Annotated in this window: 46 protein-coding genes, 1 tRNA gene and 16 pseudogenes (2 of these 63 only partly in view); 24 read left to right on the forward strand and 39 right to left on the reverse strand. The window is 62.0% G+C overall.

Features of this window, described 5'->3' with window-relative positions:
- From QNJ43_RS18385 to pyk, 3 genes are all read left to right on the forward strand, one after another.
- Positions 1-313: the 3' portion of a DMT family transporter gene (locus QNJ43_RS18385; RefSeq protein ID WP_300472018.1), read on the forward strand. The gene continues 245 nt to the left of window position 1, outside the view; the window shows 313 of its 558 coding nt (coding positions 246-558); the start codon falls outside the window, past its left edge; its stop codon occupies positions 311-313.
- 457 nt (positions 314-770) lie between these two features.
- On the forward strand, positions 771-1205 hold the full coding sequence (locus QNJ43_RS18390) for a DUF1036 domain-containing protein (protein WP_300472019.1): 435 nt from the start codon (positions 771-773) through the stop codon (positions 1203-1205).
- Positions 1202-2638, forward strand: a complete 1437-nt coding sequence (pyk, locus tag QNJ43_RS18395) for a pyruvate kinase (RefSeq protein WP_300472020.1) — start codon at positions 1202-1204, stop codon at positions 2636-2638. The genes QNJ43_RS18390 and pyk overlap by 4 nt, the downstream gene beginning before the upstream one ends.
- Positions 2639-2959: 321 nt before the next feature.
- Here pyk and QNJ43_RS18400 read toward each other — a convergent pair whose 3' ends face one another.
- From QNJ43_RS18400 to QNJ43_RS18415, 4 genes are all read right to left on the reverse strand, one after another.
- On the reverse strand, positions 2960-3667 hold the full coding sequence (locus tag QNJ43_RS18400) for a tetratricopeptide repeat protein (RefSeq protein ID WP_300472021.1): 708 nt from the start codon (positions 3665-3667) through the stop codon (positions 2960-2962).
- Between the two features lie 231 nt (positions 3668-3898).
- Complete coding sequence (ykgO, locus tag QNJ43_RS18405; protein WP_300472022.1) at positions 3899-4024, reverse strand: type B 50S ribosomal protein L36; 126 nt, start codon at positions 4022-4024, stop codon at positions 3899-3901.
- Positions 4025-4171: 147 nt separating this feature from the next.
- A tRNA-Val gene (locus tag QNJ43_RS18410) sits at positions 4172-4246 on the reverse strand.
- A 211-nt stretch (positions 4247-4457) separates the two neighbouring features.
- Positions 4458-4817, reverse strand: a complete 360-nt coding sequence (locus QNJ43_RS18415; RefSeq protein WP_300472023.1) for a response regulator — start codon at positions 4815-4817, stop codon at positions 4458-4460.
- Between the two features lie 333 nt (positions 4818-5150).
- On the opposite strand from QNJ43_RS18415, the gene QNJ43_RS18420 reads away from it, so the two are divergent.
- The gene (locus tag QNJ43_RS18420) at positions 5151-6032 is read left to right on the forward strand and encodes an N-formylglutamate amidohydrolase (RefSeq protein WP_300472159.1); all 882 of its coding nucleotides are present in this window, start codon (positions 5151-5153) and stop codon (positions 6030-6032) included.
- Positions 6033-6456: 424 nt separating this feature from the next.
- The gene (hisN, locus tag QNJ43_RS18425) at positions 6457-7272 is read left to right on the forward strand and encodes a histidinol-phosphatase (protein WP_300472024.1); all 816 of its coding nucleotides are present in this window, start codon (positions 6457-6459) and stop codon (positions 7270-7272) included.
- A 178-nt stretch (positions 7273-7450) separates the two neighbouring features.
- Here hisN and QNJ43_RS18430 read toward each other — a convergent pair whose 3' ends face one another.
- The gene (locus QNJ43_RS18430) at positions 7451-8395 is read right to left on the reverse strand and encodes an alpha/beta hydrolase (protein ID WP_300472025.1); all 945 of its coding nucleotides are present in this window, start codon (positions 8393-8395) and stop codon (positions 7451-7453) included.
- Between the two features lie 126 nt (positions 8396-8521).
- Complete coding sequence (locus tag QNJ43_RS18435; RefSeq protein ID WP_300472026.1) at positions 8522-8893, reverse strand: hypothetical protein; 372 nt, start codon at positions 8891-8893, stop codon at positions 8522-8524.
- Between the two features lie 480 nt (positions 8894-9373).
- Between QNJ43_RS18435 and QNJ43_RS18440 the strand changes: the two genes are divergently transcribed.
- Positions 9374-9832 carry an Hsp20 family protein gene (locus QNJ43_RS18440; RefSeq protein WP_300472161.1) on the forward strand — a complete coding sequence of 153 codons (459 nt, stop codon included), beginning with the start codon at positions 9374-9376 and terminating at the stop codon, positions 9830-9832.
- 203 nt (positions 9833-10035) lie between these two features.
- Here QNJ43_RS18440 and modD read toward each other — a convergent pair whose 3' ends face one another.
- The 11 genes and pseudogenes from modD to QNJ43_RS27385 all read right to left on the reverse strand — a co-directional run.
- Positions 10036-10812: a ModD protein gene (modD, locus tag QNJ43_RS18445; RefSeq protein WP_300472163.1), complete on the reverse strand. Its 777-nt coding sequence runs from the start codon at positions 10810-10812 to the stop codon at positions 10036-10038.
- A 183-nt stretch (positions 10813-10995) separates the two neighbouring features.
- Positions 10996-11550, reverse strand: a pseudogene (locus QNJ43_RS18450) (ATP-binding cassette domain-containing protein); the annotation flags it as partial.
- Between the two features lie 49 nt (positions 11551-11599).
- Positions 11600-12355, reverse strand: a complete 756-nt coding sequence (locus tag QNJ43_RS18455; RefSeq protein WP_300472027.1) for a hypothetical protein — start codon at positions 12353-12355, stop codon at positions 11600-11602.
- 14 nt (positions 12356-12369) lie between these two features.
- The gene (locus tag QNJ43_RS18460; RefSeq protein ID WP_346433043.1) at positions 12370-12738 is read right to left on the reverse strand and encodes a substrate-binding domain-containing protein; all 369 of its coding nucleotides are present in this window, start codon (positions 12736-12738) and stop codon (positions 12370-12372) included.
- Entirely contained in the window at positions 12621-12863 is a 243-nt protein-coding gene (locus QNJ43_RS27375) for a substrate-binding domain-containing protein (protein WP_346433037.1), read from the reverse strand. The genes QNJ43_RS18460 and QNJ43_RS27375 overlap by 118 nt, the downstream gene beginning before the upstream one ends.
- A complete protein-coding gene (locus QNJ43_RS27380; protein WP_346433038.1) occupies positions 12860-13117 on the reverse strand; it encodes a substrate-binding domain-containing protein in 258 nt (85 codons plus the stop codon). Before QNJ43_RS27380 ends, QNJ43_RS27375 begins: the two co-directional genes overlap by 4 nt.
- A 329-nt stretch (positions 13118-13446) precedes the next feature.
- A complete protein-coding gene (locus tag QNJ43_RS18470) occupies positions 13447-14496 on the reverse strand; it encodes a low specificity L-threonine aldolase (RefSeq protein WP_300472029.1) in 1050 nt (349 codons plus the stop codon).
- Positions 14497-14573: 77 nt separating this feature from the next.
- Positions 14574-15149 (reverse strand): DoxX family protein, encoded by a 576-nt coding sequence (locus tag QNJ43_RS18475; protein WP_300472030.1) that lies wholly within the window; start codon positions 15147-15149, stop codon positions 14574-14576.
- Positions 15146-15397, reverse strand: coding sequence for a hypothetical protein (locus QNJ43_RS18480; protein ID WP_300472031.1), 252 nt, complete (start codon positions 15395-15397; stop codon positions 15146-15148). The genes QNJ43_RS18475 and QNJ43_RS18480 overlap by 4 nt, the downstream gene beginning before the upstream one ends.
- A 510-nt stretch (positions 15398-15907) precedes the next feature.
- A complete protein-coding gene (locus tag QNJ43_RS18485) occupies positions 15908-16813 on the reverse strand; it encodes a DUF692 domain-containing protein (protein WP_300472165.1) in 906 nt (301 codons plus the stop codon).
- Between the two features lie 220 nt (positions 16814-17033).
- Positions 17034-17194, reverse strand: a pseudogene (locus tag QNJ43_RS27385) (DUF2282 domain-containing protein); the annotation flags it as partial.
- Between the two features lie 1009 nt (positions 17195-18203).
- Between QNJ43_RS27385 and gltB the strand changes: the two are divergent.
- Together gltB and QNJ43_RS18500 are read left to right on the forward strand one after the other, a co-directional pair.
- Positions 18204-22879: pseudogene (gltB, locus tag QNJ43_RS18495) on the forward strand (glutamate synthase large subunit).
- Positions 22872-24303, forward strand: a pseudogene (locus tag QNJ43_RS18500) (glutamate synthase subunit beta). The pseudogenes gltB and QNJ43_RS18500 overlap by 8 nt, the downstream one beginning before the upstream one ends.
- A gap of 165 nt (positions 24304-24468) precedes the next feature.
- Here QNJ43_RS18500 and QNJ43_RS18505 read toward each other — a convergent pair.
- From QNJ43_RS18505 to QNJ43_RS18535, 7 genes are all read right to left on the reverse strand, one after another.
- Entirely contained in the window at positions 24469-24678 is a 210-nt protein-coding gene (locus tag QNJ43_RS18505) for a hypothetical protein (protein WP_300472032.1), read from the reverse strand.
- 3 nt (positions 24679-24681) lie between these two features.
- Positions 24682-25101 carry a methyl-accepting chemotaxis protein gene (locus tag QNJ43_RS18510; protein ID WP_300472033.1) on the reverse strand — a complete coding sequence of 140 codons (420 nt, stop codon included), beginning with the start codon at positions 25099-25101 and terminating at the stop codon, positions 24682-24684.
- Positions 25080-25763 carry a HAMP domain-containing protein gene (locus QNJ43_RS18515; RefSeq protein ID WP_300472034.1) on the reverse strand — a complete coding sequence of 228 codons (684 nt, stop codon included), beginning with the start codon at positions 25761-25763 and terminating at the stop codon, positions 25080-25082. The genes QNJ43_RS18510 and QNJ43_RS18515 overlap by 22 nt, the downstream gene beginning before the upstream one ends.
- A 184-nt stretch (positions 25764-25947) precedes the next feature.
- The gene (locus tag QNJ43_RS18520; RefSeq protein WP_300472035.1) at positions 25948-27144 is read right to left on the reverse strand and encodes a GDSL-type esterase/lipase family protein; all 1197 of its coding nucleotides are present in this window, start codon (positions 27142-27144) and stop codon (positions 25948-25950) included.
- Between the two features lie 94 nt (positions 27145-27238).
- Positions 27239-28447, reverse strand: a complete 1209-nt coding sequence (locus tag QNJ43_RS18525) for a lytic murein transglycosylase (RefSeq protein ID WP_300472036.1) — start codon at positions 28445-28447, stop codon at positions 27239-27241.
- Between the two features lie 160 nt (positions 28448-28607).
- Entirely contained in the window at positions 28608-29051 is a 444-nt protein-coding gene (locus QNJ43_RS18530) for an outer membrane beta-barrel protein (protein WP_346433039.1), read from the reverse strand.
- Positions 29052-29164: 113 nt separating this feature from the next.
- Complete coding sequence (locus tag QNJ43_RS18535; RefSeq protein ID WP_300472038.1) at positions 29165-30070, reverse strand: outer membrane beta-barrel protein; 906 nt, start codon at positions 30068-30070, stop codon at positions 29165-29167.
- Between the two features lie 336 nt (positions 30071-30406).
- Here QNJ43_RS18535 and QNJ43_RS18540 point away from each other — a divergent pair, with 336 nt between their 5' ends.
- From QNJ43_RS18540 to QNJ43_RS18580, 9 genes and pseudogenes are all read left to right on the forward strand, one after another.
- Positions 30407-31363, forward strand: a complete 957-nt coding sequence (locus tag QNJ43_RS18540) for a KpsF/GutQ family sugar-phosphate isomerase (RefSeq protein ID WP_300472167.1) — start codon at positions 30407-30409, stop codon at positions 31361-31363.
- A gap of 485 nt (positions 31364-31848) precedes the next feature.
- Positions 31849-32573 (forward strand): annotated as a pseudogene (locus QNJ43_RS18545) (MotA/TolQ/ExbB proton channel family protein).
- 19 nt (positions 32574-32592) lie between these two features.
- Positions 32593-33441: pseudogene (locus tag QNJ43_RS18550) on the forward strand (flagellar motor protein MotB).
- 566 nt (positions 33442-34007) lie between these two features.
- Complete coding sequence (locus QNJ43_RS18555) at positions 34008-34478, forward strand: MFS transporter (RefSeq protein WP_300472039.1); 471 nt, start codon at positions 34008-34010, stop codon at positions 34476-34478.
- A gap of 60 nt (positions 34479-34538) precedes the next feature.
- Positions 34539-34775 (forward strand): hypothetical protein, encoded by a 237-nt coding sequence (locus tag QNJ43_RS18560; protein WP_300472040.1) that lies wholly within the window; start codon positions 34539-34541, stop codon positions 34773-34775.
- Positions 34776-34914: 139 nt separating this feature from the next.
- A pseudogene (locus QNJ43_RS18565) lies at positions 34915-35684 on the forward strand (cyclase family protein).
- Positions 35685-35772: 88 nt separating this feature from the next.
- Positions 35773-36108, forward strand: a complete 336-nt coding sequence (locus QNJ43_RS18570) for a 3-keto-5-aminohexanoate cleavage protein (protein WP_300472041.1) — start codon at positions 35773-35775, stop codon at positions 36106-36108.
- Between the two features lie 61 nt (positions 36109-36169).
- A complete protein-coding gene (locus QNJ43_RS18575; RefSeq protein ID WP_300472042.1) occupies positions 36170-36595 on the forward strand; it encodes a 3-keto-5-aminohexanoate cleavage protein in 426 nt (141 codons plus the stop codon).
- 178 nt (positions 36596-36773) lie between these two features.
- Entirely contained in the window at positions 36774-37433 is a 660-nt protein-coding gene (locus tag QNJ43_RS18580) for a TetR/AcrR family transcriptional regulator (RefSeq protein ID WP_300472043.1), read from the forward strand.
- 23 nt (positions 37434-37456) lie between these two features.
- Here the strand turns inward: QNJ43_RS18580 and QNJ43_RS27390 are convergent, their stop codons facing one another.
- From QNJ43_RS27390 to hemH, 4 genes and pseudogenes are all read right to left on the reverse strand, one after another.
- Positions 37457-37693, reverse strand: coding sequence for an NfeD family protein (locus QNJ43_RS27390; protein WP_346433040.1), 237 nt, complete (start codon positions 37691-37693; stop codon positions 37457-37459).
- Positions 37693-37932 (reverse strand): hypothetical protein, encoded by a 240-nt coding sequence (locus tag QNJ43_RS27395; RefSeq protein ID WP_346433041.1) that lies wholly within the window; start codon positions 37930-37932, stop codon positions 37693-37695. Before QNJ43_RS27395 ends, QNJ43_RS27390 begins: the two co-directional genes overlap by 1 nt.
- Positions 37919-38838: pseudogene (locus QNJ43_RS18590) on the reverse strand (SPFH domain-containing protein). The gene QNJ43_RS27395 and the pseudogene QNJ43_RS18590 overlap by 14 nt, the downstream one beginning before the upstream one ends.
- A gap of 135 nt (positions 38839-38973) precedes the next feature.
- Positions 38974-40083, reverse strand: coding sequence for a ferrochelatase (gene hemH / locus QNJ43_RS18595; protein WP_300472044.1), 1110 nt, complete (start codon positions 40081-40083; stop codon positions 38974-38976).
- Positions 40084-40382: 299 nt separating this feature from the next.
- Between hemH and QNJ43_RS18600 the strand changes: the two genes are divergently transcribed.
- The gene (locus QNJ43_RS18600; RefSeq protein WP_300472045.1) at positions 40383-40895 is read left to right on the forward strand and encodes a hypothetical protein; all 513 of its coding nucleotides are present in this window, start codon (positions 40383-40385) and stop codon (positions 40893-40895) included.
- Between the two features lie 68 nt (positions 40896-40963).
- On the opposite strand, the gene QNJ43_RS18605 is transcribed toward QNJ43_RS18600, so the two are convergent.
- A complete protein-coding gene (locus QNJ43_RS18605) occupies positions 40964-41386 on the reverse strand; it encodes a response regulator (protein ID WP_300472046.1) in 423 nt (140 codons plus the stop codon).
- Positions 41387-41603: 217 nt separating this feature from the next.
- Here QNJ43_RS18605 and QNJ43_RS18610 point away from each other — a divergent pair, with 217 nt between their 5' ends.
- The 6 genes from QNJ43_RS18610 to QNJ43_RS18635 all read left to right on the forward strand — a co-directional run bounded on the left by QNJ43_RS18610 (position 41604) and on the right by QNJ43_RS18635 (position 45465).
- On the forward strand, positions 41604-41882 hold the full coding sequence (locus QNJ43_RS18610) for a hypothetical protein (RefSeq protein WP_300472047.1): 279 nt from the start codon (positions 41604-41606) through the stop codon (positions 41880-41882).
- A complete protein-coding gene (locus tag QNJ43_RS18615) occupies positions 41879-42238 on the forward strand; it encodes a hypothetical protein (protein WP_300472048.1) in 360 nt (119 codons plus the stop codon). Before QNJ43_RS18610 ends, QNJ43_RS18615 begins: the two co-directional genes overlap by 4 nt.
- Before the next feature lie 38 nt (positions 42239-42276).
- Positions 42277-42978, forward strand: coding sequence for a PAS domain S-box protein (locus QNJ43_RS18620; RefSeq protein WP_300472049.1), 702 nt, complete (start codon positions 42277-42279; stop codon positions 42976-42978).
- 5 nt (positions 42979-42983) lie between these two features.
- On the forward strand, positions 42984-43337 hold the full coding sequence (locus QNJ43_RS18625) for a hypothetical protein (protein ID WP_300472050.1): 354 nt from the start codon (positions 42984-42986) through the stop codon (positions 43335-43337).
- Entirely contained in the window at positions 43306-43533 is a 228-nt protein-coding gene (locus QNJ43_RS18630; RefSeq protein ID WP_300472051.1) for a sensor histidine kinase, read from the forward strand. The genes QNJ43_RS18625 and QNJ43_RS18630 overlap by 32 nt, the downstream gene beginning before the upstream one ends.
- 114 nt (positions 43534-43647) lie before the next feature.
- Complete coding sequence (locus tag QNJ43_RS18635; protein ID WP_300472052.1) at positions 43648-45465, forward strand: PAS domain S-box protein; 1818 nt, start codon at positions 43648-43650, stop codon at positions 45463-45465.
- A 33-nt stretch (positions 45466-45498) separates the two neighbouring features.
- On the opposite strand, the pseudogene QNJ43_RS18640 reads toward QNJ43_RS18635, so the two are convergent.
- From QNJ43_RS18640 to QNJ43_RS18680, 10 genes and pseudogenes are all read right to left on the reverse strand, one after another.
- Positions 45499-46732, reverse strand: a pseudogene (locus QNJ43_RS18640) (AMP-binding protein).
- 187 nt (positions 46733-46919) lie between these two features.
- Complete coding sequence (locus QNJ43_RS18645; RefSeq protein WP_300472053.1) at positions 46920-47912, reverse strand: ribonuclease T2; 993 nt, start codon at positions 47910-47912, stop codon at positions 46920-46922.
- Between the two features lie 366 nt (positions 47913-48278).
- Positions 48279-49126, reverse strand: a pseudogene (locus QNJ43_RS18650) (ABC transporter ATP-binding protein).
- Between the two features lie 527 nt (positions 49127-49653).
- The gene (locus tag QNJ43_RS27400; RefSeq protein ID WP_346433047.1) at positions 49654-49872 is read right to left on the reverse strand and encodes a hypothetical protein; all 219 of its coding nucleotides are present in this window, start codon (positions 49870-49872) and stop codon (positions 49654-49656) included.
- Between the two features lie 31 nt (positions 49873-49903).
- Positions 49904-50512, reverse strand: a pseudogene (locus QNJ43_RS27405) (ABC transporter substrate-binding protein); the annotation flags it as partial.
- Between the two features lie 298 nt (positions 50513-50810).
- Positions 50811-51888: pseudogene (locus tag QNJ43_RS18660) on the reverse strand (branched-chain amino acid ABC transporter permease).
- 6 nt (positions 51889-51894) lie between these two features.
- A pseudogene (locus QNJ43_RS18665) lies at positions 51895-52850 on the reverse strand (branched-chain amino acid ABC transporter permease).
- Positions 52851-53160: 310 nt separating this feature from the next.
- Positions 53161-53966: pseudogene (locus tag QNJ43_RS18670) on the reverse strand (ABC transporter ATP-binding protein).
- Positions 53963-55905 (reverse strand): annotated as a pseudogene (locus QNJ43_RS18675) (AMP-binding protein). Before QNJ43_RS18675 ends, QNJ43_RS18670 begins: the two co-directional pseudogenes overlap by 4 nt.
- A gap of 646 nt (positions 55906-56551) precedes the next feature.
- Positions 56552-57671: pseudogene (locus QNJ43_RS18680) on the reverse strand (indolepyruvate ferredoxin oxidoreductase family protein) (it continues 2380 nt past the right edge of the window).

The following is a 57671-nucleotide window of genomic DNA, read 5'->3' on the forward strand; positions in this document are numbered from 1 at the left end:
GGAAAACGCCTTCCTGCCCGCGACCTGGACAGGCGCTGCCGCCCTCGTCGCGCTGGCCGTCATCAGCCATACCGGCGGACAGGGCCTGCTCGCCTTCGCGCTCGGCCACCTGTCGGCCGCCTTTTCCTCGTTGGTCATCTTCCTGGAGGCGGTGGCGGCCGCCTGTTTCGGCTGGCTGATCTTCGCCGAAACCCTCTCCGCCCTGCAATTTGCCGGAGGCGGCGCCATCCTGGCCGAAATATGGGTCGCCCGCCCCCACCACCGGGCAACCGCTGCCGTGCCGGGCGCGGAAGTGAGTTCCGATGCTCCGTGACGGACGACCTTACGGCAGGTTAACCGCCCTCTGGACACGACGCCTCACGCGTGTACCCTCACCCGCCATGAAGTCCTAGCGTCGTCACGAAAACGCGGTGGAACCGGTCAGGCAGGAGTGTCGGGGGGCTGCTGAGGATATCGCGGGGAATTGCGTATGGCCTTGATGCCGCCGCATTTCTCGGGCGGAAGGGCAGGGCGAATTTCACGCGAACGCTGCGTAGGTTTGATCGCGCACTCGGTGCCGACATCGCGACCCCGTCACGGGCACAGGATCGGAAACGGTCCCGACGCCCGATTGGAAACGCCTATGGGTTGTCAATGGCTTCCGATGCACTGCCGTTGACAAGTGGCCGCAACATTCGCAATAACAACGCTTTTCGCTGCGGACAAAACGAACACCGATGAGATCGTCCTGCATCACACATAAGGTTCCGCCGTTCCGCCTGAAAAAGGCGTTGGCCTGGGCATTTGCAATCGTCGGCACCGGACTGTTCCTGACCTTTGCCAGCGCGTCTCCGGCCTCTGCGGATCTCCGTCTCTGCAACAAGACCGAAAGCCAGGTGGGCGTCGCCATCGGCTATCGGGACAAGACGGAGTGGTCGACCGAGGGCTGGTGGAACATTGCCTCGAAAACTTGCGAAACGTTGATCCCCGGACACCTCTCCTCTCGTTATTACTACGTATATGCGATCGATTACGATCAGGGCGGAGAATGGGGCGGTCGTGCCTTCATGTGCACGCGCGAGAAGGAATTCACGATCCGCGGCATTGCGGACTGTGTTGCGCACGGCTATGAAAGAACAGGATTTTTCGAGATAGACACGGGCGAACAGCGTAGCTGGACGGTCCAGTTGACCGAGCCCGTACAACAGGAAACCGGCGGACGATGAAGCGCGATCGACGGGTCAAAATACTTGCCACACTTGGCCCGTCATCTTCCGATCAGACAACGATCGAGAAGCTTTTCAAGGTCGGAGCCGACGTCTTCCGAATCAACATGAGCCATACCGACCATGCGTTACTGAAGACGCTGGTCAAACGCATCCGCGCCGTGGAGGCGAACGTCGAACGTCCGATCGGCATTCTGGCGGATCTGCAGGGCCCGAAGCTCCGCGTCGGAACCTTCGAGAACAAGTCCGTCGTCCTGAAGGAGGGAGCCTCCTTCACGCTTGACGACGACACGACGCCCGGCACCGAAGAGCGCGTTCGCCTTCCGCATCCCGAAATTCTCTCCGCACTCGAGCCCGGCCACCGGCTGCTGCTGGACGACGGCAAGATCAAGCTCGTCGTCACCGAGTGCGACAAGGCCCGCGCCGTCACCCGCGTGGAGATCGGCGGCAAGCTGTCCGACCGCAAGGGCGTGTCTGTTCCCGACACCACCATTCCCGTCGGCGCGCTGACGGAGAAGGACCGCAAGGACCTCGACGCCGCGCTCGATGCCGAGGTCGACTGGATCGCCCTCTCCTTCATCCAGCGCCCCGAGGATCTGGCCGAGGCGCGCAAGGTCACGCGCGGCCGGGCGGGCATTCTCGCCAAGATCGAGAAGCCGCAGGCAGTGGAGCGGATCGACGAGATCATCGAACTGTCCGACGCTCTGATGGTCGCGCGCGGCGATCTCGGTGTGGAGATGCCGCTGGAAAAGGTCCCCGGCATCCAGAAGCACATCACCCGCGCTTCCCGGCGTGCCGGCAAGCCGGTGGTCATCGCCACGCAGATGCTGGAATCGATGATCACCTCGCCGGTCCCCACCCGAGCGGAGGTTTCCGACGTCGCGACCGCCGTCTTCGAGGGCGCGGACGCGATCATGCTGTCGGCTGAATCGGCGGCCAGTGATTTCCCGATCGAGGCGGTCTCGACCATGAACCGGATCGCCGAAGAGGTGGAGTGCGATCCGAACTACGCCAACATCATGCACTCCCAGCGCACCGAACCGGAAGCGACTGGCGCCGACGCTATTTCGGCCGCCGCGCGTCAGATTGCGGAGACGCTGAAGCTTGCGGCCATCGTCTGCTACACCTCGTCGGGCGCCACGGGCCTGCGCGCGGCGCGCGAACGTCCCACCACGCCGATCATCGCGCCCTCCCCGGTCGTGGCCACCGCGCGTCGCCTGGCGCTTGTATGGGGCACCCACTGCGTCGTCAGCGAGGATGCGAAAGACGAGGATGAAATGGTCGACAAGGCCAGTCGTCTTGCCTTCCAGGACGGCTTCGCCCGCCCCGGCCAGCGCATCATCATCACCGCAGGCGTTCCCTTCGGCACGCCCGGCGCGACCAACATGCTGCGCATCGCCTTCGTCGGCTCCGACGGCCTCGGCGGCATCTGACGCGATTTACCGACACTGTGATTGGGTTTGGCCGCTCGGCGAGTATTCGCCGGGTGTGACCGTGTGGGCTGAGTTCCGTGACCACGTTCATAAGTCAGTTCGCAACGTGGTCGGGACCAATCCGCAGGCGCCTTCTCACCTCCTCATGAGTCCGCCGTCATTGCCCGGCTAAGTCCGGGCAATCCAGCAGGTAGCAGCATATGTGGAGAGTGCTGGATCCCTCGGACTACACCGGGGGATGACGATCGAGAGAGCGGTGTCGGAGAAACAAGGCCCGCGCCCCGAGAGGAAGCCCATGAGCCGCAGCGAGCGACATACGCCCTAAAGCTCCACGCCGCCCGTAGACTTGCGCAGCTCTTCCACCGCCTTCTCCGCTTTTTCCTGATGCGGATAGATCTCGAGAATGCGCTCGTAGGTGGCCAGCGCCGCAGTATCCTTGTCGGTGGCCTGCTGGATGGCAGCGAGCCCCGCCAGCGCCCCCCAGTGGCGCGGCTCCAGCGCCAGCGTGCGCTCGATATCGACCAACGCCTTGCCCAGATGCCCGGCCATGAAATGCGCCGCCGCACGGCGGTTCCAGCCCGCCACATAATCCGGTTTGAACCGCACCACCGCATCGAGCAGGTCAAGCGCCAGTTCTGGCTTCTTCGCCGCCAGCGCAGCCGCCGCGCGCGCCATAAGCAGATCGACCGTCGCGCTGCCGGAGCGAATCCATCGCATCTGGATACGGTGCGCGGTCTGTGCGCGCGCCTGGCTGCCATCCTCTTCGCGCAGCATGGAAAACAGCGCATCGAGATCCGGCTCCTGCGGCTTAGCCGTCTTGGCATTGTCCTTGGCGGTATCGCCCCCCTCGGCCTGCGACCCGGCTTCGGGCAGCGGTACCTCGTCCGGATCGAGCGGGCTTTCCTCAAACAAGGGAAACTCCTCGCCGTCGAGATCGGGCAGATCCGGCGTCACGTCCAGCATGTCGAACTGAACGCGAAGAATCATCGACGGGTCGCGGAGCGCGGAAACGTCCGCAGCACCGGCCACGCCCGTCAGGCTGCCACTGAGGACAGCGGTGACAACAATGCGACTGAATGAAAAAGGAGCACGCATGGACAGATTATGCCCTGCCCGCAATGGGCGGTCAAAACCGCAAGGCTGCGTAGTCCGCCGGAGCGATCAATCTCGCGTGATCGCACAAACGCGAAAAGGCGCGCGAAAATCGCGCGCCCTGAAAACGATCGAACGAACCGGTCGGGAAAACCCGGCGGCGCAGCTTCAGCCCTGGCGAGCCTTGAAGCGGGGGTTCCGCTTGTTGATGATGTAGACGCGGCCACGACGACAAACCATGCGGTTGTCACGGTGACGGCCCATCAGCGCCTTGAGCGAATTCTTGATCTTCATCGTTCTCGTTCCCGTCTCGGGCCCGTAAGGGGCTGTCCTCGCCGCCCTACCGCTAGACAGAGCCAGATGTAACGTAATCAGGCGACGGCGAACCGTTGCCCTCCGGCATAACCTCGCTCCGCAGGGGAGGCGAAAAGACCGGAGAAATGGTGGGCGTGACTGGGATTGAACCAGTGACCCCTACGATGTCAACGTAGTGCTCTCCCGCTGAGCTACACGCCCGAAACTTGTCGGTTGCGACCGGCGCCGCAGTACCCTTCAAAGGGCTGTGTCCGGTCGGCGGGTTCGCGGCGTGACCGCCACGGTGGTGAGCGATGTAGCGGGGAACGATCCGCGGTGCAAGGCCGGAAATGCCCTTTTTCGAAGACGCTTGGCCCGACCACGCTCCTCCTGTGGAAAGCTTTTGCCCATCGTGCACGTGCCGGACGCCTCCTCAGGCGGCCAGCATCCGCTCCACTTCGCTCACCAGATCGCGCAGATGGAAGGGTTTGGACAACACCTTGGCATCTTTCGGCGCGTTCGAATCGGGGTTGAGCGCCACGGCTGCAAACCCCGTGATGAACATGACCTTGAGATCCGGATCGAGCTGAGTCGCGCGTCTCGCGAGCTCGATGCCGTCCATCTCGGGCATGACGATATCGGTGAGCAGCAACGTGAACGGCTCCTCACGAATCTGCTCATACGCGCTCATGCCATTATCGAAAGACACGACGTCATACCCGGCATTCTGCAATGCCTTGGCAAGAAATCTCCGCATATCATTGTCATCTTCCGCGAGAAGGATCCGCGACATTTCATACAACCGTTATTGGAAACCCGCCCATTCCGGGCCGCCAGATTCATTTTCATCCCATAAGGATCGATCTATGTAAACATCCGGTGAAATCGGAACATGACACATCGTGTTCGCGATTGGACGCCCGTCGGGGTAGACTGGAGGGAAGATCGGGGCTGGACTGGCGTGTCGCTTTGTGGGCAGCGATACCCTTGGCGACTAACGTTGCGGTGGGCAGGAAGGGGCCCCACGGCAGAAACAGCAGGCTCCGGATTTGTCGTGGCTCGAAGCAAGAGGTGAGGCGTGGACGGTCGTTTGAGCGAATATCTGGCTGACGCGAGCCTGAACATCATCGACGGGTTCAACGAAGAAACGTGTGTGGAACTCCTGCAGCCGGCACAGCAGCGGTTGCCGTTCGTCTTCAATTCTCCTCACAGCGGCCGCTCCTATCCCCGCCAGTTCCTGGAATCCTCGCACCTCGACACGCTGCAGATCCGCCGTTCGGAAGATGCGTTCGTCGATGAACTGTTTATGAGCGTGGTCGCGCTGGGCGCACCGCTCGTGCGTGCGCTCTTTCCCCGCGCCTATCTGGACGTGAACCGCGAGCCCTACGAACTCGATCCCAAGATGTTCCGCGGCCGCCTGCCGCCCTTTGCCAATATCCGCTCCGTGCGCGTGGCTGGCGGGCTCGGCACCATCGCCCGCGTCGTCGGCGAGCGTCAGGACATCTATTCCGGCCCGCTCGACGTGACCGAGGGGCTAGAGCGGATCGAAACCATCTACAAGCCCTATCACCGGACCCTGCGCCGCCTCCTGGCGGAAACGCATATCGAGTTCGGGCACGCCGTTCTGATCGATTGCCATTCCATGCCGTCGTCCGTGCGCGGTCACGACAGCCTGTCGCGTCCCGACTTCATCCTCGGCGATCGCTACGGCACGAGCTGTTCCGCAGACATCAGCGAGGCGGCCGCCGACATCCTCACCGGCCTCGGCTACAGCATCGTCCACAACCGGCCCTATGCGGGCGGGTTCATCACCGAACATTACGGGCGCCCCGCCAAGGGCCTTCACGCCCTGCAGGTGGAAATCAACCGCGCACTCTACATGGATGAACGCCTGCATTGCCCGCACGAGGGCTTCGACCGTGTCGCCGCAGACATGGCAACCTTCGCCCATCACCTGACGTCGATCCCGGATCACGGACTGCCGGCCCCCGCCATTGCAGCCGAATGATCATCTCCGAGACCCACCGCGACATGCCCCTTCCCGCCCCGCGCCTTTCCCCGGTACGGATCGCGGGTGACAGGAGAGGCAACACAGTGCGGACGTACAGGAATATCGAAGACAAAAAAGACCGCTCCCGATGGAGGCGGCCTGAAGTCTAGGGAGGAAACGACCAAGATAGGACCGCGATACGAACCCACATCGCGGTGTACAACCGCCCCCCGCATCGAACAAAAGTCAACCCGTACAAATTCCAAAAACGATTCTACATCGATCTTGGGGACGGGTAGCGATGCGATTGGAGCAGAACCCCACGTAAACCTCTAACCGCAGTTTCCGTGGCCAGAACAGGCAAAATTGCCGCACCTCGACCTTCCGCGACCCGATGTCAAAGGAGTCGCTCACACCGTGATGCGAAAAATGCATATCTGATATGAATAATTATCATGACTACATTTCCTTCCTCCACCGTCTTGCGGATGCCGCCGGCACTCCTGCTCTGGAGGGGTTCCGGGCATCGATTCACGTCGACAACAAGGGACGCGCGGACGCCCCGGCCGATGACGCACGCCGCTACGATCCCGTCACGGATGCGGACCGCGGCGCGGAACGGGTCATGCGCGACCTGATCGAGGCGACCTATCCCGATCACGGCATCATCGGCGAGGAATACGGCGCCCTGAACCGCGAGGCCGAACATGTCTGGGTTCTGGATCCCATCGACGGCACGCGCTCCTTCATCGCCGGCGTGCCGCTGTGGGGCACGCTGATCGGCTTGATGCGCGAGGGACGCCCGACGCTCGGCATGATGGCGCAGCCCTATATCGGGGAACGGTTCTTCGGCGATGGCCAAAAGGCCCATTATCGCGGCCCGCACGGCGAAGGCGCGATCAAGACCCGCGCCTGCCCGGATCTGTCCGATGCGATCCTCTTCACCACCACGCCCGGTCTCTTCAACGCCGAGGAACGCCCGCTTTACGACGCGGTGGAACACAAGGTGCGCCTGGCCCGCTACGGCACCGATTGCTACGGCTACTGCATGCTGGCCGCCGGTCAGGTCGATCTCGTCATCGAGGCGGGGCTGGAAACCTACGACGTCGCAGCCCTTGTGCCGATTGTGGAAGGAGCAGGCGGCGTCATGACCACATGGACGGGCGCTCCGGCAACGGACGGCGGCCGCATCGTTGCCAGTGGTGATCCCGCCCTGCACGAGCAGGTGCTGCGCGATCTCGCTCTCTGCCGGAGCTAGACGGAACGCCGGAACAGGTTGCCCACCCTTCGAGACGGTCGCTTGCGCGACCTCCTCAGGATAACGTTGTATGTGCTGATAAATTCAGGAATACCAACCGCGCGATACCCTCATCCTGAGGAGGCCCGAGGGGCCGTCTCGAAGGATGGGCCGCTTGTTCCACGCTTCCCGCTCGCCACTACTCCCGGCTTCCGGGAATGAACGCATCGAATGCGGCCCAGAACTGTTCGCGGAAGCGATTGGCCTCCATCATCAGCTCATGCCGCGCGCCGGGGATCTCGACATACCCCGCCGCCCGCATGCGCGAGGCCAGTTCCTCCGTCGCGGGACTGGAGACAACCCGGTCCGCCCCGGCGGCAACGAACAGAAGCGGCAGGGAAACCTGTGGCGCGAAGTCGTAGGCTCTCACGGCCCGCATGGCGCGGCAGGCGGCATTGAGCCAGCCGATGCTCGCCGGGCCCGTATCGAGTTCGGGCGCCTGCTTCAAAAGCGCCATTGTGCGCGCAAACCGCGCCTCGTCATGGGTCAGGGAATTGTCTGCAAAGGGCACGCTTCCGGGATCGGTATCGGTGACCTTCAGCGCCACTTCGGCCAGCCCTACGGTCATCATGATCGCCGACAACGGCCCCAGAATGCGCTGAGAATAGCCGAACTGACCAAGCCCGATCAACGGCGAGGCAAGAACCATGCGCTCGAAGATCGTGCGAAGACACACATGGCCGAGCAGCGCCACCAGACCGCCGGTCGAGTGGCAAAGCCCGTAATGCAGCCCCGGACAATCGGGCAGGCTCACCTGTTCCAGCACCGCCACGGCGTCGCGGACATATTCATGCAGATTGTACACGTAGCCGAGTCGCGGATTGGAGACGACCCGTTCCGAGCCCCCCTGCCCGCGCCAGTCGAAGGCAACCACCGCAAAGCCCCGTTTGCGCAGATCCTCGACCGTCTCGAAATATTTCTCGATGAACTCCGCCCGTCCCTGCAGGATCGTCACCATGCCCTTGAGCGGGGAGCCAACGGCGTCGAACCGTGCGAACCGGATCCTGCGACCGTCCTCAGTCGTCACAAAACCGGACGTGGCGCCCGCGGGTATCGGATTGTCGGGATGCGCGACGAGGTCCATGAACGTATCCGGGAGTCGGTCAGAAAACAGGTCTGAAACGGACCCGACCAAGCGACCCAGCCGCGCATGCGCGTTCCGCATCCTCGCCCCGTCCGGATTGCGAACCGCGCACAAGCGCACTGCTTGTCATAGCGAAGCCGCCGCCCTCCCACAACAGGAACCGCCGGTCTCCAGCCCATGTGACATCAAGCAAAGCGCGCGCCTCAGCGCGAATAAAACCACCCCGGCCGGCGAAACCCGCTCCACATTGAGAATGCGACCGTTGCGCGCGCCAACGACCACCGCCACCGCAATCCCTCGCCCGCTCACCGCCCGCGCCTCGTAGACCGCCCCTCTGCGGACCACCCGGCTCAACTTGTGATAGCCGCGCCGGTTCAGCACCACCACAACGTCATGACGGCTCAGGACACGAGACGAACTACCGTGTTTCTTCTTTGCCTTGCGATCATGCCGCTCGCGCTGCGGGCGGGCGTCATCGCGCTGAAACCGGGTCGGCACTTCGCCGTCGCCTTTGGGATCCAAACGCCCGGCAAGCAATATCGCTCCGGAACTACCCGGCAAGGCCGGGGACGCGACCGAGGTCCGAACCAACACGACCGACATAAGAACAAGTGCAAGCACCGGGACCCAGCGCCTGCCGCGCATCGTCTCAAGAATCCGGAGCATTGCGATTTTCCTTATCCATTCCGTGTCCGTCGTCTCGGCCCGGCCGTCTGTTCGCGTGTTGTTCAAGACCTCTCGCACAGTTCTGCGACGAGTGAACGCGCCTTCTCCGATGGGATCTTGAATCCGGTGAATTTCATTCCCATCTATTCTTCGCGGGTGCCCTAAGGGCCCGCTGAACGGTGTTTCCGTCTGGCCAATGACGGCAGGCGAAAAGAAGCATCGGCACGTTCTTCAACATAGGCACGTCGCTGATCAGGTTCTTTGTCGAAGAACGACGTTCAACCGATGAGTCGCTCAAAGGAGGACTATCTGATGCGTCATTTTGATCTTTCCCCCCTCTATCGCACCACCGTGGGCTTCGATCGCCTGTTCTCGCTGCTGGATAATGCGGGTAACGAGGCGAATGCGGGCTATCCGCCCTACAACATCGAGCTTACCGGCGATAACGCCTATCGCATCACCATGGCAGTAGCGGGCTTTTCCAAAGAAGATCTTTCCATCGAAGCCAAGGAATCGATACTCGTCGTGCAGGGCGACAAGGCGGAAGACGAGGCGGAGGAAGCGCGCATTCTCCATCGCGGTATCGCCGCACGCGCCTTCGAGCGTCGCTTCCGGCTCGCCGACCACGTGGAAGTGCGCGGCGCGAGCCTGAATAACGGCCTGCTGCATATCGATCTGGTGCGTGAGATCCCGGAGGCCATGAAGCCCCGCCGGATCAACATTCGCAACGGCAGCGAGACCGAAAAGCAGATCGAGGCCCCGGCAGCGTAACCGCGTCGCTTCGATCTGGGGACCGGACGCCCCGAACCGGCCCCTGACGAGACGCCCTGGACCTCCGGGGCGTCTTTTTTGTGTCGGGTTGGACTTCAGGACTGCCCGTCGCTTGAAATTGGAGCGGGGCCCCTCACCCCCCACCTTCGGCTCGATGACCACCTTCACGTCGCACGGGCGACCGAAATAGCGGGACGAGGTGATCAACACCGCACAGCCCGTGGCGGCATAGTCTGAGGCATTGTCCGCGTTGATCCCGCCGTGGCAGCCACCAGACAGGAAAACCCCAGCCGCTTCACCAGCGCCACGACCTCCGCCACGTCGGCAACCGGCATCTTGTCGAGTTGCAAGACTTCCGCGCCCGCGCGAGCCAGGGCTTCGGCGTCCTTCACGTTGTCGGTCTCGACAGCAACCTTCTTTTCCGGGATTTGCGCCTTGGCGCAGGCGACCCATTGCTCGACCGGTTCCTTCAGCAGCCGCCGGTGATTGGCAAAGGCCAGGAACGTTTCCGATAATCCCAGCCGGTGAATGCTGGCGCCGCCCGCCATCACCGCCTTGATGCTGATTTCCTTGGTGCCGGGAAAATTCTTGCGCGTGCACGCCACCGCAATGGTCGGATTGGTGCTGCGCGCCGCCTTCACCAGATGATCGGCCCGCGTGGCAATTCCTGCGGAATATTCCACCAGCGTCTGCGCCACCTTCCATGCCCGGTGGAGGGCTGCCGCCGGACCTTCCACCTCCAGAAAGACCTGCCCGGCTTCAAGCCGCGTGCCGCTGGTGAGCTTCATCAGGATTGTGCCGCCGCTCAGTTCCACCAACCGCGCAGCTTCCTCCGCCGAACTCAGAACCATCGGATCGCGGGCACGAAGCGACATCCGCGCCGGGATTTCGCCGATATCGAGGACCTCGGTCGTCAAGTCGCCGCACGGCACGTCCTGTGCCAAAAGCGCGTCGAGTTGCTCGTCGGTAAGGGTGAGCATGGCAGTTCTCTTCCTGTTGTCACGGGATGTCGGGAGCGACGCGGCGCGGGCGGGCGCGAAGGTGTTCCCGTTAACGGCGTGATGAGATTGGGCGGGGCGGCGATCATAGGCAGGCGACAGACATCCATTTTCCATCCGCAGGACGCGATCGCCAAACTCGAAGGCCTCGTCCAGGTTGTGAGTGACCATCAGCGTCGTCAGGCCCAGTCGGTCGTGAATCGCTCGCAATTCGCTACGAAGCCGCGCCGCCGTTTCCGGATCGAGGCTGCTGAAGGGTTCGTCCAGTAGCAGAAGCGAAGGTTCGGAGACGAGGGCGCGGGCAAGCGCGACACACTGTCTCTCTCCCGCTGATCATCTGCGGCCCGCGTTCGGCCAGAGAGGCAATGCGCAACATGTCGAGTGCGCGGAGATCCGGCTCAGCCATTCCGCCTTGGCAAACCGGCTGCGACGCAGGGCAAGGCGCAGATTTCCCGTGACGGTACGATGGGGAAACAGGCACAGATCCTGCGGCACATAGCCGATATTGCGAAGGTGCGACGGCAGGTGGGAGAATTCCATGCCGCCGCACTCGATACCGCCGCGATGCGGCATCAGCCCCGCAATGATCTTCAACAGCGTGCTCTTGCCCGCTCCCGAAGGCCCGATGATGGTGAGAAAGCATCCCGCTTCCACGGCCAGATCGATGTTGCAGAGAATACCTGCGCCCACTCCGCTCAGCGTAATCGCCCGTGCGCTCATGAGCGTGAAAGTCCCCTTATGACAAGAAGCAGGACAAAGGCGGTTGCCATCAGCAGTAAGGCGCAGACGACCGCGACCTCCGTCTCCCCGCCCCGGTTGCGATATTGAGGAAGAGCGCCATCGGCAGCGTTTCGGTGTGCATCCGGGTTGCGCCCGCTACCATCAGCGTCGCGCCGAATTCGCCAAGCGCCCGCGCCCAAGCCAGCACAATGCCCGCCGTGATCCCCCCGGCCGCCAGCGGCAGATCGACAGAAAAGGAAGAACGCGGACAGACGAAAGCCCGAGCGTGCCGGCAACAGCCCGATAGCCCGGATCGACCGCCCCAAACGCCGCCTTTGCGCTCCTCAGCACGAGGGTGGTGGCCACGAATGTCTGCGCCAGGACGATACCGGCCGGAGAAAACAGGAGCTTCAGCTCCCAGCCGGGCAAGCGGGGGAACCGGCGAATTCCGACCGATGACGAACAGCAGGCCGATGTTGGCGACAAGCGGCGGCATCACCAGCGGAAGATCGAGCAGAGTGTCGATCAGCGCCATGCCGCGCCATTTCCGCCGGGCGAGCAGATAGGCCGACGGCACGCCGAACAGGATCGCGATCACCAGCGAGATCAACAACGTCGTCAGCGACAGGCGCAGCGCGAACAGGGTTTCCGGCTCGCGCAACGCCGCCAGAAGCTCGGCAGGCGCCGGCCGCGCGCCGAGCCCCAGCAACACACCGAGAATGGCCAGCGCGACGATCGCCAGCGGCAGCGCGAGAACGAGATCAAGCGGTGCCGCGGTGGGCCACACGGCATATTTGCGCGCCACCCGCAAACCGCCTTCTAGTCCGCAGGCCGAAAGCCGAAGCGCTTCCAGACCTTGATGCCTTCCTCGGAACTCAGGCGCTTGGCAAAGGCCTCGGCCGTCTCACGATCCTTGATCGCCGACAGCACGACGACCGGCACCAGTTCGGCCGTATACCAATCCTCGGGGATCGGAACGACCGAGATCTTGTCCTTGTTCACCGCCACACCGCTGGCGGAAATGATCGTGGCATCGACGTCACCGTTGAATACATAGAGCGCGAGCTGCTTCACGGTCGCCGCGCGCACCGTGATGTTCGGCCGGATCTGTCCGCCATGCCGGAGTTTTTCAGGATGGTCTCGGCCCTCCAGCCCAGCGCCATCGCCTTGGGATCGCCAATGCCGAATTTCACGCCCGGCTTGGCGAGATCGGCGAAACTCTTGATCTCTCCCGACTTCGCCTTGGTCACCGCGAGCACCGGTCCGTGCTTGACGGCAATGCGTTGCGAGACGACCCCGCCCTTAACCTTCAACTTGTCGGCATATAAGGTCGATCCGGGAATGAACAGATCCCGTGCCCCGTTTCCTCGAAGCGGGCGAGGATCTGGCCGGAACCGCCGAATTCGAGCTGCACCTTGTTGCCGGTTTCCTTTTCGAACGCTTCCGCGATCGCACTTACCGGCTGACGCAGTCCGGCCCCGACATAAGCATGAAGATCCCCGGCAAACGCGGGGGATGCGGTTAAAACGATCAGACCGAGCGAGGCCACCAGGCGCGATGGCGTCATTGTCATTCTCCGTTTCACGGGAATATCCAAGATCGATATGTACCAAAGAGCATATAGGTAGTCGGTGCAAGTCCGCAATCGGGCCAGAGCCGGAAAACCGGCTGCGCCACGAAACGTCGCAGATTGATGGGAAAGAGAGAATGGAGGGGCGACGCCGGTTGCGTGTTGCCCATCCTTCGAGACGACCCTTCGGGTCTTTTCAGGATAACGTTCTGTGTGTTGCACGCGTCTTCAAAACCAGCGCCACGCTCAACATCGTCCTGAAATCCTGGCCCGAAACGCGCACATTTGCCCCCTAAGTGTCATCCCCGCGCACCTGGAAAACGCTCTCAGAGCAGCGCCACGAAGTTCTCGATATCGGCTTCGCTCGTGCGGAAGCTCGTGACCAGGCGGATCAATTCCTCTTCAGAATTCAACGCCTGATCGGGAGCCTGTCCGTCTGCGGGCCACTCGTAGAAGGCGGCTCCGGCTTCCCGCATGGCCTCGATGCGGTTCTTCTTCACGACGATGAAGGTCTCGTTGGCCTGCGGACGAGCGGGAAGCCACGCGTTGTCGCTTGCCTCCACCGCGTCGGCGAGCTTCTGGGCCATGGCGTTGGAATGGCGCGCCAGATCGAGCCAGTGATCGTCGGCGAGATAGCCTTCGAACTGCGCAGCGATGAAGCGGCTCTTGGAAAAGAGCTGACCGGCCCGCTTGCGCAGCCACGCAAGTTCGCCCGCCTTGTCCTTGTCGAAGACCACCACCGCTTCCGCGCACCAGCAGCCGTTCTTGGTACCGCCGAAGGACAGGAGATCCACCCCGGCCTTCCATGTCATCTCCGCGGGCGTGACGCCGAGCGAGACGAGGGCATTGGCAAAGCGCGCACCATCCATGTGAAGCGGAAGTGAACGCGTGTCGGCGACCCGCTTGATCGCGGCGATCTCGTCGAACTCGTAGACAGTGCCGATCTCGGTCGACTGGGTGATGGTCACCGCCTGCGGGCGACCGTTGTGCACGAAGCCTTCCGCAAACGCCGACATCGCCTTGGTGAGCCCGTCGGGCGTGATCTTGCCGTTCGCGCCTTGAATGCGCACCAGCTTGGAGCCGCCGGTCATGAATTCCGGGCAGCCGCATTCGTCGACCGCCACATGCGCCTCATCGTGGCAGAAGACCGCCCCGCCGGGCTTGGCGGAGATAGCCAGCGCCAGGCTGTTGGCGGACGACCCGGTGGCGACGAAGAAGACCGCCACCTCGCGCTCGAAGATTTCACTGAACCGGGTAACCACCCGGCGCGAGATGTCATCGTCGCCGTAAGCCGGCGCGAATCCATCGTTGGCGGAAGAAAGCGCGGCCATGACTCGGTCCGACGCTCCCGCCCAGTTGTCGCTGGCAAAGAACATGGGAAAATCCGTAGGCCCGCACCGCCCGCCGCGCAAGGGGGGAAATCAGCGCTCCTCACGTACCGTGTCGGAGACCCCTACCAGGGCTGCATCCGCTCGATGAACCGCCGCGCGAGCACCCTGTCGATCGAGAAGGCACCGGCCCTGTAGATCGTGAGATAGATCAGCGGAAAGAGCCACAGGAGCCGCTGGTCGGCGATGGGAGCATCCGGCGCCCGATCGAAAAATGCTCCGATCGCCACCGCTCCCACATGGTGTCCGGTCAGATCGACATAGGTCATCACACAGATGAAGACGGTGAAGCCGAAGCTCGCCAGCCGGATGAACAGTCCAAGGACGATGAGAACCGGCAGCAGGAATTCCGCCCACATGCCAGCCACGACGATCAGGCCATAGGGAAAGAAAGGGATGCGCGAGATATTGTAGCCGACCTGTTCCATCATGCCCGGCAGGATCTGCGCATAGGCGCCGACGCTTGGATGAATGAGCCCCTCGACCCCGGCCCCCACCTTGGTCATGGCGGAATTCAGGAAATAGAGCAGCAGCACGCTGGCAAAGATCGCACGTGTGGCAAGCCCCGGCAGCCAACTGGCCAGGAGACGCTGAAGTCGGGCAAAGAACAGAACATGCAGCCGAAAAATTCCGAAAGTCATCTTGTCTCCGTTCCCGTCTCACCCGCCAACCCAGCAAAGGTGCCTGCGTCCAGCATACCGGAAATATTCGCAGCGGGATCAAAGCTTTCAGCCTCAGTGAGCGCCGCATCGCAAACCTCCTGAAGCGTTTTCCCCTCAATCAACGCCGCCAGAAAGGCTGCCCCTCCCGGCGGCAGGACCCGAACTGCAACATCGAGACCGGGCCGCATGACCAGCACGCCCTGCCCGCATTCCGACATATCCGGCATTCCAGCCCCCTCATCGTAGCGATTCGCGGAGAAGATCGAGACCACGGGAAACCGCGAACGCAGTACCCGCGTCGCCGGATGCGGAACGAGACGCAGAACGGCAAGCTCATGCGGCGCAATCCGACCAAGCGCCCCGGCATCGAGCGGAGAAATATCGGCGGCGTGAGTGATAGGCCCGCATCCACGCCCATTCCAGACGCGCCACGTCGCCGAGATACGGATAAGGCGGCAAGCGGGGCAAAATCATCGAGAAAGGCGGGAAACTCTCCACCGTAGTCCAGCAGGACCGGAGAGCGCGGAGGATGGGCACGCACGAACTCTCCGCCGAGCGCCCGAAAATACTCATCGCCCAGAAGCCGCAGGATCGCGGGATAGACGGACATCAACACCTCGATCCGAGAAACGACGGCCGAATTTCGATGAACCGCGAACCCGCGCCCGGCCCCTTGGACATTTGCGGGCAGCGGAGCATCACGGTTCAGGAGTGCGGCGGCGAACCTCACCTCCGCCTCACCCGGCCGCGACACGAGGGTTCCCTTCGAAGCGGATCACATCGGAATGGCGCGCGAGAACCACGTCCGCTTTTTCGGCTTCCGCGAGCAGCACCGGCCATGCGGGGATTTCGGCATCCCATTCGATCAGCGTCGGCAACGGCCCCGACCGTTCGATCACCCACTCGTAGAGCCGCCACACCACGTCCGCCACGGCCCGGTCATGGGCGTCGATCAGAAAGGAACGGCCGTCCTCGTCCCATTCGGGCGCATGACCGGCCAGATGAATTTCGCCCACGAGCTCAAGCTGGAACCGGTCGAGATAGTTCTCCGCCGACCAGCCATGGTTCGTCGCCGACACATGGACATTGTTGATGTCGAGCAGCAGCCCGCAGCCCGTCCGCTCGGCGACTTCGGTGATGAAACCCAGCTCGTGCATCGTGCTGTCGGCAAAGGCGACATAGGTGGACTGTTTCTCCAGCAGCATCTGCCGGGCGAGCACCTCCTGAACCTCCGCAACATGCCCCGCCACCCGCTCCAACGTCGACCCATCATAGGCGACGGGCAGCAGATCGTTGAAATAGACGCCCTCATGACTCGACCAAGCCAAATGCTCGGAAAAGAGAGCCGGACGGTAGCGCTCCTCCAGGGTCTTGAGCCGGGCCAGATGCGCGCGATCGAGCGTATCTGTTCCGCCGATCGACAGCCCCACTCCGTGTAATGACAGGGGGTAGCGTTCGCGAATGGCGGAAAGTTGCGCATGCGGCGGCCCGCCCGCGCCCATGTAGTTTTCCGCGTGGACCTCGAAAAAGCCGATATCCGGCGCGGTTTCGAGGATCTCGGCCACATGGGCGGGTTTCAGCCCCGCCCCGGCCCGCCTCGGCATATCCGCGCAAGGCGCGGAACTGTGCGTCTCACGGCTCATGTCGCCTCCCGTCTTCGCCTTGATATGGCGCTTCTTGCGCACGCCCATCCTCCGAGACGCCCCGCCCCTCGTCACCCTTCGGGAACATCCCGCTCCAGTGCGACCAACGAAGCCTCGCGACCCTCGGGCAATTCCGTTCCGAGACACGAGCCCTTGGGAACGAGCTTCCAGGCATTGCCCTGAATAATCGACCTTGGACGTGCCCGCGCATCTCGTGCCCGGCCCGGCCTTGCAATCGTTCTGCCCGGCCAGCGATATGTCGTAACACTTCTCCTGCTCTTGAGCGGCCGCAGACACCGACGAGGCCCCGAGCGCGGTGGCAACCGCGGCGACCAGAGCTGCGGCGGTAACGGCCCGGGCGGGTCCGGCGTTGTCTGTCATTGATTCTCTCCCTCGAAGATCGGCAGCGCCTGGCCCTCCGGGCGCCCCACGATCACTCGGACGACAGCCTTCTGCGACCCGTTGCCCTCCTGCCGTTACCGGCCAAATGTGCGAAGAGGTTTGTTCAATGGGAAATCAAAGCGCCGTGACGCGGGCGCGAGGCCCCAGGGATCTCCACGCATTCCCCGCCCGTGACACGCATTCTGCCTGCGGGGAAACGGTTCCCCTGCGTCTATTACCGACCTCCGAAAGGTGCCAGGAAACAAAATTCCTCAAAACGAGAAAAATTTTTCATTTATGACGATTTATACCGCAAAAAGGAAACAAACATAATGCGCAGGTCCATAAAGCTGCTTGCCGAGCTAGGAGAAATCTGGCACGTTGCGCACTCGAATAGGATAGGAGTGCTGTCCAATTATTTACTCCACGCGGTGATCCGCCACTCGGACCGAGAGGTACGGGCGGCAGTTGACCGGTGGAGCAGCTCACAGGACGGTCGTCATGCGCGGTCTTATGTGAACGCGACGATCGGTAGGGGCTGGGACTCGACCGATCACGCGGCGGGCGCAAACCGGCGATTCTGTGGTAACATTGCCAACGGACGCGTCGCCAAAGAAGACGCAGGGGTCGTGTTTGAAAAAGGGGCATCCCCCGCCCGACATTGAACGGCCCATATCTGGATGGCCGTTCACACTCGACAGAGCCGCGGCATTGGCCGGTCTCATCGCTCGAGCCGTACCCGGATGTGGTATGACCCGAGAGGAAGGCCGACCCGATGCGCGGCTAATGCGCGCGAGCAAAAAAGCCCGGGCCCGGTTTCGCGCCCTGGCGGATCGGGGTGCATGAAAGGGAAAAACGGCCGGTACGCATGACGCGTGCGCGGCTGAAAATGGGGCAAGGAACGGTATGAGCAGACAGGATATCGCGAATTGGGATCGGCAGAAAATTTCCGTGAAGGCCGGAGACCGTACGACGGCCGCCGCCAAACGTCCCACGCCGCGACAAACACCTGTCCAAATGCCCTGCATACGGCCTGCCGTCCGCCCGCGGTCTTTATAACCCGCTGAACGAGCATGACGCCTGCGGCGTGGGCTTCATCGCCCACATGAAGGGCGTCAAGTCGCACCAAATTGTCAAGGACGGCCTGCGCATTCTGGTCAACCTCACCTATCGCGGTGCGGTGGGCACCGATCCGCTGATGGGTGACGGCGCGAGCTTGCTGCTGCAGATCCCCGACAAGCTCTTCCGCCGCGAGGCCCCCGGCCTCGGCTTCGAACTGCCGGAAGCAAACCACTACGCCATCGGCCAGCTTTTCCTGCCGCGCTAGGAAGGTCTCCGCACCGACTGCGAACAGACCGTCGCCCGCGTGGCGGAGGAAAACGGCCTTGCGGTTCTCGGTTGGCGCACCGTGCCAACCGAGAATTCCTTGCTGTCGAAGGATCCAGAGATCGCGGCAACCGAGCCTGTTCACCGGCAGATTTTCTGCGCCCGCCCCGAGGGGCTAGACGACGACAAGCTCTATCTGACGCGCAAGATCATCTCCAACGCCATCTTCGACCGCACCAACGGCGAGAATATCGGCTTCTATATTGTCTCTATGTCGAGCCGGACCATCGTCTACGAGGGCATGTTCCTGGCCGAGCAGGTCGCCGCCTATTACAAGGAGCTGACCGACCCCGACCCCGACCTCGACCTCGAGACAGTGCTCGCCCTCGTCCACCAGCGGTTCTACACCAACACCTTCCCCTCGTGGAAGCTGGCGCACCCCCATCGCATGGTGGCGCATAACGGCGAGATCAACACGCTGCGCAGCAACGTCAACTGGATGGCGGCCCGTCAGGCCTCCGTCGCCTCGCCGCTGTTCGGCGACGACATCTCCAAGCTGTGGCCGATCTCCTACGAAGGTCAGTCGCACACCGCCTGCTTGGACAACGCGCTCGAATTCCTCGTCATGGGCGGCTACTCGCTGGCCCATGCGGCGATGATGCTGATCCCGGAAGCCTGGGCTGACAACCCGCTGATGAGCGAGGAACGCGCCGCCTTCTACGAATACCACGCAGCGCTGATGGAGCCGTGGGACGGCCCGGCCGCAGTGGCCTTCACCGACGGCCGCCAGATCGGCGCGACGCTTGACCGTAACGGCCTGGGTCAGGCCCGCTACATTGTCACCAACGACGACATCGTCATTATGTCCTCGGAAGTCGGCGTCCTGCCGGTGCCGGAGGAGAAGATCGTCAAGAAGTGGCGTCTGCAGCCCGGCCTGATGATGCTGATCGACCTGGAAAAAAGCCGCCTCATCGCGGACGAGGAGGTCAAGCAGCAGCTTGCCACCGCCAACCCCTACCGCGAATGGCTGAAGCGCAGCCAGATCGTGCTGGAGGACATGGCTCCGGTTTCCGGCGAGAGCCTGCTCGATCTCCAGCAGGCCTTCGGCTACACCCAGGAAGACATCAAGCTTCTGATGTCGACCATGGCCACCGTCGGTCAGGAAGCCATCGGCTCGATGGGCACGGATACGCCCATTTACGCGCTCTCCGACAAGTCGAAGCTGCTCTACACCTACTTCAAGGAGAACTTCGCGCAGGTGACGAACCCGCCGATCGATCCGATCCGCGAAGAGCTGGTGATAAGCCTCGTCTCCTGCATCGGCCCGCGTCCGAACCTGTTCGATCTAGAAGGGGTGTCCGGCTCCAAGCGCCTTGAGGTGCGCCAGCCGATCCTCACCAACCCGGATCTGGAAAAGATCCGGGCCATCGGTGACATCTCCGATAACCAGTTCCGGACCAAGACGCTCAACACCACCTACGCGGTGGAAAAGGGCACCGAGGGCATAGAAGATGCGCTGACCTCGCTCTGCAACAGGGCGGAGCAGGCGGTTCACGCCGGCTACAACATCATCATCCTGTCCGACCGTCTGATCTCGCACTCCCGCGTGCCGATCCCGGCGCTGCTGGCGACCGCGGCCGTGCACCACCAACTGATCCGCAAGGGTCTCAGGACCTCCGTCGGCCTGGTGGTGGAAACCGGCGAGCCGCGCGAAGTGCACCATTTCTGCGTGCTGGCGGGCTACGGCGCGGAGGCGATCAACCCCTATCTCGCCTTCGAGACGCTCCTGCAGATGCATGAACGCCTCAACTTCCCCAAGGAAGTGGACGAGTACGAGATCGTCAAGCGCTACATCAAGTCGATCGACAAGGGCATCCTGAAGGTCATGTCCAAGATGGGCATCTCGACCTACCAGTCCTATTGCGGCGCGCAGATCTTCGATGCGATCGGCCTCGCCTCCTCCTTCGTGGACAAGTACTTCTTCGGTACCGCCACCATGATCGAGGGCATCGGACTTGCCGAGGTGGCCGAGGAGACCGTGCGTCGCCATGCGGCCGCCTTCTCCGACATGCCGGTGCTGCACAACTCGCTGGAGGTCGGCGGCGAATACGCCTTTCGCATGCGCGGCGAGAACCACATGTGGACGCCGGACGTCATCGCCAACTTGCAGCACGCAGTGCGCGGCAATCTTCCCGATCAGTATCGCGAGTTCTCTCGCGTGATGAACGAGGAGCACGGCCGCTTCACCATCCGCAGTCTGTTCCGGATCAAGGACGCGAGCGAAGTCGGCAACCAGCCGGTGCCACTCGAAGAGGTCGAATCGACCACCGACATCATGCACCGCTTCTCCATCGGCGCCATGTCCTTCGGCTCGATCTCGCGCGAGGCGCACACCACGCTGGCGGTCACCATGAACCGCATCGGCGGCAAGTCGAACACCGGTGAAGACGGCGAAGAGCCCGAGCGCTTCTATCCCCTACCCGACGGCTCGCCCAATCCGGAATGCTCGGCGATCAAGCAGGTCGCCTCGGGCCGTTTCGGCGTGACGACGGAGTACCTCGTCAACTCCGACATGATCCAGATCAAGGTCGCGCAGGGTGCCAAGCCCGGCGAAGGCGGTCAGCTTCCCGGCCACAAGGTCGACGCGATCATCGCCAAAACCCGGCACTCGACGCCGGGCGTCGGCCTGATCTCGCCCCCGCGGCACCACGATATCTACTCCATCGAGGATCTGACGCAGCTCATCTACGACCTGAAGAACGTCAATCCGGAAGCAGATATCTCCGTTAAGCTCGTCTCCGAGGTGGGCGTTGGTACGGTTGCGGCCGGCGTCACCAAGTCGCGCGCCGACCACATCACCATCTCCGGCTATGACGGCGGCACCGGCGCCTCTCCGCTGACCTCGCTCAAGCATGCGGGCAGTCCCTGGGAGATCGGCCTTGCCGAGACCCATCAAACGCTGGTCCTGAACAAGTTGCGCTCGCGCATCACCCTGCAGGTCGACGGCGATCTTCGCACCGGCCGCGACGTGCTGATCGACGCTCTGCTGGGCGCAGACAAGTTCGGCTTCTCCACCGCGCCGCTGATTTCGGCCGGGGTGCCTGATGATGAACAAGTGCCACCTGAACACCTGCCCCGTCGGCATCGCCACGCAGGATCCGGTGCTGCGCAAGCGGTTCAAGGGCACGCCCGAGCACATCATCAACTCCTTCTTCTTTATCGCCGAAGAGTTGCGCGAACTGATGGCGTCCCTCGGCTTCCGCAAGATCGACGAACTGATCGGCCGCTTCGACCTTCTCGACAAGCAGCCGATGATCGATCACTGGAAGGTCAAGGGCCTCGACTTCACCGGCCTGTTCTTCAAGCCCGATACTCCGGCCGAGGCCTGCCGTCACACGCAGCTTCAGAAGCATCCGATCGACGACATTCTCGACCGCAAGCTGATCGCGGAAGCAGAGCCGGCGTTCGAACGCCGCGAAGCGGTGAAGATCGAGACACACATCGACAACGTGAACCGCTCCGCCGCTGCCATGCTGTCGGGTCAGGTCGCCAAGCGCTACGGCCACAAGGGCCTGCTCAACGACACGATCACCCTCTCCCTGCACAGCACGGCCGGATAGGCTTTCGGCGCTTTCCTATCGCGCGGCGTGACCTTCGACCTTCAGGGCGACGTCAACGACTATGTCGGCAAGGGCCTGTCGGGCGGCAAGATCGTCATCCAGCCCGATCCCAAGAGCGCGGCCGACCCCGATCATTCGATCATCGCGGGCAACACCGTTCTCTACGGTGCGACCGAGGGTGAGTGATACATCCGCGGCATCGCGGGCGAGCGCTTCGCAGTCCGCAACTCCGGCGCCCTGGCGGTTGTCGAAGGCATCGGCGACCACGGCTACGAATACATGGCCGGCGGTGTCGTCGTGGTGCTCGGCTGGACGGGCCGCAACTTCGCGGCCGGCATGTCCGGCGGCGTCGCCTACGTGCTCGACGAGGAAGACTCCTTCCGCAAACGCTGCAACCTGGCGATGGTGGATCTGGAACCGGTGGCGGAAGAAGACGATCTGCTGGAGAAGCTGCACCACCCATGGCGGCGATATCGAGCACAAGGGTCGCGTCGACCTGGCGGGCGATCTGACCGGTCACGACGACGAGCGGCTTCGTCAAATCCTGGCCAAACACATTCACCATACGGGATCGGCCTGGGCTCAGGAGATCCTGGACAACTGGAGCGAGTTCAGACCGAAATTCGTCAAAGTGATGCCGGTCGAATACTCCCGCGCCTTGCGCAAAATGCAAAATGGAAGAGCGGCGCCTCGGCGCGCAGGCAACCGCCGAGTAGGAGACGCGAAGAGTTATGGGTAAGGTAACCGGCTTTCTCGAGATCGACCGGCAGGACCAGAAGTATCAGCCTGCCTCCGATCGTATCCGTCATTTCCGCGAGCTCACCCTGCCGCTGGCCGAGCAGGAAGTGGTGCGCCAGGCCACGCGCTGCATTGATTGCGGAATCTCGTTCTGTCACGGACCGAACGGTTGTCCCGTCGACAACCAGATTCCGGACTGGAACAATCTCGTCTACGAAGAGGACTGGGAGGAAGCGATCCACAACCTCCATTCCACCAACAACTTCACCGAGTTCACCGGCCGCGTCTGCCCCGCTCCGTGCGAGGAGGCGTGTACGCTGAACATCGAGGACCTCCCGGTCAACATCAAGACGGTCGAGCAGTCGATCGCCGAAAAGGCCTTGACGAACGGCTGGATCACGCCGGAACCGGCAGACCACAAGACCGGCCGCAGCGTCGGCGTGATCGGCTCGGGCCCCGCGGGCCTGGCCGCCGCTCAGCAGCTTGCGCGGGTCGGCCACGATGTCGTGATCTACGAGCGCGAGCCCTTTGTGGGCGGTCTGCTGCGCTACGGCATTCCCGACTTCAAGATGGAGAAGCACCACATCCAGCGTCGCGTCCACCAGATGGAAGCGGAAGGCGTGGCCTTCGAGTACGGCGTGAATGTCGGCGTCACGACGACCGTTGCCGAACTGCGCTCGCGCCATGATGCGCTGCTGTTTGCAACCGGTGCCGAGCGTCCGCGCGATCCGGGCGTGCCGGGCATGGAGCTTGAGGGCTGCCACTGGGCGATGCCCTTCCTCGTGCAGCAGAACCGCCACATCAACGGCGAGGACGTCTCCCACGAGGAGCCCATCTGGGCGGGCGGCAAGCATGTGGTGGTCATCGGCGGCGGCGACACGGCGTCGGACTGCGTCGTCACCTCGTTCCGTCAGGGCACAGTGTCCGTCACCCAGCTCGACATCCGTCCCATCCCGCCGCTGAAAGAAGACAAACTGACGGTGTGGCCCTACTGGCCGACCAAGTTCCGCACGTCTTCCTCGCAGGTCGAGGGCGCCGAGCGTGAATTCTCCGCCGCCACGCTGGAAATCGTCGGCGACAAGGACGGCCACGTCACGGGCGTCAAATGCGCTCGTGTGGACGAGCGCCGCGTTCCCATCGAGGGCACGGAATTCGTCCTGCGCGCCGGGCTGGTTCTGGCCGCGATCAGGTTCTCCGGCCCCAACTCAACACCTACATTAAGGAGCTGGGCGACGATCTGGAACTCGACAAGCGCACCAACATCAAGGCCAACACGGACGACTATCGCGCGTCTGTCGCCGACATCTACGCCTACGGCGACGTAGGCCGCGGTCAATCGCTGGTTGTGTAGGCGATTCGCGAGAGTCGTCAGCGGCCCGCGCCATCGACCTTGACCTGATGGGCAAGACGGACCTGCCGCGCTAACGCGCGGCAGGTCCGAATGGTCTGATGAACAGGGTTCGATCTTCGGACCGCACTTTTTTTTGTGCCTGAGGCCGGAACAGGCGGCCATCTTGAAGGATGGCCTGCACACTCCATAACTCAGCAACGCAACTGACGCGCGAAAGCGAGCTCCGCTCCCACGCCTGCTCAAGCCGCACGAATACTTGTCAGGAACTGGCTCACCTGCGACTGAAGCTTGCCCGAAAGCCCGGACAGTTCGCAGGCCGCCTCGCGCATTTCCTGGGAGGCCTGCTTGCTCGTTGTCGTTGCCTGCGTCAGCCGCTCCACGTTCGAGCCCACGCGCTCCGCACTGCCGTTGGCGTGGTGAACCGAGCGCGTGATTTCTTCCGTCGCCATGGTCTACTCGTTGACGGCGCCCAGAATGTGCCCGGAGATCTCGCTGATGCGGGTAATCGTATCGGTGATGGTGCGGATCGCGTTGACCGCCTGATCGGCCACCGTCTGAACCGAGACAACCTGAGAGGAAATTTCCTCCGTCGCCTTGCTGGTCTGCCTCTCTAGGGCCTTCACCTCGTTGGCGACCACCGCAAATCCCTTGCCCGCCTCACCGGCGCGCGCCGCTTCTATCGTGGCGTTGAGGGCCAGAAGATTGGTTTGATCGGCAATTTGGCTGATCAGATCCACCACCTCGCCGATCGCCTTGCCGCTTTCTGCCAGCCGGCCGACGATCACATCAATCTTGCGCGCCTCGTCCACCGCCTCCTCGACAATCGAGGCCGCCTGCCGCATGGCGCGGCCTATGCCGGAGACGGCTTCCAACAGTTTTTCCGCCGAGACAAAGACAGCATCCACACCGCCGCGCTCGCATCCCCGAACGCGCCGGAAACATCCGTCACCGCCTCGCCTGAGGCCGTGACCGCCTCGCGCAGGTTATCCTTGTTGGAATCGACCCTGCCCGCCGCATTCGACAACGCGTCGACGACGCTGAGGACGGAGCGCTCGAAATCCTCCGCCACGTCCATCATCAACTGATGGCGATCCTCGTCGACCCGGCGCTGGTCCGCCGTCTGGCGTTCCGCGTCCATCCGGGCGCACTCGGCAAGTTTCGTGCGGAAATCGATGACGGAGCGCGCAATGGTACCGATCTCGTCGGTACGGCCCTCGCCATCGATATGGACGTCGAAATCGCCCTGCGACATGCGGTCGAGACCGTTCTGCAGCCGGGTCAGTGGGCGGGCCACGCCCAGCGCCAGTGTCACGGCCATGACGAGGAAGAGCGCGCCGACCGGCATGCAGACGAGCACGATGGTCTGCATCTGGTCGAATATCAGCCCGTCCACATGGAACGCCGCCCCCTGACCGATGAAGGCCGCGGTCTGATCGGGGTTACCGAGGGCGGAGGTCAGGGCTTCGCGAAAGACATAGAAGGCGTAGGCGGTACCCGCGACCATGATCAGTGCGGCGCTGCCCACCAGCAGCATGAATCGGCCCAGGATCGTGAGCCGGAAAAACGAAGCGAAACCCGCAGACATTGTTACCTCGCCCATTCGGCGGGATCATGCAGGCTGCGTCGGGACGCATGGCACTTCCCCCGAGTGCGTGTCGGGGGCAAATCTCTGCGGCATAGGTAAAAATATCGTAGATGGAGGAGAATTTTCGAGGCGATTACTGCGCCCGGCGATAGTCGTCGACGCGCCCCTCTACCTCCGGTAGCGGTCGCCCCTCGACAATCAACTTGTGCTGCAAAGATCCTTCCGCAGGGATAGCCGGCGCGATCTTTTCACCGGCCAGCGTATCCTTACGCGAGGCCCCGCCGCTCAACAAGATCAGATTTGCGTCATCGCCGGGAAAGGCAAGCTCCAGCGACGGCCCTTCCCCAAGGATACGTGCCAGACGCTGTTGAACGAAGAACGCAACCTTGCGATATCCGGGCCAGCTGAAATAGAGTCCGTCGGATGTACGCAAACGCCGACGTTTGCCGTCCACATCCGCTCCATAGGACGTGTATTTGCCTTCTTCCGACAAAAAAGTCTCCCAGATATCGACGAAAACGCCGTCGGCGGTCTCCACCTTTTCCTTGTAGAAATCGTTCAGATAACTGAAATCGGAGCGCCGATCGGGCCCGCTGGCAGGCGGCAGCCCGACCCAGACCAGCGGCTTGCGGGCGTCGCGCACGGACGCCACCGCGCGTTGCACGAGCTTGCGGTACGCCTCCTCCCAATCGGAATCGCGGAAGGCGGCGCGAGAGCCCTCATGCTCCAGCCGACGGCGATCGTCCGTGCCGAGCATGACCACGACCAAATTGGCATCTCCCCTGGCCAGCCGTTCAGCGATGCGGGTGGGCCAGTCGAGATCGCTTTCTCGGATCAGTCCGCGCGAGCGGGAGATTTCGCTGTCCACCTTGATGGTCAACGTCTGGGCGTAGGCGGCCTTGAGTCCACGCGCCAGCCCTTCCGCTATCGCGTCGCCGACAACGAGCACGGTGCGCGCGTTCTTGGTCTTCGGCTCTCCCTGGATCTTCGGCGGTGCGAGGGCGAAGGTCGTCAGCCTGCGCTGGGGTTTTTCGGGCTCCTTCAGCTTGCGCGGCAGCGCGGCGTGGCGCCCTCCGCGAAAGAGACGGAGCAACGGCGACAGCGGATGCCAACCGCTGTTATCCTGCGCAAGCACGATCGGCGCACCGGAAGCAGGTGCAGGCGCGGAAAGCCCGGCGGAGGCCGCCGGGACTGGAGCGCTCAGAGTGGCACCGGCAACCGGAGTAATGGGCGTCGGAGCACTGGAACTCGAAGCGGCCGCGGCCGATAGCGCGAAGCTGGCGGCGGCCAGCATCGTCACCGCAAAACCAATTATCCGCACGTCCGACATCCGCATCCTGATTTCACGCCTCGTTTCATGCCCGCCCCACGAGCTGACATGCGCACCATATACGTACGCCCGGCCCGCAGGTGCAAGCAGCCTGTCAGTCGCCCTGCAACTGCTTCAGCAGCAGGAAGCTGGCAAACCCGTCCGGCGCCATGCCCACATCGCGCTGGTAGGAGCGGATCGCCGCACGGGTCTGACTGCCGATCTTGCCATCGACCGTACCCGCCTCGTAACCGCGCCGGTTCAGAAGCGACTGCATGCGCTTGGTTTCGTCGTCATTCAGCGGACGGTCGCCATCCGGCCAGTTGCGCACGAAAGCGTCGCCGCCGCGCAGCCGGTCCGCCAGATGGCCTACCGCCAGCGCATAGGAATCGGCATTGTTGTAGCGCTTGATGACGTCGAAGTTCTTCAGCATCAGGAATGCGGGCCCCTTGGCCCCCGCGGGCGCCAAAAGATACACCTCGTCGGAAGGCCGGGGGAAGTTCCGGCCCTCGGTGCGCCGCACGCCCAGCTTTGCCCATTCGGCAAGCGGACGCTTCTTGCGCGTATCGCCCAGAGCATAGTTGAAGCCGTGCGGCAGCTTGACCTCATAGCCCCAGGTCTTACCCGGTTCCCAACCCGACGAATTCAGATAGGCCGCCGTGGACGCCAGCGCATCGGGGATCGAGCCCCAGATGTCACGCTTGCCATCGCCGTCGAAATCGACCGCATAGGCGTTGTAGGTGGTGGGAATGAACTGGGTATGGCCCATCGCCCCCGCCCAGGAGCCCATCATGTGCGCCGGATCGACGTCGCCATGCTGCAGGATCTTGAGCGCCGCGATCAGCTGCTTGCGACCGAAATTCTTGTAGCGGCCACCATCATAGGCGAGCGAAACCAGAGAACGGACCACCGGCCGCATGATCTTGTGATTGTCGAGCACCGCGCCGTAGGCCGATTCCATGCCCCAGATCGCCACGACCACATGCCGGTCGACGCCGAAGGATTTCTCGATCTGATAGAGGACCGGGGCATTCTCCCGCAGCTTCTCGCGCCCGTTCTCGATCCGCGTATCTGAAACGACCCGTTCCAGATAGTCCCAGACCGGCTTGACGAATTCCGCCTGATTGTCGGTCTTGGCAATGACCTCGCGATCAAGCGTCACCCCGTGCATGGCATTGTCGTAGATCGCGCGCGAAATGCCCGCAGCATACGCCTGACGCCAGAAGCTGCGCTTCCAGCCGTCAAAGCTCGCCTGTGCATGTGCCGGTTCAAACAGCATCAGTGCGAATAGCGCTGCGATCGTCATTGCGCCCGCACGGCGCAACGGAACTCGCTTTGCCGAAGCGCGAAAGGGGGCAAGGGAGCGAAGGGTGAACCTCGGAATGAAAGGCATCTCTACTCCGATATCCAAATCTCGATGTTCAAAGATGGATCGGAGCCGACAATTCCGGCGCGAGAATGACGCAAGGTTATCGTTTTTCTTCTCAACGCCGGAACCGAACGCCGGCTTCGATCGTGTGACTGTCGTAATCCTGACCCGCACGAGAGCTGTCGAAATGCTCGTAGCTGTATTCCGCCTGCAGGTCCGTCATATCCGTGATGGCGTAGGTCGCCGTCGCGCTGCCGGTATAGGTCAGCTCGTTCAGGTCGATGCCCTGGTAGGAACGGTAGGCGGCCCCGCCGGAGACGGACACGGCAACCTCGTTCGTCAGCGAATGCGCCACGGTCAACTCGCCGAGACGCACCAGCGATCCCGAGGCCCCGGTCAGGGAGGAGGCCTCGAATGTTGTCGATGCGCTGAGCCGCACCGACGTCAGCCTGGTCGTCGCCGGTAATGTCTTCCGCGCGCCAGCCGACGCCGATCTCTCCCGAGAGCTTGCCCCCGTTATCGACCGCCACGCCGGTTCGCACCGCATAGCCGTTCGCATTGCGATCGCTATCGTCCTCGAAGAAACGCCCGAGAAGGGTCGCCCCGGCAAAGGGCGAGACGGTGGAGCGCAGTCCGTAGGCAACGCGCACCGTGCCCGATGCCACCACGTTGTCACGCTCCTCGTCGCCCGATCCGCCGGTATAGAGACTGGCGTCGAGCCCGCCCCGCAGCGTCAACGCGACGAGCCCGGCATCGCGCGTCACTCCCAGCGAGCCGGAAAGCCCGTGCTGATAGGTTCGCTTCGAGCCGCTCTGGTTTTCCGAACTCGACAGGGATTCCGGACTGACCGTATAGGAGCCGCGGGCATCCACTGTAGTCACCTCGCCCGCATCGATGCGCAGCGAGCCGGTGGCCTCTTCCGGTAATATCGTCATCCTGCGCGCCGGTCGGCGCATCCGGATAACCGGTGAAGTTGCCCCTGAGGTTCAGCTCCAGCGCATGCCTGTCCCAGTCGCTCGATATGCGCACGGACGGATCCACCCGATAGAACGAACCCGCCTCGCCTCCGGCCGCGCCCTGCACGTTCGATGTCGCCCCGCCGCGCATGATCAGTTCCGGGAAAAGCAGAAAGTTTCCGGCCCGAATGCCGCGCGGCGCATCGCGTACCGTGTCGCCGACAAGGCTGCCGTCGACGACGTTCGCCTGCCGGATCGATCCGGTCGTCAGCGGCGCCACCGGGGCGACCGGCTGCACGGGTCCCGCCGCCGCAGCTTCGTCTTCCGGAGAAGGCCCGAGGGGCCGTTCCGGCGGCATGGCCGCACCGGTCTCGCTCTCCGCGTTCGTATCCGTCGCCGTCTTGTCAGTGCCGGTCGTGCTGCGCGTGCTCGTGGTGCTGAGATCCTTGCCGTAGGAACCATCGCCGAGCAGATCGTCGTCCGGCTCCGTTCCCTCGTTCCAGACGTCGATACCGCTTGAATCGGAGGCAAACAATCCCCGTAACGCGCCTGAATCGCGCGTTTGGGCGGCGGCCGTGGTTGCAACGGCCAGAACGCAGAGAACGAGTGCGGTACGCATCATCTGCCTGATCGGCCCGGTTCCATTGGGCGCGCTCGTTTGCGCGCGTTCATACTTTCCGAAGTGTAAAAAACTTTGGTTAATTTTATTTTGTGATGCTGTACGGAAATCCGTTGTCCGGGTCGGTTACAGGCTCGTTTTGTGCAAAGCAGGCATATCGTCTCGGTATTGCCGCAAACATTTGATATTGAGAGCAAAGGATGCGAAACAAGGTCCGGCCGGGACGACCGGACACGCAGGGTCGGCCGGTCATGGCGCATGAGGACGTCAGTGTTTAATCCGGAAAATCAGCCCGGCGCGGAGGCCGCTAACTCCGCCGACGAGCGCGCTCAGAAATGGATCGTTTCCGCCGAGCACACGCTTGATACGGAAATCACCGCAATCAAGGCGTTGCGCGCAGCACTGAGCAACGGCCTGTCGGTGTCCTTCACCAGGGCGGTCGACCTGATCAGCAAGCTCACCGACGGGCGCCTGATCGTCACCGGCGTGGGCAAGAGCGGACGTATCGGCACCAAAATGGCGGCGACCTTCGCCTCCACCGGCACGCCGGCCTTCTTCGTTCACGCCACCGAGGCGAGCCATGGCGACCTCGGCATGATCACCGAGCGCGACGTCGTCATCGCCATTTCCTGGTCGGGAGAGACGCATGAACTGGCCCCCACCATCGCCTATACGCGCCGCTTCAACGTGCCGCTGATCGCCGTCACCTCGCGCAAGGACAGCGCACTGGGTCGCGTGGCCAATATCGTGCTGGCCTTGCCGCGTGTCGATGAAGCCTGCCCGCTGGGCCTGGCGCCGACTTCCTCCACCATCATCCAGATGGCCATCGGCGACGCGCTCGCCATCGCCCTTCTGGAAGCGCGCGGCTTCACGACGCGCGATTTCTCGATTTTCCATCCCGGCGGACGACTGGGCGCCAGCCTGCGTCTGGTGCGCGAGATCATGCATACCGGCGAGGACATGCCGGTGATGCCGCTCGGCACCCCGGTGCGCGAGGCGATCGTGCTGATGACGAGCAAGGGCTTCGGCTGCCTCGGCATTGTCAACGGCCTGCACAAGCTCGTCGGCATCATCACCGACGGCGACCTGCGCCGCCACATGGACAGCAATTTCCTCGATCGCAAGGTCGAGGATATCATGACGCGCGATCCCAAGGTGGTGGCTCCCGATCTTCTGGTCGCCTCCGCCCTGGAGCATCTGCATTCCTCCTCCATCACGGCCCTTTTCGTGGTGGAAGACGGCCGCCCCGTCGGCATCGTGCATTTCCACGATCTGCTGCGCGTCGGCGCTGCTTGAGGCCTGACGACGGGGCTTCGCGAGCCCCGTTTCCTGCCTGTATGAGCGCTTTTTCATCGCCGCACTCAGGCGCGACACCTCAACCAAACTCCACCCGTCCGCTGAAACGATCCCTCCCCGTATCGCCTTGCGACAAAAGGCCGTTCAGGGGTTTGCAAGCGCACATTTCTGCGGCCGCTTACCTTTTTCAGGGGCCCTTCGCAGCTTTTCCATCGTTCGATTTTCCAATCCAACCCCCGTTGTTTCCCCTTTGTAAACAATAACCATGGCGAAGTGCCGTGTGCGTCCATTCTCGGTCGCGATTAGCAATTGCTTAGCGACACCTCGCTTAAGGTGGGCAACGAATACGGGGCTGAAACGGGATCGGGCTGACTTTCGACAGTATGACACCCCTCTGTCGGCAAGCCTTAGACCATTAACGTAAACGAGGGCGTCGAGCATCGTCGACAAGACATGTCCCGGCGGCTGAGGAGCAGCATCCGGCTATGGATCTTGCTAGTATCATCGGTGTCTTGAGAGCCCTGGCTGTCGTTATCGCCGCGATCTTCGTGGGTGGCAGCTTTTCCCAGTTCGTCGACATTCCCTTCATTCTGATCGTCATCGGCGGCGGTTTCGCCGCGACCCTCATCCGTTTTCCGCCAAGGTCGCCTTCTCCCACAAGAAGGTCGAGCCGCGCGAACTGGTCGAGAAGATCACCGAGCTCGCTGATACCGCCCGCAAGTCCGGCCCTCTCGGACTGGAGAATGTCGAAGTTTCCGAGCCGACGCTGGCGCACGGCGTCCAGTACATCGCCGACGGCTATGACGGCGACTTCATCAAGGGCTCTATGAAGCGCGAGCGCGATCTCTACCTGGAGCGCCTGTCGGAAGACAAACGCGTCTTCAAGGCGCTGGGCGACAGCACGCCCGCCTTCGGCATGATCGGCACGCTGGTCGGCCTCGTGCAGATGCTCGCCAACATGGACGGATCCCTCCACCATCCGCCCTTCCATGGCGGTGGCCCTGCTGACGGCGCTCTGATTTCCAATGCGGTTTGTCTACCTCTGGTCGACAAGCTGGATTCGAAATTTGACGTCGAGGAGCTGAACCAGACGCTTGTCATCGACGGCGTAATGCAGATACGGGAATCCAAGAGCCCCGCCATCATCCGCGAAATGCTGATCGCTTATCTGCCGGAAAAGAGCCGGGGCGACTTCCAGAAAGCGGCCTGACGGACGGGAGCACGAGACGATGGGAAAGAAAAAGCAAGCGGGCGGCGGCGCACCGGAATGGCTGGTCACCTTTGCCGACCTGATGTCGCTTCTCGTCTGCTTCTTCGTGCTCATCATCTCCTTTTCCATTCAGGATCGCGAAAAGCTGCAGGTCGTCGCGGGCTCCATGAAGGATGCTTTCGGCGTGAAGGAAAACTCACGCCGAAGCGGCATGATCGAGGTGCAGGGCATCCCCATCCGGCAATACATAAAGGACCTCTCCCAGCGCCCGCAGGAGCAGGATTCCGACTTCTCCAACGAACGTCACGAACAGCGCTCCAAGCAGGGTCCGGAAGACAATACCCACGACGTCGAGAAGGCCAATATCGAGAAACCCCGCCAGTTCGCCACCGCCGCCTCCATTCGTCAGGCCTGGTAGGAAATGCCCGAGATCACCGAATTCCAGTCGAACCTGATCATTGAAGAGAACGAGGAAGGGCTGAACATCATGCTGGTCGACCAGGACGGCCGCTCGATGTTCCCGGAAGGCTCGAAATATCCTTACGAGACGACCCGCAAGCTCCTGTCCAAGATGGCGCCTGTGCTGATGGAAATGCCCAATCGCATCAAGGTCACCGGACACACCATGTCGGGCAGCGGCGGCCAGGGTTCCGGCTACACAAATTGGGAACTGTCCGCCGACCGCGCCAATGCGGCGCGTCAGATCCTGTCGGAATACGGCGTCAAAGATGACCGCTTCTTCGCGGTGGTCGGCAAGGCGGACACCGATCCGCTTTTCCCGCACGACCCCTATCTGGCGGCCAACCGGCGTATCTCCATCCTGCTGATGAACGAAAGCCCGCTCCTGCCGGTCGACTACAATCCCTGAGATATCGAAAACCGGGCGAAGCGCCTTACGGCTCAAAGCGCGTTGATCGCACACATCGCTCTTGCGAACAGCAACGCCGGGTAGAAACCACACGGCTCGCGCCTCCGCACGGGTTGAGCCATGCCAGGTCACGGCGCCCCATTCCGCGACAAACGCGATCCGCAACATCTCGGCCCAGTTCAGGCGACAGGTCCGCCCTGCGGTTCTCATCTCCCGCCTAGCCACCACCGCCGCAAGCCGCCTTGCACCACCTTCCGTTACACTTCTTTCATTTATACAAACCTGACGCTGTACCTATTCCCGACGAGGCCAACCACTCCTTGTAACACTCTTTCGATACACCTCATTTTCTCTACGCCTTTCGTTTGCGACGGACTGTCTCCCCTCCCCTCTTCCTCTTCGCTCTTCGGAATTTGAGCTGAGTCAAAGCATGTACGTCTTTTGACTGGACATATAGTCAGTGCCTAAACTGTACGTACGTACAATCTATTCGAGCGACGCGGGCCTGCCCGCAACGAGGAGCTTCGACGGGCAGAGCCACAGCTTTGACTGCTATGGAGGACGATGTGGCGAATTCCCAGAAATACCGGGTACTAGGGGATAGCTTTGCTGCTTACACCTTCGACGCCTTTGATCTGCTTCTGCTGGCAATGGCGTTTCAGCCGATCATGAATGATCTGGACCTGACCCGCTCCGAAGCGGACATGCTTGCGACCGCGACGCTGATTGGCGTCGGGTTCTCCAGCGTCCTCATGGGCTGGTATTCCGACAATTTCGGTCGGCGCAAGGCGATGCTCTGGTCCCTTGTCTCCTTCAGCCTTCTCACCATGCTGATCGCGGTCGCCCAGACATGGACCCAGATCCTGATCCTCCGCTTCCTGGCAGGCCTCGGTCTTGGGGGACTATGGGGGGTCATCGCGGCCTATATTGCCGAAGCCTTTCCACCCAAGCAGCGCGGCCTGTCGGTCGCCGACATGGGGCTGTTCATGACCATCCTCTCGGTAGGCATGTTCTTCGGCTACAACCTCTTCGGCTGACTTGCCGACATCATCGGAAAGCGCAATGCGCTGGCCCTGTCGCTGTGCAGTTCAGGGATCATGCTCGCCATCTACGCCCTGACCGAGACCCCCTCCATGCTGCTGTGGATGGGCCCGGCCTATGCCTTATTCATGGCCTTCGTCGGCCTGATGGGCTCCTACTACGGCGAACTCTATCCGGTCCGCATCCGCACCACGGGGTCCGGCTTCTGCTTCAACGTCGGACGAGGCGTCTCTGCCTTTGCGCACCGCTGGTTCTCGGCGGTCTTGCGACGACCTTTTCCCTGCAGGCGCTGATCCTGTTCTGCTCCATCCCATTCCTGATTGCTGGCCTGATGGCACTGATGCTGCCGCGGTCCGAAACCCTGCGCGAAAATGCTGTCCCCGCCCCCAAGGCACCGACGGCCGGTTGATCGCAAGTGAGGAGATTTAGACTATACGCAAGATTGTCGACCTGTCGATCTATTTCGAAAACCGCACCCTGGCAGCCCCCCGACCTACGAGCCGAAAATCCACTATCGCGCCCATCAGGACACCACGGACGAGCTGCTGCCGTTCTTTCCCGGCCTGAAGAAGGAAAACCTGCCCGACGGCGAGGCATGGGCGATCGAGTGGGTCGAGATCACGACCCATAACGGCACCCATCTCGACGCGCCCTATTACTTCCATTCGACCATGAACAACAGCGAACGGGCATGGAGCATCGACGAGGTAGCGTTGGAATGGCGCTACCAGCCTGGCGTGAAACTCGACTTCCGCCATATGGACGACGGCTACGTCGCCACCGCAGCCGATGTCGAGACGGAACTCAAACGCATCGGCCACGATCTGCAGCCCATGGAGATTATCGTCGTCAACACCCGTGCGGGCGAAATCTACGGTCAGAAGACTATGTTGCCGCCGGTTGCGGCATGGGATGCGAGGCAACGCTCTACCTGCTGGAAAACGCGGTGTCCGGGTCACCGGCACCGACGCCTGGAGCTAGGATGCGCCGTTCGTTCACACCGCCAAACGTTATGCGGAAACGGGTGACGCCTCGCTCATCTGGGAAGGGCACAAGGCCGGGCACGACATCGGCTACTGCCATATCGAGAAGCTGCACAATCTCGACCAGCTCCCCGCCGACGGCTTCGAAACGCCTGCTTCCCCTGCAAGGTGAAAGGCGGTTCTGCGGGCTGGACTCGCGCCGTCGCCATCCTCCCCTGAGTATCTCCTCAAGGATCTCCGGTCGTGACCTTCATCGCGACCGGCACACTCAATGCAGGCAAAGTCACTGACAGATAGACCGAGATTCATGGCAAGAACGATTGTAACTGTCGCCACCACCGGAGCCTGGCCGACCAAGAAGCACAATCCGGCCATTCCGCTGACACCGACGGAAATCACCGAGGACGTCTTCGAATGCTGGCAGGCGGGCGCGGCGATCGCACATCTGCACATGCGCGATGACGAGGGCAATGGCACGATGGATGCCGACTGCTTCGAGGAAACAGTCGGCCTCATCCGCGAGAAATGCGACATCGCGCTGAACCTGACGACCTCGGGCGATCTGAACGCCACCGACGATCGCGCATCGAGCACCTCATCCGGTTGCGTCCGGAACTTGCCTCCTACGACGCGGGCTCGATGAACTGGATGCATCAGGCGTTTTTCATCAACCCCCGAAGTTCCTCGAACGGATGGGCCGGACGATGACCGAACTCGATATTCTTCCCGAAATCAAGATCTTCGACAGCGGAATGATCTACAACGCGTTCCAATACATCAAGCAGAACGTTCTCAAGGCACCGGACTACTACCAGCTCGTGCTGGGAGCTGCAGGCGGCATGGCGGCGACGGTGGAGAACCTCGTCTTCCTGAAAGGACTGTTGCCGGCCGACGCCCACTGGTCGGCGCTCGGCATCGGCGCGAGCCACCTGCCGATCCTCTACGCAACCATCGCACTCGGCGGCAATATCCGGGTTGGCATGGAAGATAACGTCTATTACGCGAAGGGGCGGCTGGCGAAATCGAATGCCGAGATGGTCGCGCGCGCGGTTCGCCTCATCCGGGAAGCCGATCGGGAAAATGCAACGCCGGACGATGCTCGCGAGACCCTGGGCTTGCGCAGCCTCTGAGGCACGGGACACGACGCATTTAGACCACCGTTTCGAAAGATCGAAGCCTGCTCGCGGCGTCAAGAAACTGCGAGCAGGCTCTACTTTGCTCTTTCATTGACATCTCGAGAAAACGGCTACTATCTCGATTGGTCAAGGGTCCCGAATGGGCACGGGAACCGCTTTTAAATGGCGACGAATGGCCAAATCCAGGAAAACTTCCGGTTCACATATCGACGCTGACGATCACGGCACCCCCACGCGCCGGTATCGCATCGTAATCGAAGCCGGACGCCTGTTTTCGCTGAAGGGCTATCACAGCGTTTCCATGCGCGAGATCGCCACGGCCGCGGATGTCCAGCTTTCCCTGATCGTCTACCACTTCTCCAACAAGGAGAACCTCTACCGCTCGATCTTCGACCACTTCCATACGTTCTTCGAGGAACGGCTGGAGCAGTTGGACAGAATCGAACCTCTCACCGCCCCCGATGCACTCCATCGTATCGTTGAAGCCTTCGTGATGCCGGTGCTCAACGCCAAGGCAACAGAGGAGCGGTGGATCTATTCGCAGCTCATCCTGCGCGAGGCTTCCGATCCGGAAGAGGAAGCCCGTGGCATCATCCGCGACTACTACGACCCGATGGCAAGGAAATTCATCGAAGCGCTGAAAAAGGCGCTTTCGGACAAGGACTTCCACGGCCTGACATGGGGTTACCTGTTTTCGGTGAGCGCCCTCGTCATGAGCCACTTTGACGCCCGAATGCAGCGGCTGTCGGACAGCGAGACGAATGAAGCGCACGAATACGAGAAGAACAAATTTCTCATCCGCTTCATTTGCGGCGGTCTTTCAGGCATCTGAATGGAGACCTGAAACGCGCCATCTCAGCCCTCTGACGCCGCCACCTTCAGCACCGAACCATCGACCTCGACGACGCGCACTTTCGCGCCTGCCGGAAGATCCGGGCCTGAGATCCGCCAGACCGTGTCATCCACATGGAGCCGATCGACCCCTTGTGCGATCGGCTCGCCCAGCACGAATTCACGTCCCACATAGTGCGCGCCGCGGCGGTTGAGCGCGGGATCGTCGTCGTCGTCGCCCGCCGCGCGCTTGCTGTTCATCAGCCGCCGTCCGCCGAACACGCAGACGAAGACAGGACGAGGAACGCCACCACCTCCACCTGCCAACTCATGCCGATGAAGAGCGCTGCAGTTCCCACCAGCAGCGCCGAGATGCCGAACCACAGGAAAAAGGTTCCCGGCGCCAGGATTTCCAGACCGAGCAACAGCAGACCCAGAACGTGCCAGCTCCAGGGCCCTAGCACGTGAATGATGGTGGCAACAGGCTCACGGGCGATCATCTCCCTCCGGACGGGTCACCGGCACACGGCCGGAACGGCGCGAGCTTGAGGGCGCCTCGCCGTTGAAGGTCTCGCGCGCGATCTCGCCGATGCTGCCGAGCGCACCGAGGATCGAGGGCGCCTCGAGCGGCAGCATGAGCGTCTTCTTGGTTGGGCGACTTCGCCATCGCCTCCAGAACCTCCACATAGCGGTTGGCGACGAAGTAGTTGATCGCCTACACGGTCACCGGCAGCGATCGCCTCACTCACCATCTGCGTGGCCTTGGCCTCCGCCTGTGCCTCGCGCTCGCGCGCCTCCGCATCGCGGAACGCCGCCTCGCGCCGGCCCTCGGCTTCCAGGATCTGCGACTGCTTCTGGCCTTCCGCCTTCATCTGACGGCCCATGGCCTCCACCAGATCGCGCAGCGGATTGATGTCCTTGATCTCGATGCGGGTGATCTTGATGCCCCACAGTTCCGCCGCCACATCGACCACGCGCAGTAGCTGCGCATTGATCTCGTCGCGATTGGACAGAAGCTGGTCGAAATCCATCGAGCCCATCACCGTACGGATATTGGTCATGGTCAGGTTGAGGATGGCGTTTTCCAGCCCCAGCACCTCGTAGGCCGCCCGCGCGGCGTTGATGACCTGATAGAAGGTCACGCCGTCCACCTCCACGGTGGCGTTGTCGCGGGTGATCACCTCCTGGGAGGGCACGTCAAGCACCTGTTCCATCATGTTCATCTTGGCACCGATGCGGTCGATGAACGGGACGATCAGGTTGAGCCCCGGCGACAGGGTGCGCGTGTATCTGCCGAAACGCTCGATCGTGTAGTTGTAGCCTTGGCTCACCGTCTTCACTCCGGCGACGAAGATCAGAACGACCAGGGCGATGATGACGATGTCGGAACCGGTGATGAAATCCATGGCTAGTCTCCGAAATAGGATGACGGCGCATGTGCGCCACGAATGTCTGCCGTTAAATGAGTCAGGCGACTATGCCCCGGACCGGCCCACATCTCCAGCACTCCCCTTCCCCATGGGAACCTCAGACCACACCTTTCATATCCAGCCCGCAAGCTCGCGCCGGACCACGGCCTCGATCACCCGCATGCCTTCGACGCTGTCGTTGAGGCACGGGATGTGGAAGAATTTCTCGCCCCCGTTGGCGTGGAAGATCTCCGCATTCTCGCCCGCGATCTCTTCGAGCGTCTCAAGGCAGTCGGTGACAAAGCCCGGATTGACGACGGCGATACGCTTCACGCCCTCCTTGGCCAGCTCCTCCACCGTGTGGTCCGTATAGGGCTGGAGCCATTCCTCCGGCCCGAAGCGCGACTGGAACGTGATGCGAAGTTTCTTCCCGTCCCACCCGAGCCGCTCGCGCAGAAGCCGCGTCGTCTTCTGGCAGTGACAGTGATAGGGGTCGCCGTTCTTGAAATAGGACTGCGGAATACCGTGGAAGGAGGCCAGCACCACCTCCGGCTCGAAATCGAGCGTAGCCAGATGGCCCTCGATCGATTGCGCCAGCGCCTCGATATAGACCGGCTCGTCGTGATAGGGCGGCACGGTTCTCAAGGTGGGTTGCCAGCGCATTTTCTGCAGCGCCTCGAAAACCTTGTCATTCACCGTCGCGGTGGTGGAGGCGGAATATTGCGGATAGAGCGGAAAGGCCAGGATCCGCTCGCACCCCGCAGCCCTCAGCGCCCCGATCCGTTCCTCGATCGACGGCTTGCCGTAGCGCATTGTCCAGTCGACCACCACCGTCGGCGCATCGCCGAGCGCGGAAGACAGCGCCTCCGCTTGCGCGCGCGTGACCGTGCGCAATGGGCTTTCGCCGCGCTCTTTGTTCCATATCGAGGCATAGGCTTCACCCGATTTGGTCGACCTGCGCATCAAGACGATGCCGTGAAGGATCGGATACCACAGCCAGCGCGGCCACTCGATGACGCGCTTGTCGGACAGGAATTCCGACAGATAGCGCCGCATCGACCAGTAATCCGTTCCATCCGGCGTACCGAGATTGACCAGAAGCACCCCGATCTTTCCGATCGTCACGGGCGGATGTCCGGCGGGCAGATGCGGCGTGCTCGCGGCAGGGCGCGCCGCGGCTCCTGTGCCGGAGGCGACAGGCGCGGCAGCGGGATCGGCGGATTGTTTCATCTGATCAGTCATTTTGGGGCAAGTCGCTCCTGTAAGGGGGCCGGGTTTCGGCGGGCAGGATCGGGTTGAGTCGACGGTCCGTGGAGTTCTATATGGGTCGCTCGCCGCCCCATGGAATAGCCTGCCGCGTCCCTTGTGTCACGAGGAGACGACGCCGCGCCCTCAATCGGCGACGCAAAGCCCGTCCGCGTATTCGAACAACGCCTTAAGGAATAGTGAATAGGGCCGGATTCAACCATTTTTCAGACTTCCCGCCCCTATATTGGCGTCAAACACGCGGGATCACCGCGGTAATGACAAGGACAGGCGTCATGGCATTGAACGACCCGTTCGATAACGACAACTTGGGCGACGTCTTGATCGTCGATCCGAACGCTTTCGGCCGAAAGCTGATGACGACGATGGTCGCCGAACTGGGCTGCCGTTGCACCGTGGTGGCGGAGAATGTCACCGATGCTCTCGCCGCGCTGGTTGCGGACAATGTCGATCTGGTCATCGCCGACCATCGGCCCAGCATGTCCGCCATCGGCGGCCTGCTCAGGTCGCTCCGTCAGGCAAGCGAGCCGCACTTCCAGAACATGACCGTGCTGTCGAGCACCGACGGGATCGATCGCGGCTTCGTCGACACCGTCGGACGCATCGGTGTGGACGGCATCGTCGCCACGCCCTGCTCGTCGCGCACCCTGGCCGATCGCATCTTCTCCGCGCGCGGCATCTGGCATCAACAGATGACCTCGGCCGAACGCCCCTGCGCCGTCTATGGCTCCATGCCCTGCGACGAGGAACCCGCACAGCTCACGCTGTTTCCCCTGCCCTCCCGATAGATCACGGACCGATGGGCGCCGCGCATTGCGGGTGCCCTCGGCCTTGTTTGGTCGAGCCTCGACCTCGTTCAATCGAGATAGTAGCGGCGCGCGGTGGAGAAACAGAATTCGACGATGGTGTTCAGGATCGCGCTCATGCCTTCCAGCGTGTCGACCTTGGAGACCACCGCATTGGCGCCGCTCTCATAGGCCCGGCGGATCGCCTCTTCGTCCATCGCGGTGGTCAGCACGCAGACCGGCACGGAATGCAGCCGTCCGTGGGCGCGCAACTTGTGCAGGAATGTGGTGCCGTCGACCACCGGCATGTTGAGATCGAGAACGATCAGATCCGGCGGCGCGTTCTCGTCGGCCGCCCCCTGATCCAGGTAATCGAACGCTTCGCGTCCGTCCTCGCAGACCTTCAGTTCCAACCGGATCGGGAGCGTCCCTGAGGGACCTCTTGATGACCAGAATATCGTCGGGATCGTCCTCCACCAGCAGGACGCGCGCATCGACGTGTTCTTTCTTGTCCGACGCAGTGCCCATGACAGAGAAACCCCAGCGTTAAAATTCACGGGATCCGAGCAAGTGCCAATACACTAGTGCCTCGCATCGTCCGCTTTTCACTCCCTGTCTAAATACTAAAGTCTGGTTCCACAATAGAATCCGCCTAAATTGGATGAGAGGTAAAGGATAATAAGCATCTTAAAAAAATAACTAGGGACCGCAGTGACTGACGGACAGTCGCCAATCTGCTTCGATCTGAATCTATTGGCGACGCCGGTGTTGCGGTTACGACCAGATACCGGGATCTCCTTCACCAATCGCCGCTATTGTGCAACGTTCAGGGAGGGAGAAGATATTGAATATGATCGAATATTGCTCGAATTCATCCCCTCCCCGAGCCACAACAGAATTCTCAACACCATTGCCGCGTTGACGCCGGAGGCTCCCTCCGCCGCTATTGAATTTCCCGTTACCGACACGCAGGGGCGCAATGGTCGTTGAAGGCCCGCTTCAATTCCGACGCGCTGTTACTCGACATGATTGCAGTCGGGCGAATCATTTCCGAAGAGTTGCGTTACCGGAATGCGCTCGAAGATCTGATGCGCATCTCGAACAATTCGGGCAAGAGCTACGAGGAACGCGCCCGCATGATCCTGGCGGTCGGCGTCAAGTTTTTTGACGCGGACCTGGCCGGCATCACCCACCTGGAAGGCGATCAGGCCAATCCGGTCATTCTCAATTTCGAACTCGATCACATGCACGAGAAGCGCCCCTTCCCGCGCGAACGCTTCTATGTCGATCTGGTGTTGCGGGCCGGTCGTGGCCATCCACGACATGAGCAGAAGCGAGTACACTGAACTATCCCTTTTATGAGAACCTTCCGCTTCAAAGCGTCATGGCCTCCGAGGTCTATGTCGGCAACTGCTTCTACGGCATCATCACTTTCGGTACATTGAGGCCGCGCGCGGAGCCGTTCACCGAAAAGCAGATACAGTTCTGCCATCTGATCGCACAATGGCTCGGCTACACGATGGAGCAGCACGACTTCTACGTCGGCCTGCAACAAAGCGCCAACCGCTACCGACGGATCTACGAACACGCCCTGATCATGATGGCCGTGGTCAATTGCCACGGCACACTGATCGACGTCAACAAGACCTGGCTCGACAAGCTCGAATACACGGCTGACAAGGTGATCGGCCGCAGGCTTTCGGAGTTTTTCACCCTGCAGTCGCGCGCAGCCGGCGAGAAGGATCCGGTTTCGGCCGAACCGCTGACGACCACGAGCCGGACCCAGGACTTTCTCACCCGCGACGGTTCCATTCTCAGCACGCAGCTTTCGTCGCTGACGGTCGCCTCCGAAGACATTCCGACCCTGTGCGTCTGGGTCGACATGACCGAACGCAACCGGCTGCGCGAGAAGATGAACGCGACCAACCGCGCGATCAGCCGCGCCAACGAGGACCTGAAACGCTTCAACACCGTTGCCGCCCACGAGGGTCATTGCGCAAGATCCGGCTCTATGGCGAGCTGCTCGCCAAGCTCCTGCCCGAACCCGATGACGGCGAAGAAGAAGACGAGGCGCGCCATGCGCTGAACGTCGTGACGCAAGCCGCGGAGCGTCTGTCGCGACTGGTCCGTGACCTGCTGGCCTTCTCGCGCGAAAGCGAGCGCGGCTATGCCAGCGACGAGGTCGACCTGAAGCCGCTCATCCAGGAGGTGCTCGGCGATCTCGCGCTCCTGATCCGGGAAAACGACGCCACGGTGACGCTTCGCGATCTGCCGCAACTGACCGGCGATGCGGTCCCCCTCCAGCGGCTTTTCTACAATCTCATCCTGAACGCACTGAAATACCCGGCGCCCGGACGTGGCGCCGGAAATCGAGATCTTTGCCCGCACCACCGACGACGGGCTGCAGGAGATCGTGGTGCGCGACAACGGCATCGGCCTGCCTGAGGGAGAAGAGGAGGGAATTTTCGAACCCTTCGTTCGGCTCCACGCCGTTCAGACCTCCGGTTCGGGCATCGGCCTGGCGCTGGTGCCCTCGATCGTCGAGGGGCACGGCTGGACGATCCGCGCACAACGGCGCGCCGGCAATGCAGGAACCGACTTCGTCATTTCGACGGGCAAGGCCGAGACCTCGGCCGATTGACCCATTGCGCTCCCCACCGTAAGGTGCCAGAGCAAAAGCGAGGGTCGATGAAAGAGGGAGCTGCCATTAGGGCAGAACTGGACAGATCGGATATCAGGGGGGCGCGCGTCCCATGTGAACTCGCTTAAGGAACTGCCGTTGCCAGTTGTCGTGATGTCGGCAAACGGCACACTCCTCGAGGCGAACAACGCCTATTGCAAGGCGTTCTCCCTGGGCCGGTCCAAGGTTTTGGGCACTGCCGTCGACGACCGCGCAGGCAAGGAGATGAGAGAGGCCACGCGACGCGAATTCGCGAAGCTCTCGCCCGCCAACCCGACCATCACCGCCCCGGCCATGCTCCAGACCCTGTATGGCCAGGAACGCCGCCGGATCTGGGAGATCACGGGACTTTTCGACGAGGCGGGACGTCTCGAGGCGGTGATGACCGTATTCTGGGACGTGACGGAGGAATATTTCTACAACGAGACCCTGGAAGAGCTGATCCGCATCACCAACGATCGCTCGCTGGATACGGAAGAAACCGTCGAGGGCATTCTCGCCATCGGTCACGCCTATTTCGGCATGACGGCCGGTGTCATCAGTCGCTACAACGGAGAAGGCGTACGCGCCGAATTCCAGGTCCGGCCCGATTTCTCAGAACTCGGCAGATCGGTTCCGCTTGAACTTTCCTACACCTCGATCACCCATTCGCGCGGTACGATCGTCGCCATACCCGAAATCGACAAGACCCAACATGCGGATTCGGCATTTTTCAAGCATTTGAATCTAAAGAATTTTCTATCCGCGGAGATCCACGTGGACGGGGAACTTTACGGTGCCCTGAGCTTCGCTTCACCCGAAGCGCGTTCCCATCCCTTCTCCAACGAGGACATCCAGCTCATCCGCATTCTGGCGCAATCGCTATCCTATGCACTGCTGCGCCGACGCAAGATCGCCGAACTCAAGGCGAGTGAGAAGAAGTACCGCTTCATCTACCAGAATTCGCCGATCATGATGCATACGATCGGCCCCGATCTGAAGATCACCGACGTCAACAAGATGTGGTTCGACACGCTGGACCTCGCCCGGGAGGACGTGATCGGCACCCACCTGACCACCTATTTCACCGAGGCCAGCAAAAAGGCCGTCTACGATGCCGCCTCGGGCCGGACGAAATTGCCTCTCGTTGCAGCCCCTCGCACCATGGTGCGTGCCGACGGGACGGTGGTGGAAGTCGAAGCCTCGACGCTGACGGACCCAAATGACGGCGGCCCGGTGTCCATTCTCTCCGTCCTGAACAACGTCACTGACCGCAATCGCGCCCAGCGCTCGCTCGCGCGCCTCAATGAGGGCTTGCGCCGCACGAATGAAGGACTGAAGCGTTTCAACGCCATCGCCGCCCATAATCTGCAGGAACCGTTTCGCAAGATCCGGCTGTTCACCGACGTTCTCGACGAGACGCTGGACAGCGAAGGAAACCCGCAGTTGCGCGAGCCTCTGACGATCATCCGGCGCTCATCAGACCGACTGTCCAAGCTCGTCAACGACCTCCAGACCTACACCCGCGAGACCCAGCGCGGCTTCCAGCGCATGCCCGTCGATCTGAACCGGTTGCTGGAAAACGTGCTGGAAACGCTGGATCCGGATCCCGCCGCCGACATAGCGATCGCGACCCTGCCGCAGGTGACCGGCGATCCAGCCTCCCTGAACAAGCTCTTCCGTAATCTGCTGGCAAACGCCCTTGCCGACGAGCGCGAAGGACGGCCGTGCGAGGTTCGGGTCCTGGCGCAGATCCTAGGGGACGGCACGGCCCGCCTGACCATCCGCGACAACGGTTCCGGCCTGTCGCCAGCGCGCGCGGAAAAGATCTTCGAAGCCTTCGCCCACCCGCGACACCGCCCCACCAAATCATTCGCCGTCACGTTCCCGACTAGGGCGTGTCTCCATAAATGAGACTGGAATGGTTTGGCTGAGCGGTTCGCCCGCTCACGAGTAGTCGCGCGCATCCTCGATGACCTTGCCATCATTGGGCAGAGCGACGGGATCGACCGCCTCCACCGTACCGCCAAGCTTGGTGACTTCGCGCAGACTGGCTGCGACCGCGTCCGAGAGGCCACCGTCAATCCCGTGTGCCACCTCGATCTTCAGGCTCAATACGTCCTGTTCGCCGGACCGGCCGACAACGAGCCGGGCCCGCTCGATTTCAGAATGTCGCCGCACGATCTCGGCCACCTGCTCGGGATCGACGAACATGCCCTTGACCTTGGTGCGTTGGTCGGCGCGGCCCATCCAGCCCGCAATCAGCGTGTTGGTGCGACCGCAGGGCGAGCGCTCGTTCAAAACCTTGAAAAGATCGCCCGTCCCGAAACGCACCAGCGGATAGGAGGGATTGAGCACAATCACCACGATCTCGCCCACCTCCCCGTCGGCAACCGGATCGTTGGTGCCCGGACGAACGATCTCCAGAATGAAATCTTCTTTCAGGATCAGCCCCTTGTGCGCTTCACTCTCATAGGCGACAACGCCGAGATCCGCCGTGGCATAGCACTGAACCACATTGACGCCGCGCGCCGCGTACTCGTCCCGGAGCGAGGGAAATAGCGCCCCGCCGGAGTGCGCAACCTTGATCGAGGAACAGTCGAGGCCCAGTTCCGCGCCCTTGTCGAGGATCACCTTGAGAAAATCCGGCGTCCCGCACCAGCCGCGCGGGCGCAGTGCCGCGACCGCCTGAGCCTGCATTTCCGAATTGCCGGTTCCGACGGGAAAGACGGTGCAGCCAAGAGCGCGCGCGCCCAGATCCAGAATGAAACCGCCCGGCGTCATGTGATAGGCGAAGGAATTGTGGACGATGTCGCCCGGCCGGAACCCGGCGGCGAAAAGCGAGCGCGCCACCCCCCCAGGGGTCGGCGCCGGCACTTTGCGGCTCCCAGACAGGAGCGGGCGAGAGAAAGACGCGCTCCGGCGCCCATCCCATCGCAACGAAGCCAGCGAAGGGCGGTTTCGCCTTCTGGGCGGCCATCAGTTGCGGCTTGCGCAGGACCGGCAGACGGGCCAATGCGGCGCGCGAGGTGATTTCCGCAGGATCGATCGCGTCCAGATGCGCGGCCAGCCCCGGCGGCGGCACAACTGCCTTGTCGAGAAAGGTCGGCAGGCGCCGGAACAGATCCGCCTCGCGTTCTTCAGGGCTTAGCGTCTCTCGCGTATCGAACATCTCAGTCATGGCGTTTTGCCTTTCTTCCGCACCTTTCGCGACCCTTTTCGCGGTCGATTAATATTCCATCGATTTCCATTCGAATTTCATTCGAAAATGGTCTTCGTTCAAATGGCTCCGAAGCCGGACGGGCCTCGGCCGGTCCCATCCGCATATACGCCCCCGGCGCTGACTTATCCTCGCAAAATATCGCCCATCAAAAACCGGCAAGATCGACGAGCCCGCCCTTGCATCCCCCGCCATCGACCGCGTCTGCTGCGTGAATAAGATCGCTCAACGTCTCCGTCGCCGCATCGCCGGCAAGCGAGATCCACAACTCCGTCAGCATCCCGCCATCGCACCTGACCTCAACCCGAGCCCCGGCGCCCTGCCCGAAGGCATCGTCGAAAGCCTTTCGGATCGCCTCGGTCGTAAGCTCCTTGCCAATGTGAGCAGCCATGAGATCGCGCACCACGTAGGCATTCAGCGTCTCCATCAAGGCCAGCGAGATCTTGAAATAGCCTTCCTGATCGCTGTCTCGAAGACAGCTTCCGTGCTTGGTCCACTCATGGCGTCGCAGGAAGGACTGGGTGCCGGGCATGACGCGATCCAGCACCGTCCGCGTTTCCTGCGATAGCTCTAGCGCGGCGAGGTCGCCATAGCGTTTCCCGTCATCGAGAGCCTTATGTTCTGCCGGAACGCCACAATGAAAATTGCCGAAGAGCTGCGGCCAGCGCCCGTGCAGGGAGAGATGGGTGGCATCATAACGCTCCACCGTCTGGCTGACGCATTCGGACTTCTTCTTGTTCAACTGACAAAAGGCGGGCTCCCAGCTCACCGCCAGCAGATTTTGCGCAAAATCGGATCCGTCGCCCAGAGACTGATCGTCCGGAGTGGAAGAGTCGCCAGTTGCCGCGCCCGCAGGCACCATGCGCTCGCCGCATGAGATCGCGACCCAGCACCGGACGGGATCCGACCCTTTCGTGCCGATCCAGTAGTGGATGGCCGGTTCCCTGTTCTTGGCGAAAAACTCGTAGGCCCGATCGACCTCGGTCATCACATCGCCGGGATTGTCTCCGGCCTTGATGTTCTGAGTTGCCAGACAGACCTGACGGGCGACGAAGGTTCCGTCGAGCTTGATCTCGGCGGAGGCGGAAAGGGGCGTGAAAAGAAGAATGAACGCAACTGCTGCAAGAATACGCGTCTTCATGAAAACCTCCCGGCGCCGATCCCGAATTGGGAAGGGGAAAGAATAGTACGCCATTTCGCATTGCAGCCGCATGTCGGAGGAAGGAGATGGAGCGCGCCTTCGCGCGCAACTTGTTGCGCTGGATTCCGGATCAGCGCTCGGCTTTGCCTCACTTGTCCGGAATGAGGAGCAAGAGGAGCGTTGTAACCAAACGCAAGTTACAGCTGGGTTGCGCCAGCGAGACCAGAGTCGAGGACGGCGTGTGTGATTACAACTTCGTCCCGCTGTCCCTCATTCCGGGCGGTCTGCGGCAAAGCCGCATGGCGAGACCCGGAATCCAGCGCAACAAGAGCGCCCGAAGGGCGCGCCGCGCCCCCTACCGAACCCTCACGCCAGCCAGCGTTTCCTGTGCTTATAGTGCTTGATCGCCTTGAACGAGCGCCGTTCGTCACCGCCGACGCCGAGATAGAACTCCTGCACGTCCGCATTCTCGCGAAGCGCGGAGGCCGCCCCGTCGAGCACGATCCGGCCGGCTTCCAGAATGTAGCCGTAGGTGGCGTATTTCAGCGCCACGTTGGTGTTCTGCTCCGCCAACAGGAACGACACGCCCTGCTCCGAATTCAACTCCTTCACGATCTCGAAGAGCTCTTCCACCAGCTGCGGCGCAAGTCCCATTGACGGCTCGTCGAGCAGGATCATGTCGGAACGCGACATCAGCGCCCGGCCGATGGCACACATCTGCTGTTCGCCACCCGAGGTATAGCCCGCCTGAAAACCGCGGTGCTACTTCAAACGCGGAAAGTAGGAATAGACCATGTCGAGATCGTCGCGGATCGCCGCACTCCCGTCGCGGCACGTATAGGCGCCGGTCAGGAGGTTCTCTTCGATGGTCAGATGGCCGAAGCAGTGCCGCCCCTCCATCACCTGAATGCAACCGCGCTTGACCAGTTCGTTTGGCGAGAGCGCCTGCACCTGTTCGCCGTGAAAACGGATATCGCCCTTGGTGACGACGCCGCGTTCCGCCCTGAGCAGGTTGGAAATCGCCTTCAGCGTGGTCGTCTTGCCGGCCCGTTCGCCCCCAGAAGAGCCACGATGCCGCCCCGCGGCACGGTCAGCGACACGCCCTTCAGAACCAGAATGACCCGGTCGTAGATCACCTCGATATTATTCAGCGCAAGGATGGTTTCGCCCACCACCTCTTTGTGTGCCTTGGTTGTCTGGCTTTTCATCTGCATCGGTCCTGTCCGGGTGGGTAACAAGCGGCGGAAGTGAAACCGGCCATCTACCGCGATGCTATCATTCCCGCGAAGGCGGGAATCCAGCATTCTAGAGGCCCCGGTTGGAGATCTCGTCGCTTGATCCTGTGGGTGCTGGATCCCCGCCTTCGCGGGGATGACGGCTCGTGGAGATCGGGGCCGCAGCGCCAAAACCGCGGCCCCGATTACCATTCGCTTGCGAACGCCCTACTCGGCGCAGGGAACGTCGCATTCCGGCCAGGGCGAGTTGGAAGCGACATACTCTTCCGCCGCCTTTTTCAGGAGCGGCTGGACGACGTCAGTCATCGGCGAGAACTAGTCGCCGGACTTCTGCCAGTCCTTGCCGTCCCACTCCACGATGTAGAGCGGACCGTGACCGTTATGGTCCTCGCATCTCATCTTCAGCGGGGCATGAAGTCCTTCATGCCCATCGCCTCGATGCGCGCCTCGTCGAGGTTTATAACCTCAATCTCGTTGAGAACGTCTTCCGACGTGACGACCGGCTTTCAGAAATACTTCTGCGCCGCACGTATACTTTCCGCGATCAGCATCGCGTTGTAGACGCCGCGGTTGTAGAGATTGTCGGCGAACTTCGCCGGCTCGACCTGGCTCTTTCCGGTATCGACGACATACTTCTTGATGTCCTGAATGACCGGGAAATCCTTGCCTACGCCGTTGAAGTTGAGCGTGCGATAGCCCTTGGCCGCCCGCAGCCGCGTCGTCATTTCCACCGGACCACCACACGCCGTAGAACTTGTCCATCGGGAAGCGGATCTTGGTCGCTTCCTTGATGGCCGTCGGGTTCATCGCGCCCCAGCCCCACATGATCATGTAGTCGGGCCGGTCGCGACGCACGTTCAGCCACTGCGAGGACTGGCTCTGCATCTCCTTGCCGGCGACCGGATACTTGGTCATCTCGAAGCCGTACTTCGCGGCAAGGTCTTCCAGAAGCGGGATCGGCTCGCGCCCGTACCCGGCATCGAGGAAGATGTAGCCGATCTTCTTGCCTTTCAGACCATCCGTACCGCCCTCGCGCCGGGCGATGTTCTTGATGATCGCGGACGCGTCGTCCTAGTAGGTGTCGGACGCATTGAAGATCCACGGAAAGGTCTTGCCGATGGCGGCCGCCGAAAGGCCGTAGGCCATTGACAGCACCGGAATGCAGTCGACCGACGCCTTCGGGATCAGCTAAAGCGTGATGCCGGTGGAATAGGGCGTGATCAGAACCGGGTTCTTGGCCTTCACGCTCTCGTGGCACTCCACGCCCTTCTGCGTGTTGTAGCCGGTCTCGCACTCGTCATAATCGATCATGACGCCGCCGATGCCGCCGTCGCGCTCGTTCAGCATGGCGAAATAGTCCGACATGCCGTTGGCGATCGGAATGCCGGAGCCCGCATAAGGGGACCCGTGCGATAGGTGAACAGCGGCACATAGATGCTGTCTGCGGCCTGGGCCGTCGGCACGACCACGCTGCCCGAGATCACCGCGGCGGCAAGCCCTGCGGCTAACGGGAACTTCCTGCCCAATAGAGTGTTTTTCATTATCTCCTCCCTTCTCTCCGGACTGCACCGGACATGAAGCCTTAGCTCTGCATTGCGACCGCGCCGGCTCCGAGCCCGACCGCGTGGCGCGCCCCTCAGGCACCCCCCCTGTTTCAGACCGATCACCCGTAGAGGAACGGCCAGACCCTCAGCTTCTCCTTGGCGAGCTGCCACAGCCTGGCAAGGCCGTACGGCTCGGTGATCAGGAAGAAGATGATCAGTCCCCGAAGATCATGAAGGTCAGATGTTCCACCGTTTACGCCCCTACCTCGATGCTCAGCGAGGGCAGCACGACGCGCAAGGCCACCGGCAGGATCCAGATGAATGCCGCTCCCATGTAGGAGCCGATCAGGCTCCCCAGCCCCCCGAGGATCGCCATGAACAGAACCTGGAACGACAGCGAGATGGCAAAGGCCGACGGCTCGGCCGCTCCCAACCAGAAGAACACCATCATCGCGCCCACCACCCCGCACAGATACGACGCACGGCAAAGGCCGAGAGCTTGGCGGTCAACGGACGCACGCCGATCAGTTCGGCCGCAATGTCTATGTTGCGGATCATCATCCATTGCCGCCCGATCCGTCCGTGGATCAGGTTGGAGACGAACCAGGTCAGCTCGACAGTGACGCCCAGCACGATGAAATATTGCGTCAGCGGTGCGGTCGCCGGTCCGGTCACGATGACGCCGGCCATTTCGCGCTGCGGCACCTCGATGGCGCCCGAGACGTTGTAATTGTAGAGCCACGGAATGCGGATGAAGCACCATTCCAGAAAGAACTGGGCGGTAAGCGTCGTCACCGCCAGATAGAGCCCCTTGATGCGCAAACTCGGCAGACCGAAGGCAACGCCGATCGCGGCGGAAAAGATGCCGGACGCCAGAAGTAGCACGATGATGTTGGCCTCTGGAAAGATCTATGTTAGCCTGTAGGCGGAGTATGACCCCACGCCCATAAAGGCGCCTATGCCGAGCGAAAGCTGCCCGGCATAGGCGGTGAGCACGTTCAGCCTGATTGCGGCAAGCGCGAAGATCAGAAACGGCGTCATCGCCGAGGTGAGAAAGAAGTCGGTCGCCAGGAACGGGATCACCACGAAGGCGATCGCGACGATAACGGAAAGGCCGAGACGGTCTTCCTTGAGCGGGAAGAGCGACTGATCCGCCTCGTAGGTCGTCTTGAACTGGCCTGCTTCACGGTAAAACATGTGGCTCTAGACCCTCTCGATGGTGCGTTCGCCGAACATACCCCGCGGCCGGAACAGCAGGAAGATGAGCGCGATGATGTAGGCGAGCTAGTTCTCGATGCCGCCGCCGACCAGCGGGCCCCAGTAGATCTCGCCGATCTTTTCACCGAACCCGATCACGAGCCCGCCGACGATGGCGCCGGGAATGGACGTGAAACCGCCCAGGATCAGAACGGGAAGCGCCTTGAAGGCAATGATTTCCAACGCGAAGGACACGTCGGAACGGGCCCCCCACATGATGCCCGTCGCCGGTGCCACGATACCGGCGGCAAATCACATGATCGCCCAGATCTGATTGAGCGAGATGCCGACCGACAGCGCCGCCTGGTGATCGTCTGCAACCGCCCGAAGCGCACGCCCGATGCGGGTCTTGTTGAAGAAGATGCCCAGTGCTGCGACCATCACGATCGCGATCACGGCGGCCGCGATATCGATGTGCTGCAGGATCAGGAGCCCGCGCTCGCCGATCTCGAAGGCGGTGGAGCCGGTGGGCAAGCCCAGTTCCTCGGTGATCACCGACTTGGGCTCGCCGCCGAAGACGAACTCACCGAAACCGACGAGGAAATAGGTCATGCCGATGGTCGCCATCAGCAGGATGATTTCCGGCTGGTTAACCAGCGGCCGCATGACGACGCGCTCCACCGTATAGGCGAAAAGCGCCCCATCACGCCGATGGCGAGCAGCAGCGCCAGATAGGCGGGCACGCCGTTTTCGTGCAGGCCCACCAACGTCAGCGCGGCGAACACCACCATGATGCCTTGCGCGAAGTTGAAGACGCCCGAAGCCTTGAAGATCAGCAGGAAGCCGAGCGCGATCAGCGCATAGAGGATACCGGCGACGAAGCCTTCCCACAGCACCTGCAGAAAGAAGTTCGGCTGCGCGGCCATCTGCATGAAGAGATCGATAAAGATGTCATAGAGCATGGGTTACGACCCTGCCTTGGTGAATATGGTGAGGTCTCGAAGGATGGAGCTGCCCGCCCGGATGGGATGGCGCCTTTGCGCTCCTTCTCTTTCCGCCGCCATTGCCCGGCATGGTCCGGGCAATCCATTGCCGGCACCCACAAGCACGGAGGGCCGGAATGGATCCCCCGGACTGCGCCGGGGGATGACGAAGGTGGGATTGCCCAAAACCCTCGAAGTCCTTTTGTCTCTGATGGAAGACGAGAGGAGAGCGTAGCGCTCGCCATCCTGCCGACACGCGGGCTTGAGACCTGCCATCGTCCCGCCCCCCTTAATGCGCCACACCCAGATAGGCGTCGATCACGTCCTGGTCGGACTTGACCTCGGAGGGCAGACCGTCGGCGATCTTCTTGCCGTAGTCGAGCACCACCACCCGGTCGGAGAGGTCCATCACGACGCCCATGTCGTGCTCGATGAGCGCGATCGTCGTGCCGAACTGTTCGTTCACGTCGACGATGTAGCGGCTCATGTCTTCCTTCTCTTCCAGGTTCATGCCCGCCATCGGTTCATCAAGCAGCAGGAGCTCCGGCTCCATGGCCAGCGCCCGACCGAGTTCCACCCGCTTCTGCAAGCCGTAGGGCAGTCGGCCGACGGGCATTTTCCGGATGTGCTCGATTTACAGAAAGTCGATGATCTCCTCCACCCGGCGGCGGTGCGCGATCTCTTTCTCGCGCGCCGGGCCGTAATGCAGGAGCTGTCAAAAGAAGTCGCACCGCATGGCGAGCGTGCGCCCCGACATGATGTTGTCGAGCGTCGTCATGCCCTTGAAGAGCGCCACGTTCTGAAAAGTGCGCGCAATGCCCTGACTTGCCGCCTCACAGGACTTCATCTTGCGCCGCGCCAGGTGATCGTGCCGACCTGCGGGTGGTAGAAGTCATTGATGACATTGAGCATCGACGTCTTGCCCGCCCCGTTGGGCTCGATAATCGCGCGGATCTCGCCCTTCTGGATATCGAACGAGATGTTGGTGATCGCCTTCACGCCGCCGAAGAACAGCGAGACGTTGTCGACCTTCAGCAGGACCTCTCCCTTGGAAAGGAAGGGAACCGCCGAGTCGGGATCCACATGAGCGTTCATTCTGCCGCTTCCCTGACGCCTTCGCCGCGAGCCGGATAAACCGTCATGTCACGAATCTCCACATCGGCTTCGATGACGCCCTTGCGGCCGTCCTCGAAGGTCACTTCCGTCTGCACGTGCTTGGTCGTCGAGCCGTCGTAAAGCGCCTCGATCAGCGGCTCGTAACGTTCCGCGATGAAGGAGCGGCGCACCTTCTGGGTGCGGGTCAACTCGCCGTCATTGGCATCGAGTTCCTTGTGCAGCACCAGAAAGCGATGAACCTGGGCGCCTGCCATCAGCGGCTCGCCGACCAGATCCTTGTTCACCTGATCCACATGCGCCTCGATCATCTCGTAGTAGACACGCGGATGGGCGGCAAGCTCCTGATAGCTAGCGTAGTTGACGTTGTTGCCCTCCGCCCAGCTTCCCACCGCGGTGAGATCGATATTGATGAAGACGCAAACCTTCTCCCGCCCATCTCCGAAGGCCACAACCTACTTGATATTGGGGAAAAACTTGAGCTTGTTCTCGATGTATTTGTGTGCAAACGACGCCCCGTCGGTCAGACGTCCGACGTTCTTCGCCCGGTCGATTATCTTGATGTGACCGTTCTCGGTGAAAAACCCGGCATCGCCCGCGCGCACCCAGCCGTCATCGGTCTTGGTTTCGCGCGTGGCCTTCTCGTCCTTGTAGTAGCCCTGGAAGGCGCCCGGCGCGGGCTTGCCGACGGTATCGCCATAGATCTCACCGTCCGGCTGCATGGCGATATAAACGCTCGCCTCCGTCTGGCCGTAGAGCTGCTTCAGGTTGATGCCGAGCGCCCGGTAGAAACGGAAAATTTCCGGTCCGATCGTCTCGCCGGCCGTGTAGCCGACCTTGAGACGCGAAAAGCCCATCCGGTTCCTCAGCGGCCCGGAGACCAGAAATTCGCCGAGCCGGTAGATGAGCCGGTCCTTCAGCGGCGTCGCCTCGCCGTTCAGGATCTTCTCGCCCGAGCGCCGCGCCAAATCCATGAAGTAGTCGAACATTCTCTTCTTGAGGCGTCCGGCATCCTCCATCCGCACCATGATGAGCGTCAGCAGCCCCTCGAAGACGCGCGGCGGGGCGAAGAAATAGGTCGGGCCGATCTCGCGCCGGTCGTCCAGCACCGTCTCCGGGCTTTCGGGACAATTGACGCAATAGCCCGCCGTATAGGACTGAGCCGATGGAGAAGATGTAGTCGCCGATCCAGGCCATCGGCAGATAGGCGAGCGTCTCCTCGCTCTCGTCCAGCCGGTCGAAGGCGTTGGCGTTTTCCGACGGCACGATGACGTTGTCGTAGGAGAGCATCACCCCCTTGGGCCGCCCCGTGGTGCCGGATGTATAGAGCATGACCGCAAGATCGGAGCCCGACGCCTCGCTCAGCCACTGCGCCCAGTCGATCTCAGCCTGCGCATTGGCGAAGCGATAGTCTCGTCCGCGCGCCGACACCGTCTCGAAGGAATGCAGATGGGTGTGATCGTAATCGCGCAGGCCCCGCGGCTCGTCGTAGACGATCTCCTCAAGGCTCGGCACCTTGTCGGCGACGGAGAGCAGCTTGTCGACCTGCTCTTGATCCTCGACCATCGCGAAGCGGACCTCGACGTGCTCCAGCACGAAGGCCATCTCTGCGGCGACCGAGTCCGAATAGACCGGCACCGGCACGCCACCCAGCGACTGCGCGGCCACCATCGCCCAATAGAGAACGCAGCCGGTTCGAGCCGACGATCGCCAGCCGGTCGCCGCTCGTGAAACCCATCTCGGCCAGCCCCAGAGCGAAGTCGCGCACCTCGTCATGCACCTCTTCCCACGTCCAGGTCTGCCAGATGCCGAGATCCTTCTTGCGGACGGCCGGGCGCCGTACTCGGATGCGCGCATTGCGTAGCAACAGCTTGGGAAAAGTGTCGCCGGTGTTTGCGGGTCCCGATCCGTCGACACTCAGATTGCCGGACGTCGGAGCACCAGCAATCCCACCCGCGGCCGTAACCGCTTCCGTCATGCGTGTCCTCACCGATTTGCCCGCGGAAGGTTGTTTTGATTTTGCGGGGTTATTTGTTTTGTTTGTAAGGGAATACAATCCGAGGCAGACAGGAATATCAAGCCCCTTTAAGCAGATAGATGTTAATCATTTCGTATGTTTATCATTTTGCAGAGCGCAATAATGTCATTGCAGCGCAAAATGTTTTGCATTACGATGGATTTTTGACATTGAGGGAGTGTGGAGATTCAGAGGATTTATTGATAAAATGGACAATTGAATTGCATCGGGAGACAAGAAAATTAAGAGGGAGGCGCTTGCGCGCCGCTTGTCGCGCTGGTTTCCGGATCTGGCCATGCGACTTCGCCGCAGACCGTCCGGAATGACGCGCAAGAGGAGAGTCGTAAGCAGACGCAGGTGAAAACCGTGTCGAGGGACGGCGTGAGTTCAGGCTGGCAGCACTCGGTTCAATGTCGGCGTGTGGTTACAACTCAGCCCCAAACGCCCTCATTCCGGACAAGTGAGGCGCAAGCCAAACGCTGATCCGGAATCCAGCGCGACAAGAGCGGCAAAGCCGCCACGCCTCTACTTCCCTATCCGACCCTGGAGCCTACTCCGCAACCACCTTCACCGGCTCACCCACGCGGAAGGCTTCCAGCAAGGCATCGCGCTTCAGTGCGGCCTTCTCCATCACCTCGCGACGGATGTGACCGTAGCCGCGGATGGTGTCCGGCCACGCCGCCAGTTCGATCGCCGCCGCGTGGTTGTCGAAGCTCAAACCGCCCGTGATCTCGTCGATCACCGCCATGCAGTCGTCGCGCAGCGCCAGTTCCGCCTTGCGGTCGGCCAACCGCGAGAACGGATCGATCGCCGTTCCGCGAATGCGGCGCATGCGGGCCAGAAGCCGGAAGGCACGCATCATCCACGGCCCAAAGACGCGCTTCCTTGCCTCGCCGGTCTTCGGATCCTCACCGCCGAAGATTGGTGGGGCGAGATGGAAGCTGACCTTCTTCCAGCCGGAGAACTGCGCCTCCATCTGACGCTGGAAGCTGCCGTCGGTGTAAAGCCGAGCGACCTCATATTCGTCCTTGATCGCCATCAGCTTGAAGAGATTGCGCGCCGCCATCTCGCTCAGCGCTGTGGAGCCGGGCACGGCCCCATTCCTCTGCCTGGCGCAGCTTCGACAAACGATCGGCATAACCCTGCGCATAGGTCGCATCGTGATAGTCGACCAGGAAACGGGTGCGCCGCTCAATCATCTCCTCAAGGTTTTCCGAAATCCGGGCCGTGCCTTGCGCCTTGGCGGTCGGACGCGCGGTGAGCGCTTCCACCTTCTCATGATCGGCGGCAGCAAGCCGTCCCCAGCGGAAGGCGTCGCGGTTCATGGAAACCGCCACGCCGTTCATCTCAATCGCCTGCTCGATGGCTTCGGCCGACAGCGGAACGCCGCCCGCCTGCCAAGCATAGCCCAGCATGAACATGTTGGCCGCAATCGCATCGCCCATCAGCGCAGTCGCGATCTTCGTGGCTTCCACGAAATGCGAGGCGCCGGGTCTGGCCCGCTGGCCGATGGCATGGATCAGACGACGACCGGGCAGCAAGAAATCGGCGTCATGGGTAAAGGAGCCGGGATAGATCTCATGCGTGTTGACGACGATGGTGGAACGTTCCGGATCTGCCGCCGACAGCACCTTGGCCGAGCCCGCCACCACGATATCGCAGCCGATGAC

The sequence above is a fragment of the Breoghania sp. genome, assembly GCF_030066895.1.
In the GTDB taxonomy this organism is placed as follows: domain Bacteria; phylum Pseudomonadota; class Alphaproteobacteria; order Rhizobiales; family Stappiaceae; genus Breoghania.

Bases quoted from the DNA above. Each gene is read 5' to 3' on its own strand.
- hemH (WP_300472044.1), bottom strand. From the start codon at position 40,083: ATGACTGATCAGATGAAACAATCCGCCGATCCCGCTGCCGCGCCTGTC.
- QNJ43_RS18600 (WP_300472045.1), top strand. From the start codon at position 40,383: ATGGCATTGAACGACCCGTTCGATAACGACAACTTGGGCGACGTCTTG.
- hisN (WP_300472024.1), top strand. From the start codon at position 6,457: ATGAATAATTATCATGACTACATTTCCTTCCTCCACCGTCTTGCGGAT.
- QNJ43_RS18580 (WP_300472043.1), top strand. From the start codon at position 36,774: ATGGCCAAATCCAGGAAAACTTCCGGTTCACATATCGACGCTGACGAT.
- QNJ43_RS18515 (WP_300472034.1), bottom strand. From the start codon at position 25,763: ATGCTGCTGGTGGGCAGCGCCGCACTGATCATGGTCGCGGGTACCGCC.
- QNJ43_RS18470 (WP_300472029.1), bottom strand. From the start codon at position 14,496: ATGTTCTTTGCCAGCGACAACTGGGCGGGAGCGTCGGACCGAGTCATG.
- pyk (WP_300472020.1), top strand. From the start codon at position 1,202: ATGAAGCGCGATCGACGGGTCAAAATACTTGCCACACTTGGCCCGTCA.
- QNJ43_RS18440 (WP_300472161.1), top strand. From the start codon at position 9,374: ATGCGTCATTTTGATCTTTCCCCCCTCTATCGCACCACCGTGGGCTTC.
- QNJ43_RS18485 (WP_300472165.1), bottom strand. From the start codon at position 16,813: ATGAGCCGTGAGACGCACAGTTCCGCGCCTTGCGCGGATATGCCGAGG.
- QNJ43_RS27400 (WP_346433047.1), bottom strand. From the start codon at position 49,872: ATGACGACGCGGCTGCGGGCGGCCAAGGGCTATCGCACGCTCAACTTC.
- QNJ43_RS18645 (WP_300472053.1), bottom strand. From the start codon at position 47,912: ATGAAGACGCGTATTCTTGCAGCAGTTGCGTTCATTCTTCTTTTCACG.
- ykgO (WP_300472022.1), bottom strand. From the start codon at position 4,024: ATGAAGATCAAGAATTCGCTCAAGGCGCTGATGGGCCGTCACCGTGAC.
- QNJ43_RS27395 (WP_346433041.1), bottom strand. From the start codon at position 37,932: ATGATCGCCCGTGAGCCTGTTGCCACCATCATTCACGTGCTAGGGCCC.
- QNJ43_RS18560 (WP_300472040.1), top strand. From the start codon at position 34,539: ATGCTCGCCATCTACGCCCTGACCGAGACCCCCTCCATGCTGCTGTGG.
- QNJ43_RS18620 (WP_300472049.1), top strand. From the start codon at position 42,277: ATGGCCTCCGAGGTCTATGTCGGCAACTGCTTCTACGGCATCATCACT.
- QNJ43_RS18415 (WP_300472023.1), bottom strand. From the start codon at position 4,817: ATGTCGCGGATCCTTCTCGCGGAAGATGACAATGATATGCGGAGATTT.
- QNJ43_RS18480 (WP_300472031.1), bottom strand. From the start codon at position 15,397: ATGCCGGATATGTCGGAATGCGGGCAGGGCGTGCTGGTCATGCGGCCC.
- QNJ43_RS18430 (WP_300472025.1), bottom strand. From the start codon at position 8,395: ATGGACCTCGTCGCGCATCCCGACAATCCGATACCCGCGGGCGCCACG.
- QNJ43_RS18575 (WP_300472042.1), top strand. From the start codon at position 36,170: ATGACCGAACTCGATATTCTTCCCGAAATCAAGATCTTCGACAGCGGA.
- QNJ43_RS18530 (WP_346433039.1), bottom strand. From the start codon at position 29,051: ATGCGAACGGCTATGCGGTGCGAACCGGCGTGGCGGTCGATAACGGGG.
- QNJ43_RS18605 (WP_300472046.1), bottom strand. From the start codon at position 41,386: ATGCGCGCGTCCTGCTGGTGGAGGACGATCCCGACGATATTCTGGTCA.
- QNJ43_RS18520 (WP_300472035.1), bottom strand. From the start codon at position 27,144: ATGTCGGACGTGCGGATAATTGGTTTTGCGGTGACGATGCTGGCCGCC.
- QNJ43_RS27390 (WP_346433040.1), bottom strand. From the start codon at position 37,693: ATGAACAGCAAGCGCGCGGCGGGCGACGACGACGACGATCCCGCGCTC.
- modD (WP_300472163.1), bottom strand. From the start codon at position 10,812: ATGCTCACCCTTACCGACGAGCAACTCGACGCGCTTTTGGCACAGGAC.
- QNJ43_RS18570 (WP_300472041.1), top strand. From the start codon at position 35,773: ATGGCAAGAACGATTGTAACTGTCGCCACCACCGGAGCCTGGCCGACC.
- QNJ43_RS18535 (WP_300472038.1), bottom strand. From the start codon at position 30,070: ATGATGCGTACCGCACTCGTTCTCTGCGTTCTGGCCGTTGCAACCACG.
- QNJ43_RS18475 (WP_300472030.1), bottom strand. From the start codon at position 15,149: ATGACTTTCGGAATTTTTCGGCTGCATGTTCTGTTCTTTGCCCGACTT.
- QNJ43_RS27380 (WP_346433038.1), bottom strand. From the start codon at position 13,117: ATGACGCCATCGCGCCTGGTGGCCTCGCTCGGTCTGATCGTTTTAACC.
- QNJ43_RS18505 (WP_300472032.1), bottom strand. From the start codon at position 24,678: ATGGCGACGGAAGAAATCACGCGCTCGGTTCACCACGCCAACGGCAGT.